The organism is Buttiauxella sp. B2 (assembly GCF_006376615.1).
Classification (GTDB): domain Bacteria; phylum Pseudomonadota; class Gammaproteobacteria; order Enterobacterales; family Enterobacteriaceae; genus Buttiauxella.
On sequence record NZ_VEXQ01000001.1, the window covers coordinates 1 to 55,214 of the forward strand.

The window sequence follows — 55,214 nt, forward strand, 5'->3', positions numbered from 1 at the left end:
AGAGTTAGCTCAAAACGCTATCTATATACGTGGCGGTGGGAATAAACATTTATGGTTTCATAACGCATCAGGCGAGGAAGTGGGGCTGGTCTATGCCTCAGATGATAAAACCCTACATCTGCGAGCCGGACAGGGGCCATCAGTAGATATCCAGTCTGATGGGCATGTTACTGTAAATAGCTCTTTTGGTGCTACACAGGATATTTACTCCGGACGAAATATCAGTAATGCAGGATTAATTCAGGCGGGTAATGGATTATACGATACGCCGGGGGTACGCGTGTACTCACCAAACAACCCGCCCCCTTCCGGTAAAACGACAACGGGTAGTAATTCTGCGTATTACACCCACGATAACGGACAGGTTTATTTGCAATGTATCGGCGGCGTATACAGTAATTCAACGTCTAACCCTGACGTTAATATTTATCTTCCAGCCGCTTTCCCTAACGGGATATTAGGTATCGGTGGGTCATTTTCGGGAAGTGGTGGCTCTGATAAAGATTCATGGTGGACAGCAACACCCACATCTGCAAGCTCTTTTAATCTTCATACGCAAAACTGTAGCGGCACATTTTCTTTTGTTGTGGCGGGGTACTAACGCATGCATAGCCAATTATTCAGCAATAAAACACGGGCTTTTTATCCAGTTAAAAGCCTGCGCTATTACAAATCCTGCGGCACGTTACCTGATGACCTGGTGCGCATCTGTGACGATGAATACGCTAATTTCTACGGGGCATCACCTGCCAGCAGCGTACCGAACTACAACAATAAAACAGGTCAAATGGAATGGCTGAAAGTTACGCCCAAAGTGAGAACAAAAAAAGAGATTAAGGAAGATAACCAGAGCGAACAAAAAAGCAGGTTGCGTGAAGCCGCGTCAATGGCCTTCCCACTTCAGGCGGCGGTTGATATTGATGCCGCTACAACAAAGCAAATTGACACACTCAAACTGATTAAGCGCTACACCGTTGATGTGCTCAATACAAACCTTGATAGCGTCAAACCTGAATGGCCAGAATCGCCTATATCCAATTGATCGGTCACAACGATCAATATTGCATAATTGATCTGTAATAACTATTTGAATGGTGTGGTTATAGGGTGAAAAATCCTCTTATCTTTATAAGGGGTACGACGTGACATTAACCAAAGAAGAAGCTGAATTGATTTCCGGTTTTATCGCCGCCCATTGGCCAGAATTTGCAGCGGATGCGGAGGAAGTTATTAGCATTTGCGCCCTACACCGTCTAGCCGAGAAGCTAGGTCTTTCATCTGATGCCACATAAAGCAAAGCCCACGTCATGTGGGCTTTTTCTTATCTGTCTTGTTATGAACCTCCCACACCGATATCCCGCAACCTTCGCAGAAATCAGCAAGGAAGTTTATTCCTGACCATTGCCTAATCCCGCCACGCGCCGCTTCCACAAATACAGCAATATCTCTGTCACGCCACACACCAAACAAACGCCATCCGCCGTCCTCTGTTTTTATAGCCACAATTCGCGTCAAAACACCTGTCTGGTGTAAGTCCACCCATGCGGGCTTTTTACGGGTAATCATTTTCATTTATTGCAAACCTTCATTTTGTTAGTAACAAATCTAAGGTTTGTATTTTTTACTTTTAGCTCTTTTACGTTAACTCATTCTCACAAGTGCGCCGTCACGGGCTGACGGTAGCGGGTTGCTGTAGACCATGCCGCCGAGAATCGGCACGACGCTTGTTTGTGACTCGTCTGTCCGCTTCAGTGCCACTGATAGCGTTCTGAAGCCCTGCGCCACTTCCTGTGTGGTCAGCGGGTTTTCAGACAGCAACACAGCCACCAACGGAATAATCACTTGTCCTGATTGCTCCAGGCGGCGACGTTTCCCCCCTAACTTTATAACCGGCGCAAGACCTGTAACCGTCAGCCCAAAATAGTTATCTGGCGCTGCGGCGTCGTAGGTTGTTGCCGGTGCAAATATCACGCCACTGGAAAACCCGGTCAGAGTCAGCGTGAGTGCGGACAAGTTCGGCGGCGTGCTTTCTACTGACCGTCCACCAAAATAAATTTCAAGGTCTAGCACTACACGCTGAAGCGGGTTTTGAAAGTTAAGCGCCCACTGGCCAGCCGCACCACCACCAAAAACATCTATGTTGGTGTTTTGGTATGGCAGCGCAAACACACTGTCCGTGGTGCCTCTCACTTCATGCAATGTGATTAAATCAGGCTGCGTGTTGCTATTGTCGTTTTTGCCAACCGGTAAGTCACTGATGGCAATGAGTTCGTCATCTGTTAAAGCCACTTATTCCCCCTCAAGATTTGTCAGTCTGCTTTCCATGTCTGCGGCCTTCGCATACAGGTCATTAAAAATAAAATTCAGGTGTTTGTACTCAACCGGATCCCCTGCCGAAAATGTGCCGTCAGGATTAACAAATGTGGGCTTAAAACCATTTTGCTGTAGCGTTGCTGCCGGTGCTTCACTTGATGGGTAATCGCCCCCGGTAAACGGATATGCTCGCAGGATGTAAGCAAACTTATTCACTGGCCACCCTCCAGCGTTTCAATACGGGCAAGCGCTGCGGTGTATTTGCGGTACAAGTCGCACAAGATAAAATTCATATGCTGCGCGGTCAGCGCATCACCAATAACCAGATTGCCGCCTTTGTCCATGTACGTTGGCACAAAGCCTGACGCCTGCATCTCCTGTGCGGGTTCTTGCTTGTTCGGTGTGTCCGCGTTTAATGACGGGTATGAAATATCACTTTCCGCCCAGCTATCCATTTGTCACCTCGATTGGTTTATATGTTGCCAGGGTATTATTTGGGCTTATCGCATCGAGACTAATCACCTCATTGGTGTGTTGCCTTGTAAGTACCGATTTACCCGCACTGACCCTGATTGTGACCCCTGCACTGACCCTGATTGCGCGATTTGTTTTGACGTACTCCAGACCTCCCCACATCGACGCAAAGACGTTACCCGGCATCATAGGGGCGTTGTCTGTCATTTTGCTGTTAGGTCGTGTGGCCGTGCTGTAGATGTCACCGGCAAATGTGGCGCTGACCATTGATTCGGGTAATCCAATATTTGGCGCATCCCGCCCACACTGCACGTAAATCATTCGGTCAAGGGGCGCGCGGTTAAACACGCCACCCAACGCACCCGCAGGCGAAACAACACCGCCGAGCGGTAGCCATCTCACCCCATAGACACTGGCGATGTATTTTCCCAATGCCGGTCTACTCTGTTGCGATGAAGTCAACCCGGATGATAGCGCCTGCATTTTCTGCCGGTATTCATCATCACCCATGCCTGCACGGGGTAAGTCGTAACGCTCACCCCATGCATCAAGCATGACGCCCGTAGACGTGGATAGTTTTGAACCCGTTTCAAGGTAATCAAGTGCGGCAACCATCGAGTCATGGTTAGCCCGGAGACCTGTTATCAGTTTGATGTTGTTCGTTAGCCGCACTTTGGACGTAAAGCGAGCTTTGGCCAGCGCGTCAGGTGAAATGATAAAAGGCTTCATCATTCACCCTCAATGGTAATGAACGTATCATTCGTCACAGCAATTGCACCGTCTGCAATGGCAACGGAACGCCCTGAAGGGTTAGCCGACACACCCACGCTGACCGTAATGTCTGTAAGTGTTGGCAGGGCAACAATAAGGTTAGATTCGAGCTGGCGCGCATAGACATCACGCCCCACGATAAGTGATGTGAAATAATCCTCAATCACCGAACGGGCAACAGAAAAATAATCAACCGGCTTGCCCGTTGTCTCTGCATCCCATGCATCACCAGACACCGCCACATAAACAGACTGGTACGCCTGCCGGGTAAAATACATCGTTTCTGTGGTGTCGCCATCTGTGGCCGTTCCATAACTGCCGCCAAACGTTCCCGCTTCGCCAGCCACAGCACTATATATAGCCTGTGCAACATCATCATCAGCACCACCTGCAACAAACACCTGAACGGTTTTACCCGGTAATCCATTTACATCAGTTTCAATACCGCGATTGACATTTACATCACAAAAAGACACGCCTTCTACTGCTTGCACCGAGGCTTTAATACCTGGACGTGAAGCCCCAATCGATGACTTACGCGCTGCGGCAGCGGCCTTTAGTCTGGCGCGGTAGCGCTCATCATCTTCAATCAAAAAACCCTGACTTCCGTTGGCCAATACAAGCACGTCATCACTGACCACGTCACCATAGCCCACAACAGGAAAGTCCGTTTCTGAGTCGTACCAGGCAACAACAGGCATCCCCGCCCGTACAACATCATACACATCCGCCGTAAACGAGAAGCGCGCCAAGCTGACTCCATCGGCCACAAACAACATTTCCCCATAAGCCGTCTGCATGGTTGTCATTGCGCTATCACCCGCTATGGCCAGACCATAAAGGCGCGCAATCACTGTGTCTGATGTGTCACCTGCTTCAAACTGTGTGGTGTATTCAGTGCCATTAACAGAAATGACGAACGTATTGCCATCAACAAGCGCAGAACCTTTGACTGACAGAACAAGCCCTGTGCAAGAATTTGGATCCGCTGATTCAGTTGTAGACACCAGCCAATCACCATCAATGCCCGACACTTTAAAACTATCACCGGCAGTCACTACACCATCAGGTTTCAACAAGTACACAACCCGCGCGGACGATTGCGTCATGCCGTACCGGGTTACGTTGAACCATTCACCGGCACCATCTAACTGTGCGCCTTCAGCCTGTGACAGATAAAAGCCGCCGAAAATCCAGCCCATCGCCTCGATAATCTGTAAATCATCTTCAGACGATACCGCGATAATCTGACCAATGACTGCATCACCGTCAGAAGAAATGTTACCCAACAAGGCGCGCAAGGATGCGTAAATCTGACCGCGTATCTCTGGCAAACGCGCACCACGCCAGCCGTTATCACTGACTAATTCAATTGCCATTAACCGTGACTCCTTTTGATTCCTGCCCGGTGTGAACATCGAACATCACAACCATCTTCCCGGAGACGTTGGCCGCACGCGTGATGACAACATCCCTCACGTCATCTGTTTTCATGCCTTCATCAGCAATCATTTTTGCTACAATTGTTGCGGGTAGCTTCTGACCCAACACACCAAAGAACCACGGAATGCCTAATGACTCATCAAGCCACCATTCACCCTTGTTGGTGCCAATGCGTATTTCACATTGCTGTGCGACACCATCAACGCCGCCATCAAGCACAAGGTCACCGTCTTTCATGATGACCCCGTCTTTGTCCTGCAAAACATCCATCATGAGTAAATCCCCTGCACAGGCTCAAGATTTGCGATGCGGACAAGGCATTTACCCTGCCCCAAATCCTTTATTTCACTGACGTTACCCACGGGCAAAAAACGACGCCCGCGCGGGGTTGGCATGTTAAGGGTCACCGGCTCACCATTCAGCGGCGTAATGCGTGAAAAGAAGTGGCCGTCACGCGCTGCCCTGTATTGCTCACTGTTTATCTGCATAGTTTGTCACCTGCTTTACGGTGATGACTGACACCCACGCATCCAGCGACTGAAAATCTAAAAGATCATCGGGGTTAAACCCTTCCCCTGCATCATTCAGCATTTGTGCGAGTGCTGCCTGATGTGCCGTTTCATAAATCACATCGCTGTAATAAGGCACCCAACCATCATCAGCCTGGCGACAATTGGCCAGCACCATGCTTAAGGGCGCATCGAACATGGGACAGGTTTCAACGCCCATCACTGCAAGCCCGATACGGTGCGTAACCTCAATCACATCACCTGGCTTAAAATTGAAGGTTGCGTCACCTGCCTGTAAAAAACCGCCGTTATCAAACGCCACCGCTGCGGCCTGCTCGCTAAGTTTCATTTATTCATTCCTTTTATTGCGGTGCGTCAGTTGTGCCGCCACCGTCACCGTTTTCTTTGTGTTTATGTCCGCTGCCACTAATACCGTTTGAAACGTGGTCAACAGCCGCACTGGTGCCATTAATCTGGACATCACTTGCAAACGCCGCCCGACCACTTCCACCGCCTGCGCCCGCTGTGGTGGTCATGTCACCCGCAATGCCAACGTTGCCGTTTATCTGTGTGTTGGCGTTGACGGTGAAACCCGCTGGCGCATCAAGCGTTATGCCCCCACCATCCAGCACCAGCTTTGCCCCGCCTCCGTTATCAACCGTGATGTTGTTGTCATCGAGGGTGATATTTGCGGCAACGTGATAAATTCGGATCCCCACGCTATCCGGCATGGTGTGTGTGGCCATGTCGTTAAATCCGGTAATGGCCGCACAAGCTGATAGCGTTTTATGGTCTGGCTCCTGTGCGTCACTGTGGGAAATCGCAATCAACAGGCAGCTATCACCGGCCTTAACCTCACCACTAATACCAGACTTGCTGCTATTCCAGACCAGCGACAAAAGCCGCACATCACTTATGGCTTCGTATTCATACGGTTCATCGTTATCACCGAAAATGCGCCGCGCTGTTGGTTGAACAACTGCTTTCCCGCCAGCCACGGACACAATCGTTGCTTCCAGGCTAAATATTGCGGAAGCGAGTTCCTGATTAACAATGGCGCTGACCTGACTACCTGCTCTCATTCAATGACCCCTTCAAATTGTGATTCCCATACGCTCATATCTTTTGTGCCGAAACGGTGCGTAATTTTGGTAATGGTGACCCACCACTCCTGACCCAAAGACGGTGATTCAAGCTGCACTTTGTCGCCTATCTCCACGCCACCGCGCAGGACTGAACGCCACGTAATAGCCTCAATGGTGCCAATCTGACGGCGTGCGCCTTTGGTGTAATCGGTATGAGAGTTTTTTGGTGGCCACGGATAAGTAGCGACTGAAGACTTTTTCTTTTTGGTCGTGGATGTGGTGGATGTACTTTTATGTTTGTGGCGGCGTGGCGTGTGTAGCTTCAACACTGGTGCACCTAAAAGACCGCTGTCAGGTGAAAACAGCGCGGAACCCTGTGTCAGTGAATCCCCCGCAGTCACCTGCAATGACTGGTACTGGATAGACCATCCAGCATTAACCGGCTTGCACAAGCTATTAAGCACATCACGCGAGAGCGCCACGCCTGACACCGGCTTTTCCAGGGTTAGTGCTGCGGCACCTTTGGACACCTGACAGCCAAGCCCCATATCACTGGCAACCATCCTGACGGCGTCCGCCAGACTCTGCCCTTTTTTGAAAGACCGTTTGGTTACCGATGCGCGGTAAGGAATAAGTGATTCATAAAACTTAATGCGTAACCCGTAAACCTCCGCAGGCTTGACCGTTACCGCTGATATCAATTCACCCTGTGTCAGAGTCAATAGACCTTCATCAAGGTAACCCGCTGCTACACTGATTGTGCTACCTGATACGGCTATCTGGTTTTGTGTATCAGCAGTAATACCCCATAGCGTTAACTCAGCCTCGTTGGGTTGTGGTTCTTTATCCCGCACACAAGAGAAATCACAATCCACGTCATCAATGGTGATGGTTTCGCCGGTTGTACAATTAATGGTGATTTGAAAAATTCGCCCCCAGGCCATTTTCATTTACTCCCTATGGTTAGCGGAGCAATGACAACATCTACGTTATTAGCCGTCAGGTGACACACGACAAGACAGAAAACAGGGGCGCTGTGTATAACCGCCCTGTTTTACCCCACCTGCTTATTTTTCTGACCTCGTCAACCCCACGCCAGCCCGCATGAATACTGGATTGCCCTGTGGGTAATAATTTCCATGCCAACTTTTTGACGAACAAAACGCACCCGCGCCCGCTTCCACTACACACCCCTGATAAATGTAACGACGCATAGCGGGTAGATTTATTACCGAGTCAGTGTTTGCATAAATATGCGAGTCGCAATGAAAGCCCGTGGCATCAGGCCTGACACAATCCCGGATGAAAATTAATATCTGACGTGGCCGTAGCTGTCTCGACCTTCGCCCACGCCGAGCGGCAGCGGATTTGCGCGTCAAGGGGGTAAAATGACTGGTACGACCTGATAACAGAAACAAATACGTGATGATTTCATGTTAAAAATTGCCACATTGCTTTTATTGAATTGATTTAACTGATTTTTTTACCACACAGAACGATGCTTTTTTTCCCGAAAATGTAATTTCAAGAAACATTTATTAATACTCCCGTCTGAATGGGTAGATTGTTATCCGAATTTAGCTACCCTGAATCAATGTTAAGTGTTCCCCCTCCACATATAACACCCCGCCAATACACTGATTTATCGGTTTTAATTGGGCGTATTATTCTTTTAGTGACGGACTAAGCTGAAAAAAATAATATAACGCCTGTAAACAGGTGGTTTATTAACCAGAAAACAAGCAATCACCACAACTCGTTGTTTTAAATGATTATATTTATTTCTATTGTTTTGGCCGCTCTCACCTGTGCAACCACTGTTTTATTTTCTTTATCTGTGAGCCACTAAAAGTTATCAACAGAACAATTTAGCAACATTTTATTCACTACAATTAACAGGTGAATGCGCGTTTTCGAGCAACATTTCTTTAACCTTTGATTGATGGGTTTCAGGCGAAAAAAAACCGCCTTCAGGCGGTCAATGTGATTGGATGGTTTGGCTACTGCTGTGCGTTGCGGTAATCGTTCAACGCGTGGAGTAATGCGTCACGCATTCTTTTATATGGGGGCTTCTGTAGGTATACATTGGGAACGTCTTTTATTTCATGATTAAGAATTAACTCACTAGCTAAATAATCCTCCCCCCTTACCGCTGCCTTTGTCCTGAACATTTTACGCATATCATGTAAGCACCATTTAAACCCTTTTCGGTTTATATACATATAGGTCGCGGAATATGTCGCGGCTCCCATTTCGATATTATCAAGCCAGCCTTTAATTTGCTTAATGTATTTAACGGGAATTGGCAATAATAAATTCGCTCGCGTTTTAGTAGTGCGGTCTGGTATAAACAACATCCCGCTATCCAATAATGATGACTGGCGCAATTTAACAGCTTCAGTGGCGCGCAAACCAAAACATAACGCCATAGCGCATATTTCTTTATGCGGGCTTCTCAAACCTTCAATCTGGCGCGCTGTCTCGCTAAACTCATCGATACTGACGCGTGCAGGTTTTGCCAATGACGGATACCGTTTTACCCGTTTACTCACCTGTTGCGCGGTTTGTCTTATGGCTTCAGAAATGGCCATTGCGGATGCGGGGGTCATCACTTTCAGGTCAATATCACCCCTGACCGTCCATTCCAGCACAGCGGCAGTGTAATTGAGTTCGGCACGCACTGTCGTTGCCGCGCGCCCTTCCGTTATGCGATTTTCTGCGTGCCGCTTCCAGTAATCAGGATGCGAGGCGGCGCGAACACCAAGACATAACACAGGACGTGTGCTGTTGATGGCGTGGCATTCGCGCGTAATTGAATCCTGACTTAAGGCGCGGTCTTTTCCGCGCCGTTCTGCCATCTTTAAAAGCACATCCGTTATCATGCCTTAACCGCCAGTGCCTGGCGTATGGCGTGCGCAATGCGTAGATAAAAATCCGCTTGCGGATAACCCCGCGCCTCTGTCCACTCCAGAATAGATGCAACAAACTTCATGTTTGATGTAAGCGTGCTGGTGGAAGGTTCGCGGGCGTACAGTGACACCCAACGACCAGGACGAACCAGGCGCACAGTGGATCCATTTAGCGTATCAGTCAGGGCTTTTATTGCGCTGCGGTGGCGGGTCAAGGTGTTACCTTGCAACCCTTCAGATACCGCGCGCGCTTCAGCAATGGCCAGAATTTCCGCCGTGAGGCTGGTGTTGATATCCGTTTCAGTTGCTTCCATCATGCGCCCCCGGCATTTGTAGCTTGATGCCAAGTGATGTTGCTATGCTGAAAATATCACCCATGCGCGGTGCAACCTCCCAGGCCTCATATCCTCGGATTGTTTTTCGTGTCGTCCCGACCAACTGCGCAAACGCGTGACGATCTAACCCGCATTCATTGCGCAATTGGCCACTGCAAATCGCATCAACTAATTGACCTAGCGTCAGGACGCGCTTTTCTTTTTGCAGTTTTTTAACAGCATCATTAATCATAACCAGAAGCCTCATTTTAGACCCCCTCATAATATCAATTATTAATCGTGACGGGTAGATTTCTACCCTATGAAATACTGATAATAAATTTATTTAACTCTATTCTTTGTGCGTATATAGCGCTGCGTGTCCCTCTCCAGCCTTTTTCATCGGTCAGGATAAAATAGAATGTTTCACCTGTGTTACAAAGCAACTCGACGCAACCGCGTTTAATGCGGTCAAACTTATTGGTATCCACCACCAGTGCGCGCATTTTTCCTGATTTAATTAAATCACGTTCTTCACTCGTTATTTGGTGGTTTATTTTAACGGTGTTAGCGTGCTCATTATCTGCAATCAAATTGCTTATTTTTAAGTCTTTACCATCAAGACAAATCACATCACCTGATACATGTCCGTAAAACATCAACCAGATAACATCCTTAACCGGATAAAGCTCACTGTTAATGACGACGCAAGAAACACCACACCGGTTAACAAGGTCAACCGGTGCGCCACACATACCAGCACCCTTATTGCTTTTTCGATATAGCGCGCCATCATCATAGGTAAATAATTCATGTGCTTTGTAATACAACCAGGCGGAATTGATACCGACCGCATAATCCTTGCCGCACTCTTTAAGCACTTCACCAAAGACGGTGCCGTCATCATTCGCGATAGACTTAACCGCAAGGCGTAGCATGTCAGGAAGTTTAACCGCGCCTACAGTTAAGCGCGTTTTGGCGCGCTCATGGATATCACGGTCACAGCGAAAATTGATTACTGATTCACTCATTGGCCGTCACCATCTAAATTTAATACTGTAGCCATTCTTCTTAAGCCCCTTACCAGTTGCTCATTTCTTCAATAACCACGCTGTCAGCATCATATTGGTCGTGTATTTCTTCGTGTGGCGCAATACCTTCAATGCTACGTATTGACTCAAGTGCGCAGGCATTTTCGCGGCACCAGCTCCGCCATTCTCGCTTAGACTTAAATCCACCAGGCTTACCAAGCCAGCTTTTCATTGCCTTGCGAAATGCCCGGTTTAATAACTGCAATTCAGTTTTAGCCATGATGTTTAATGCCCTTGCGAGGCTTCTCCTTTATTTATTAGCTCAATACTCAGAAGCACATAACCCGGAACGATAAATCCAACATCCGCAACGTGCGTGATGACTACGTCAACAGATTCACCGGTAAAACCACCCTGGTATTCATTAAGGGTGATTTGGTCACCGCTTTTATAATCACGGTCGCTGATACGTAACTCTGCATGTTTTAAACCGTCAGCAACCGGCGCAAAGTGAATCGGCGCAATCTTTAAATTGTGTTCCATTGGGAAGTCCTGTTGTTTGTTTGATGATTATTGGAGTAACGCGAATAGGTGTTATTAATCACGGGTGTGTTTTGCTCCCCCTTCTTGCCGGTTTCCACCAGCTTTGGTGCAACCCACACACCGGTAGACCACAGAGCATGCGCCGCCCTTGCCAATCGACAAACATTCATTTCTTCAGGGGTAAATTTGGGGCGCGGGTACTCTCTTTTTTTCCGTTCTTTAATGATTGCAGGCAAACCACGGCGCATGTGCCGCGTCAGCGATGATTGGCGGAAATAACAGTCCTTAACCTCTTTCAAATGCCAGAATTTTACACGCGCGTCATAGTCCTGTTTTTCAATGACTTCAATGTCCACGCTTTTTGAAGCACGCATATTGTCGATGCGGTTTCTGATTAATTTGCGGTCACAGGCACCAAATTTGTTTTCCAACTCCGCAATAACGTCAAGCGTGCGCAGTTTGCGCCCTAACATGACATCAATGATATCGCGCGTGGTTATGTCGGTATTTAGTTTGGTCGTGTTCATGCCCTTCCCCTTGAATTAAGGGACGGGATAGAAAAGCGAGGAATTGATACGCGTAAGCCGCGTGAAGTGATTTTGTGCTTGATGTTGTATCTGAATAGACCAACCAGAACATCACGCACTAATGGTGGCGTGTTTGTACAAAACTCATCCCGATTTAAATCTAAAAAACCAAAATCAGTGATGTATGCAAAGGATTTACCGTTAGCTGCTGATTGATAAACCTTTTGGAATATATGGTTTAAAGCGCATTGCGCCTGCCCCACTCTATGATTATTTGTTAATTGTAAGTCTTTGTTAATCATATAACCTCACGCTAAACGGGTAAATTTCTACCCGTCTACGTGTAAGCTATATTATGTTAAATAGCATACCACGATAAACAACTTCATGTTCCATAGCCACTTCTCAATAAATCAATGCGTTAGTGATTTATGACATCCCTCCCGCTTCGTGCATTAAGTACAAAGTACATTTACTTCATTACAATGTAGCTATAGGGGTTAGCTTCATGTACTTACTTAACCAGTTGGTCATTTATGACCGTAAGCGACAATGGATTCTGATGGACACGGAAACCTGTTTACCATTGTGGTATCACCTCAGGTACCACATGACCATTTGTCATATCGCTCATTGTCCACGCAGTCTGCTTCGCTATTAGCCGTTAAGTTCTTTTACGAATTCTGGCTATGCAAATATGGCGTCACGTTTTGTTATAGCTTCTATTCATCTGGCCATAATCCGTACATTGCCATTGATGAAATGGCAACATTTTCACACTATCTTGAGAACAGTCGCTTACCCCAATCAAATCAACATTATTGCTCCCTGCTCTACCCGAAAACATAACCTGTTAAACCCCTTTCCCTCTGGGTATATTCAGTTTCGCAACTTTCTGATTGTTCGGCTGTTATTGAATTATGGATTGCGAATAGGTGAGTTATTACTGCTAGAGTGCAGTTCTATAAAATCAAATATAAAAGGGGATAAATTTAGCCTGATCGTCACTACCGTCGAGGAAGGATACGGTCCAAGGCCCCCCCCTTCTCTTAAGAATGTATGGGGGAGTCGTGTATTAGAACTTGATAAGCAGGATTATTACTTCCTGAGTATTTATATAGGAAAAATACGGACTGAAAGTGATAGTCACGATTTTATATTTACGTCGAGTCAGGGTGTAGGGAAACCATTGTCCTATACGACTATCCATTCTATTTTTTCGAAAATCGACGATGTATTTACTAGCAACTATCCTGAGTACAAATCAAAGTTGTACTTTGATGCGCTACAACGATTAACACCACATGTAACCCGGCATACTTGGGCTTACCTGACTTTGCAAAGGATATATCATTTAAGGTATTTAAAGAGTAAATCAACAAAAAAGCATCTAACTGTGAACCATATGAAGATCATACCCTCACTTCATTCCACAGTCAGCTGGATATCCCAATAGCCTCCCCAATAAAGAACTCCATTCATCGCTCATTTGCGCTATAATTATGCTCAAATGAACGGGAGGGTAAAATGACTACATCCTTATTTACACCTGCGGTACCTAAGAACGCTCAAATGACGCTGATGGCCTGTCTGAACCTGCCTGAAACGGCGGTGGCAGCGCATGAAAGAATTACTGAAGGCCTGGATACCTCGCTGATAAAAGAGATGTCCGCACACATTCACATGGATGAGCAGCAGCTCTACCGTATGGCGGGTATTGATCGCAGCACGTATAACCGCCGAATTAAAAGCCCGGAGCATCGATTTTCACCCGAACAAAGTGCCCGCGTGTACGTAATGGCTCGGGTGATCACAGCGGCCAGCCAGTTGTTCGGAGGTAATACAACGCGCATGACGGAGTGGCTGAATAAACCTGCAAAAGCCCTGTCAGGAAAGACACCTGCGGAATTACTGTCCACCCCTGCGGGTGCAGAAGCCGTCATGACCCTTATTGGTCGTCTTGAATACGGTGTGATCACCTGATGGCGGTCGTGACTTATTTCCGCCTGGTTAAGACTCTCTATGCGGCGACTGCTTTTGACGGATATGGTGCGAGAACTTACGGTGGACGCTGGAATTCCCCGGGAAAATCCTGCGTATATTTGGGGAGTTCCCGGGCTCTTTGCGTACTGGAAACGCTCGTCCACCTTGAAATAGAAGATCTGATGGCGGGCTATACCCTGCTTAACATCGAGGTACCTGAAGAGCTTATAGTCTCACTGAACGTAGAGGCCTTACCGGACGATTGGCAAGCCGATCCTGCGCCCAGGTCTACACAAATTATTGGAGATGAATGGCTGAATTCGTCTGAAAAAGGCCTGGTACTTCAGGTGCCCAGTACCATAACTGGGGAATGGAATGCATTGTTTAATCCAATGCAACCCGGCGCCAGGGATGTACTGAATACCATCACAGCAGAGCCCTTCGTAATCGATCCACGCCTGGCCGGACGTCGCTAATTGAATCTGCGACAGAAGCAGAAAGTCCCGATCAAACCCCTAAACCAGGTAGAGAAGTAACCGTAAACGGGGTCTGATGCCCACCCGATTACGTACACCACGCCCTCTGTATGTCCGAAAGTAAGCAAAACCATAATCGGACAAGTTGATAGTTCCGTACATCCCTTACGGTCAGGGGCTTCCGCTCAATCACCCGTTAAGATTCACCCGTTAAGGTCAAAATGCTTTACGTAGGATAATTAATGAGATGGTCACTCCCTCCTTCCCGGTACTATGCTGAGGACAGGCTTTCATTCGGAGAACTATCATGGAAAATATTGCGCTCATTGGTATCGATCCGGAGGCGTGGCTGCGTTACTTCATCCCTCCAGATCACAACCTTTGGAGCGGGTCCCCCCATCCAGATAGGGTACTCTGGTGCCCCACATCAGTCAGCGTGACCTTACCCCTGCCCGGGTTGTGTTCCTGGATGGCCGCCTGCGCACACACCCAAAATTGTCCAATGCGAGGGAAATAGATCGTTCCCTCATCCGGACCGGTCAGCCAGACCTTGACCCTGTCGCCTGATGGGGGCAATGTCACAGACTCTGTATCGTGGTGTGTCAGCAACAACAGCCCAACATCGGGAGAGTAACCGGCACACGCCAGTAGCCCTTGACACAGTAAAGGACAAGTCGTGCCCGAAAGCCGGACCGTTTCATCCGTGCTCGCCTTCCCTTGCGCCCCGGGAGGGGCACACCAGACACTGTGCCAGCTCGGCCAGTGCCCCTGAGGTGGCGTCGGGGTGAGAAATAGCAACACAGGCTTCATTTTTCCACCCCGTCACACTGCGTGATAAACGCCTGAACACGCGACCAGGTCACCTCGGAGGGGTCGCTCACCCTCAACACCTGAGCACCCGCTGCACGGGCCGCAGCCACTCCATGTGGATTGTCCTCAACCACAACACATTCCGCCGGCGCCAGTGCCAGCCGGTGCATCGCACTGAGGTAAATTTCCGGATCCGGTTTCCCCTTGACAACATCCTCGTTGGAGAGGAAAAACTCCAGATAGGGCAACAGATGTGCCCGCGTCAACATGGTGTCAATACTGTTGCGGATCGAGTTAGACGCTACAGCCAGCCGGTATCCATCACGCTGGAGACGAGCCAACGCATACTGGTGCTCAAAAACGGGCCAGCAGTGTTGATGTATGAGAGGAACGGTGTAGTGCTGCTTCATTTCATTGATAAAGCCGTGCAATTCAACTGGCAGGCCATAACGTGCACTCAACCGCTGCAATTTTTCCCGGGTGGGTAACCCGTCAAACTCCTCCAGATGGTCTTCGCGACTGATGGCCAGACCAAACTGAACCAGGATCTGATTCAGCGCCTGGTAGTGCCATTCCCGGGCATCAATCAGCACACCGTCCATATCAAAAATAACCCCACGAATACGGCTCATATTCCTCCCCCCTGCACCAGAGCAGGACAATCCGTGCATAGCATCAGCTGTGGATGATGACGCAATACTTTCGGCCAACCGGCCATCTGCTGCCATAACGGATATGGATCACGTCCATGCAGCTCCGGCGACACCAGACACACCGTTTTCCCGGCGGTCAACCAGTGGGTCAGTTGCACCTCATTCACGCTCAGTTGATGAAACCCGTCTACCCACAACACCGGTGCCGCCATACTCAGAGGGCCTTCAGGTTCGTATTCGCTCAACCGCGCCGCCGTAGCCATCCCCGCAAACTGATAGGGCAACATATCGGGAACCGACATATCAAAGCAGAAGTAACGGCGAATCCCCCGCGCCGACAACTGCGCCTTCAGAGCAGACATCAGACCATCGGACTTGATGTTCAGGGCCAGCATTCCCGTGGCACGCAACGCCACATAATCATCCAGCACCGTGCTCAACGGCAGTGCACCGGCACGCGGCATGTCGTGGCTGATGACCAGCTCACCGTCCAGGTCACGGATATCCGTCTCAATGCCCCATCCAGAATTCAGGGCACGCCGCAACGCCAGGTGGCTATTTTTTTCGTGTGGGGAGTGCCAGTCTCCCCGATGGGCTAAAATGTGCATCGTAAAACGCCTAAAATGAAAGTGTGTAATGGGCCAGGGCACGCTGAATGTCCCCATCAAACTGTATCCGTCCCTGAGCCAGCAGCAGACCGCGGTCACAAACCGCCTTCAGTTGATGCTCATCATGGCTGACCAAAACCAGGGTGCCGCCACCCTGGCGAAACTCGGCGATTTTCGCCAGGCAACGGGCCTGAAAATCCCGGTCGCCCACCGCCAGTGCCTCATCAATGACCAGAATATCGCAGTCCAGATGGATACCCACTGAAAAAGCCAGCCGAAGAAACATGCCCGAGGAATAGGTACGTACTGGCTGTGCTAAAAAATCGGCCAGGCCGGAAAATGCTACAATCTCCTCCATGCGTGCCCGGATGGCCGCCGGGGACATCCCCAGAATGGCCCCGGCCAGAAAGATGTTCTCCCGTCCGCTCAGGTCATGATGAAACCCGGCCCCGACTTCCAGCAGGGAAGACAGACGTCCCTGCACCGTAATGCACCCGGTCGTCGGCCGGCTCACCCGAGTGAGCAACTTGAGCAAAGTCGACTTGCCCGCCCCATTGCGCCCCAATACGCCCAGTGCACCACCTTGCGGCAGATGAAAACTCACCGCCTCCAGCGCCACAAAAGGGGGCTCCGGTACCGACGGGCGAAAAGCCAGCGCCGTGCGCAGCGTATTGCCCGACCGTCGGGTGGCCGGATAGTGTTTAGAAACCTGGTCAAACGTTATCATTGGCGATCAATCACCCGAGCTTCATAGCGGACAAAACAGAGATACCCGACGGCAGCAAATAGCAGGCTGCCGACAAGGCTCACACACAAAGACGACACCGGTGGCACCGGACCGTCCAGCAAGGCATACCGGCATAGCCCGGTCAGCCCGTTCAACGGATTGAGGGCCAGAAAGGGATGCCAGGCCGCAGGCAAGAGACCAAGCGTCCAGACCACCGGAGTGGCATAAAACATCCCCTGCAACAGCAACGGAACAATGTGGCGAAAATCCCGAAAACGCAGTTTGGCAATGGCGACCAGACACCCAACGCCCCAGGCCAGCAGAGCCGTCAGCCCCGCACTGAGGAGCAAAACGGGCAGACGCTCCACCCGCAACGGAACACCACACAGCGGCAGCAGAACACCGAGTAGAATCAGCGCCAGCATAAAGTCCACCCAACTGACCCCCAACCCGGCCAGCGTCAGGGCCACCCGGGGGAAATAGATTTTCTGCACCAGATGCAGGTTATTTAGCAGCGTGTCCCCCACCGCGTTAACCACACCGGCAAACAACATCCACAACACCAGCCCGCACAACAACACCAGGGCATAAGGGGCCTGATACTCCGGCGGTGAAAAACGGACCATCAGCCCAAAAACGGCGTAGTACATGGCCAGATTCAGTGCCGGATTGATCACCGCCCACAGGCCACCCAGCCAGGTCTGTCGGTAGCGCACCGTCAGGTCACGCCACATTAGTTGCCCCACCAGGTACCGGGTCTGCCAGAGTTCACGCAGGGTCGGCCTGCTGCCAGACTGAGAAATAAACTGGTTCATACACAGACTCCTGAACGTTGAGGAAATAAGAGCCGCCCGCACTGCCGCCATAAAACAGGGTGACGATACGTCATGACCTGCGTCCCAGTAGACCAACCAGCAGACGGCGGAGGGGAGGACATCGCAATATCCGGGTGCGTAACCGGTATCCCGTGCGCCACACCCCCGTCATCAGTTCCTCCATCCGTGCAAGCACGCTCAACCGGGGAACCGAGCCCTGGTTTCGCAGATACAACCGTTGCCAGCGTGACGGTGTATAGACACTGAACAACCCTCGTAACGGATAGCGGCGCCAGTACTTAGGCCAGCGTAATCCCAGTTGTGATGGCGTGGTGACTCTGAAATTCGCCAGGTAATACTGCTCAGACGCGGCCACCTGCGCAGGCGTGTAATGAAAATTACCGTCATACACCCAACGGTCCGTGGCCTGATGAATGGCATGCACCCAAAAGTACTGCTCCGGGACATAACGCCAGGCGCACCACAATCCCGGCATCGTGGCCGGTGCGAACAGGGCCGGGGTCGCCGGTGGCGCACTGAAAAAAAGCCGCACATCGGCGGTCCGTCCCGCCAACAGAATGTCCCCCGGGTGAAACAGGTACGGCAGGCTGCCGCGCGCATCCCGGGCAAACAAGCTGGCATTGATCACCCGGCGGGAGAACACCTGGAAGTGCCCGTCTCGCGCCAGTCCGTCATCCGCGACCACGTGGCGGTTCAGCAACCCCACCAGGGCGCGGCTGCCCAGATAACAATCGGTGCGCAGCTTCACGGCCAGAGGCCGCGTCGCCGCCGCCAGGCCAGCCTGAGCGGAAACCCGTAACCTGTTCAGGTTGGTCAGCCAGGTCCCTGCGCCATCGGATCCGGTCAGCGCCCCGGGGTCCTCACTGAGCACCAGACGCACATCCATCACAGATAATTGCGCCAGCAACGCCGCATCCGCTTCCGGCGTACGATACCAGGTGGACACAATCATCTCGGCATGCGGGAAGCACTGCCGGGTACGCTGGATAAAAAACAGCGCCGGATGGGGGGGGCCGCCACCCTCAACCACCGGTCCCTGGAACACTATACTCAACGTATCCATGTCTTCCCCTTTCGTATTAACCCCAATCCCAGCCTGGCCAGCCGCGCCGTCCAGCCGTTCCCCAGCACGACCGCACCTGCCAGAACAAGCAGCAGCAAACGCCGCACCGGGGGGTGCCCCCGTGTGGAGAAATCCAGCCAGTTCTGCCACGCTTCCTGCCGACGCAACAGGGCGCCACCAGTAAGCAACAAAGTCACGGGTTGCCCGTGGTGAGCCGCTACTGCCATCGGATACGCCAGTGCAGGCCAGACCTTCGCCGGCTCCGTCATCCTCCCGGTCTGATGCAACACAATGACCCGGCCGGCCGAGAGCTTCTCTCCCGTCGTTTCAGACACCCCCTCCCTCACCGTGTGGACAGATCCCTCCTCACTCAGGGTAAGCCAGAGGCACAGGGTGACCCCGGTCAGGGTGGGCAGTGCCTGTGCATCGCCGTCACACCAGGCCAGCACCGACGACAGCGAAGCCGCGACGACCCGAGGACGAGCCGAGGTGTCATTCACAGGGTTATTCATCCTCACCCTCCTGATGTCTGGGTCCGCTGTTCAGTATGACCAGCCACAGCTCCCGCAGGCTCAGGGGAAAAGCCGCATCGCGGCTGACGTATTTAAGCGTCAGCGCCGCCAGCAAGCTTCCGGCTTTGAGGCGCCACCCCGGTGGGGAAACCGCCATCAGGGTATCGGGTAAAAACGGTGAGCTGAACGGATTGTTGTACACCTGACGGATCAATGCCGGGTGACGCAACCAGTCCAGTTTTTTCCGGGCAGGGCTCTCAGCACTGTCCAGCACCGCCTGTAACCAGTCGACATCAGACGGCACCGGCTCCTCACACAACACACTGTGGTACCAGTCGCGGACCAGGTTCCGGGTATCGCCCTGCGCCGCCCACAACAAACGGGCAATCAGGGCATAACGTCGGAGACCCGTCATTGGAACATCACCAGACGGGACATCCATGTCAGTACAGCTATACTGCCGGGCAAACACCGCCAGTCGCTGGCGCCCTTCGGACTCAGTGATACGTAGTGTGGGATGTCGTGGCAACCCCCACCACTCCTGAGGGAGCCGATGTGGCTTTACCTGTCCCCGAATATCGGAACCGATTGAAGCGCCGAGAAAGTGAAAAATGCTGCGATAAGACAGGGTGCGCGTCAGACTGTATGGGTTTATCCGCGACGGAATACCGGCAACCGACGCCCACAGTCCATGCTCCACATCCTCATATTCCGACCAGTTCAGCTGTTCATTCTGTGGCCAGCGGGCCCAGACCTGTTTTTTACACAGGTACAAACTCCCCGTCAGGTGTTCCCTACCAAAGTCGGCACGGCACGGATGCTGGAACACAAAACCCATTTGTTCATATGCCGGCAACACCTCCCGGCCAGTGCGTACTGCCGCCGTCAACACCGACGGTACCTGCTGTCCCACACAAACGTCGGAGTAACGCCGGGGCACCGCATTCCATGTATCGGCAAACCAGAAGGACTGAAAACCAGTAAACGGATAGTCATCCCCGAAGCGCCGGACAGCCGACATGAAGTTGACCGGCAACAGCACCCGGTCATGCAGGATGCACAAATTCGGGTAACGGGCGGCAGTGGCCAGCACATTTTTCTTGCGCGTGATATGCACCGGCGGTGCCGGGATGTCTTCACCCACAATCCGCACGTGGTCCCAATAGCGAAAATCTGCCCGGGGACGCCCACAGAGCACAATCTCCATCTGCGGGACCCCGAGTGCCAGAATGCGGGCCACACAAGCATTCAATGCAGATGGCTCACCGTCACCGGTGGGGATACAGAAACTCCACTGCTCCAGACCGCGGTCAGCTTCTGCGGGCAGGGCCGTGTCTTTAGTAAACACTCGTAGTCCACAGGCAACATCAGGGATATCCGTCACCTCCCGGAATGCCTCGCGGTAGTAAGCGCGCTCCAGCAGGTTTGCTACGTTATCTGATGCCTGCAGGTACAATCGTCGTCCCACCGGGAGGCCGTGGGCGATATCCCACAGCAACAATGCCGACAGCGGTGAGGTTTCAAATCGGGACACCACCACATCACCGGGAGGAAGCCCCCCCAGCCGGTCCAGCGCAGAAAGTCGGCGCACCGGCACAGCACAGCGTGCGAAGGTCAGCACCGTGGTGTTATCCGGATCCGCAACGTGAAGTGCGTCCAGGTCAAGCGTGACCCGACAGGCCGGATATCGCAAGGCTCGCTGATGGGCCAGTGCCATCAGTTTCATGCGCCCCCCTGCCCCTGAGCTATTGCCCGGGATAACCCGGGTGAGATCAGAAAACGGGCCAGGTCATCGGGTGTACCTAACCCGTACATCCCGCGACCGTCTTCGCCGATGTTGTACACCCCTATCCGGGTCATCCCTTCCCGATACAAATCGGTATAGACAGGGGCAACATAGAATTCGCCCTGACTGCGGGCGTTACGGGTAATCATGTCCCGTGCCAGACGGCAAAAATCCTGCCCCCGGCGATAATTATAAATGCCCACAGTGGCCTCTCCGGACACCACCTCTTTTTCAATCACCTGACAGACCTGTCCCTGCGCATCAAAACGGGCATAAGACCACTTAGGGTCGTCAGCCTTCATGGTCATCATCAGACCATCCAGACCGTCACTGTCCAGGGTGGCCAGGTAGGCGTTGATATCCACATCCACCCACTGGTCAGCATTAGCTATCATCAGGGGCTGGTCGTTATCAATCCAGCGTGCCGCGGCCAGCACCGAGCAAGCCGCCCCGTCCGTTACGCCGGGCAATCCGAGGATTTCACAACCGGGCGCCAGTGCCCTCAGGCGGGGGACAAAACCGTACCGATCCAGATGCACCTGCTGACAGACAAAAATAAACCGATGCGGACAGGTCGGACGCAGATTGTTGATGACCAGTTCAATCATGGGGGCGCCACCCACCGGGATAAAGGGTTTGGGGTCCGTAAACCCCGCCTGTGCAAAGCGACTGCCGCGCCCGGCCATCGGGATAACGATATTAAGCATCATGGGTCTCTTCAGGTTGTGTCGGGACGGGTTGAACAGGGGTATCCAGGTATTTGTCATTTGGGACACTGGGGTGTTTCACCACCACGGTGACACAGGCTTCCAGCGCTTCAAATGTGGAGGATACTCCGGGGGACAGGGTCAGGATGTCACCGGCAACCAGCAACATTCCGGCCATGCGGGCGCGCCCGGACAACAGCAGGGTCACCTCATTCGCCTGCCGATGATGGTGGGCTGCACCACAATATCCGGCAGGAAAGTGCTGCACCGCTACTTCCACCGCGGTGGTGGTATACGCGGCGGGTGTAAAACCGCCCACAAACCAGCCGCCTGTCATGGCGTCAAGTCGGTCTTTTTTAATCATTCGAGGGCCTCCTCAGGCTGTCCACTCAGGTCGGTATCGGCAGGCAAACACGCAAAGCGGTTGTCCTGAGGGAAACTCAGGCACCCCCGGAGGCGCCAGGCTTCTCTCTGCGAAGGGTTTTGTTGTACAACGGCAATCTTTATCAGGGTCGCCGTCAGGTTGGCATCATTATGGCGTGTCAACCATTGCTCAGCCTGACTCTGGAATTGGAGCAATCTGGCGGGGTCCCGCGTGAGATTAAACTGCATCAGGTTGCTCACCGCCCGGTCAAACAGCAGACGGTCCGGCTGGGCGTAGGGGTTCATCACCCGAGACAGCGGGGTAGCGTCCATCAGACCGAATTGCTCTGCTTCCCGCAGGCAGGTGGCCGACTGCAACCCGGTGACCATAAACCCCATCCCCGCCAGGCTGACCCCGGCGACGACCGACGCCAGCAGGCGACTGTATTGTCGACCAGATACAACTGGCCGGCGTAGCGAGGCGGGCAACGCCAGCCACAGCAGCACGACCAGGGTTATGCCGTGCACCACCGACTGGTACAGGGGATATTCCGTCATCACGTGCACCATTAAGGGTAACGTGAGCACGCCCCGCGCCGCTGTGGCACGTGAAGCAAAGCGTATACGGGCAACAGGGCGATAACGCATTTGAGCACCACATCCGTCAGGCTCACGGGTTAGCCGGAACGGAAGCAACCAGATACCCAGCCAGAGCAACAACCCGGCCAGCGCCACCAGACCACCTTCAGCCCAGACGTACAGCAGTTCGTTGTGCGGATGTTGCGCCGTTACCGTAAACGGATTAGCGATGCCATGCTCGTTGAGAATTGACGGGAAGCGGGTTTCAAAGGTTCCCAGGCCCAGCCCGGCATACGGGTGGTCCACGGTGATGCTCAGCGCCCCTCTCAGCAGGGTCAGTCGTTCATCGCCAGAGTGCTGGCGGTTCCAGACCAGACGCGCGTCAACATTCGTCGGGCGGATATCCTGGGTGAGGCTGCTCGCCCCGTCCGGCCCTGATGAGGGCAGCGTTGCAGGGCGCCCATGTAATCCGACCTGTCCTGCTGTCAGACCCGCGACCAGCACCAGAAGCACAGCCCCGCGACTACGGGCTCGCAGCGGGAGGCAGCACAGCAACATCAGAACTCCCACTGTTGCGCCAGCCTCCGCAGAGCGGGACTCTGACATCACCACGCCAGCCGCCAGCACTCCGACACTCAGCCAGGCGAGCGCGCGCCAGCGACGCCCGGTTTCAGACACCGCCATCCACACCGCACACAGCAAGGCCGTCGCCACAAAAGACCCTAGCAGATTGGCTTGCATCAGAGAGCCCAACGCCCGCCCGTTGGCGGCAGCAACGTCATAGCCCAGCCACCACCCGGCGGAGACAGGCAAGAGCACCTGCCAGCCGGCCAGCCCGGCCTGAGCCCACCCCGCCAGGACTATCAGACCATACACCCCACGGCGAAAGCCCCCACGGCCCGGGAACTGGAGCAACACCCAGAGAAACAAGGTCAGCACCCATACCCCGACCAACCGCTGCAGGGCACCGTTCCAGAAATCCGCTGGCGTCCATAACAGTGGCAGTGTCATGAATACCGCGCCTGCCGCGGCCATCATACCCACAGTGCCACCCCGCAGGTGGCGCCCCCACAAGACCCCACAGAGACCTATGCCCCCCAGGGCCAGCCACACCCCGGCGAGCAGGTTAACCGTCAGGTCCATCCCCTGACCAGGCAATGTTGGCCAGGACCAGGAACCAACCCCCAGATACAGCAAGGCCAGCATCCCCAGGGCTACGCGAGGAAGTGTCTGCCGAACCGGGCGAGCCAGGGATAATTCCTCAGTCATTCAGACGGCTCCAGGCGATGTCCAGTTGGCCGCAGACCGCGACATCATGCAGATAGCACGCCACATCCTTGAGCAATTGAGCCGCCTCCGGCTGACTCTCCTGTAACTCCCGGGCCTGCTGGCGGGCACGCAATGTCAGATTAACCAGCCCACCGCTGTAGTTCAGCACGGCATTTTCCAGCAACAGCAGGCGGTGCATCTCATCAGAGTTACGCTGTGAAACCGAAGGTTGTTGAAACGTTTTATTGAACATATTTTGTCTCGATGTATTCATCGCCGCCCCTGCTGACCAGGAGATAACAGACGTCACATTCCCACCGCAGGGCGAGTGGAGCCGGCGGAAGAAATGTTTTTTGGGTTTAGCCAGTGCATCCCGGTGCGACGATTATGTCGTCGCGGGGATGTGGACACTAACGCATCATGAAGTTACTGCTGGGTCATAACCAACACTGCGTGTCCGGTGAAATTACCTGTGCCGATCGTCACCTTCGGGTCGCGGACCGCTTCAAAACCCAGCTCTATATCGGTGTAGCCGGGGGAGTATGTTTCAGTGATAGTATCTGACGGTGCGACGACCTTCCCCTTATAAGTGATAGCTACACCGAGACCCGGGGTGGTCGTTTGCACAATGGTCCCCCCTCCTATCGAGATAGGGTCGTATTTGAATTTCCACGACGCAGTGACGTTTGCGTTTACTGCACACATAATGGTGAACTTCTTTTTCAATGACGGCGTGGGTTGAACGGAAGTAGCGATAGACGATCGCTCGAGGTTGTCGAATTGGACGTTCAGCGGGCCACCGTCATTTATAGTGCAGGTAACAGGCGTATCGGGTAGCTGTTTAGCATCGGGGCACCACAGGGCCTCCCAATTGTTAATTACCCCCCTCCAATCGCCCCCGCGTTCGTCTCTTAGGGTCAAGCAGAGACTGTGCGGGACTCCGACTTTTTTATTGAGCGATGAGCCCCCCGCACGTATATTTTGGAGGCCGATCTCTTGCCCAGCCTCGAGTCGGGAAGAATTTTTCGCTGGAACGTCAGAGGACGACCGGGCCATGTTGCAGTTTTCCGATGTTTCGGAATAGCAGAGATGGGAGATGATCCTATAGTCCCCGGAGAACGGGACGTAAGAGTGGTCCATACCATAGCTTTCCGAGTTCAAGTCCTCGGTGCTGGTGGAGTACTTGGCGCCGGCGCCGAACTGATAGGAGCCCGCGCCGCCCTGGCAGGTCCAGTTGGTTTCATATACGTTCTTGCTTCCTTCCGGGCATGGTTCGTCGGGAAAAGGTACCCCAGACACGTTCCCATAGGCAGGGGAGAGGATGCAAGGGGCCGCGAGGACTGCGAGGACTGCGAGGACTGCGAGGACTGCGGGTTTGTATTTCATATTCAGCTTCCATCCCCCTGCACTCGATTTTCGTTTACGCGAAACGAAGCCAGAGTTGCGCCTAACGCTGCAGCGGGTTATCAAAGCAGCCGCATTCAAGGCAACTGCCGGGTTATTATTCCAGAGACAGGTCTGTCTATTGCCTGCCCCCTCGTACAGTGTTTTATTTTGGCGTACTAGAAGTACTCCGCCACCAAAGTGCCTGTCGCCGTAAAAGGTGACTCGACCAGTTCTTTACCCGATACTCTTTCCAGCCGGGCCTCAAGCTTCGGTGGGCTACCCAGATTAATGGTAATTTTTTTGTTTAGTGTCATCGGTTGCCCATCTTGCAATATCTTCACTACCAGGCCGTCCAAATTGGTTATCAGTGATGTACCGTCCGACGTCACCGTCGTCGCTTTGAATACAAGGGACACCGTATTGGCCGCTGTCGCACTGCCACAGTCCAGTGTGTAGTCAATGGGCTGTATGTACTGCCCACTGTCCACCTTATTAATACCCACGTTGCCAAAGCGCACATTAATGACCGCCTCATTGCTTACCTGACATTGTGGCAGCGCAAGCAGCGCCCCCTTGAATGAATACTTGACGTCATCACCCGTTTGCTCAGCCATTAATGGCATTGGGGCTATCAATGCCATTAACACCAACGCTCGCAGACGAAAGCTACATAGCCGGCGTTGATCTGAGACGCTGAGGAATAAATTTGGGCGAGTATTCACATCTATATGGTGATTACACATTGTCTTACATCCATATATCGATTAATTGAACGCCATCGTCAGCGTGGCACTAGAGCTAAATGTCGCCCCACTCACAAAACCGGAGCCACTGCCAGTCTGTACCAACTCTGAAACCAGTGATGGAGGTGTTGCCGTATCAACGTTAAACCACTCATTAATGTTTTGTGCTTTACCATTGACCATCAAACGGATCGCAAACTCCTTGCCAAGCGTCCCCCCTTTATCATCCGTCACAGCAAGCAGGCTGGCACCCGAGAAACTCACGCTAGTGCCATCCAGCTTCATTTTTGCTCCTACCGTATCCCCCGTGCAGGTCATGGCGCTGACCATCGGTTGGCTGTAGGGGCCCCCCATCAGGACGGGAGCTCCTGACAAGGTGCTATAGCGCACATCACCGAAGTTTATCGCCACCGTTCCGTCTTGATTAAACGTACACTTCCCGGTGGCTACAACCGTACCCGAGAGGGCAATATCCATTGTGAACTCTTCTCCAGGATTTCTCGGAGCGGCTTCTGCTTCGACCGATAGCATGCACATCAGGCAAAACACCGCCAGAAAACCGCGCCACGTCATAGAAGCTGAGGGTGGGCACAGGTCGGGATGTAAAAGACCGGCTGTCCGTTTCATGGTTTCACTTTCTCCACATTCACTGTCGCATTCGAACAGGTAAAATAGTCAGTTGTCAGGCAAACCCAGCGCAAGGCATAAGCCTGCAAACACTGATTCGTTTCTTCTATTATTCGACGTATATATTGGCTGTCCTGCATGCCGCCGGTCACGGATACGCCACTTCAAAGGTCGCCGTCGCGGTAAACGGCCCAAACACGATTTTTCGGTTACTGACCGCATCCGGCTCAGGCGCCGCCACGTAGCCCTTGAGCGTCAACGTGTTGGTCCCTTCAGTCAATTGATAGGCTGGTGTCGGTTTCCCCAGTGGTACCTGTTTCCCGTCCAACTGCTCAATTCCAATAGCAATACCGTGTGTATCGCCGTCATCCGGAGCCAGTAATCCCGGCAGAATCCCGCTCTGCGTGCCGAGAAAGGTCACCGTCGCGCTCTGCCCCAGACTGATATCACAGCCAATCAGGACAATGTTGAACGTTTCCCCCGGCGTGCGGGCGTTGAGAGCAAAGTACTTGCCTACCAGGTTGCCAAAATCCAGAGGGATGTCTGATTGTTTGGGATCCAGCGTACAAGGCTCCGAAACCAGACTACCGGTTATCTGCACGTTATTTTCCAGTGCCCAGCCTTGTGACATCACACTCATCAGACATGCGGCTATAAGGAAGCTGGTCAGCGCCTGTCGTTTTTTCATCAGTATTGCCTCTGCCTTATTCCATATTCCATTAACTCGCCATCACCGACTTCAGTCATAGTCCAGCATGAAGTGCACTACCGCCCGATAGATACCGGTGGTCAAGGGTGCCAGAGTGCGTTCCAGCGTTACGTAATAGACCAATTCATCACTACCGGGGGTGATAAACTGCGGTATGCCACGCGCTCCTAACCGAATATCCCGATGCTGCGCATCCATTATGCGTAGCCCTAAACCAGTCACCCCAGACACCTTCACCAGTTCCGGGCTATCGGGGTCAGCAGGTGCCAGGAAGGACACCGTCACCACGGGTTGTATCGGATCCCAGGTGTGGCGCCCCGTACGCATGTCGCTCCCATTACCCTGCATGCGGATGCAATCCCGCAACTTCAGTAACACTGGGACAGGAATACCCTGGTCACCCTCGTGCTCAAGTACAACCCGCGACGAGGTCCCCAGATCTATGTCCTGGTATGCCGATGTAGCATCCAGTCGACACGCCCCTTCGGTGAACAACCCGTGTATGCGTACCTCCCCGTGAGCCCCTTCCACGACCCAGTTATCTGGGGGCTTCGATGTCGTCGCATTAGCCGGATAAAAAAGAGAACCGGTGATACCCAGCGTCAGCGATAATCCTGTCACCCTCAGGTTGGCCCACAGGCTTTTCCGGCAGCGATGCCAGCGCCTATCTTGCCTGTTGGGCTGAACCACCCGTTTGCTCATATCAATCTCCCGCCTTTTCGCTCCACGACCAGCGTCTCCCTACCCTTGGATTGTGCTTTTCACGCTACAAGTGTTGCCACTGCAACCAAAGACCAGTTGCGGACGACCACCGTAGTCATTGATATAGGTCAGTACCGGGCTACTCCCCAACGCACTGGCGCTACCGCCTAGTATGGCGTTACCTTTCGGCGGGACCATCATCGGGCTGAACCCCGCAACAGGCGAGCCTTTCGCCGTAGAGGAAGCGACTGAAACCGTGACGTAGTAAGGCGTCGGGTTGTTCGCCACATAATGGTCACCCTGACGGCTCAAAGTCAGTTGCTCCTGCCAGGGTTTGTGGCTCGGGTCAACAACCAGCGCTGCCGGGCGATAAAACAGTTTGATGCGGGTTTGCAGAGCAATCTGTAATGTGTTCGGTTTGTCACTTTTCGGCGGGATTTCCCTTTGATTGAAGTAGTAAAGCGTTTCCTTATCTTGCGCCAGGAGGTGAGCACCAGCTGTGACCTGCACCTTTACCTGACTTTTGGCACCCGGTTCTATCCGCTGTACCGGCGGTAAAGCGACCAGAGGATCGCTAACTTTGTTACCGTCGGCATCTTCAATCCACGCTTGCGCCAGGTAAGGCAGTTCTTTGTTCCCGTTGGTAATCCCCAGACTGACCGACTTATCTGTACTGTTCAGCACCACGCGCGTGCGGTCTAGTGCCAGAGCTGCATGGCTACTGTGCGCTGCCATCAGCGTGGTTAACACCAGCCCGACCAGTCGGGTGGTGTGGATTAATGTGTGCCGAGTTTCCATTTCGTCTCTCTTTTCTCTATCGTCTTGTTTCAGTAATGTTGCTCCGGATACCCGGAATACTCTGATGCTTCCTGCCACGGACCCACAGAAGAGGGAGCAAAGAGCTGCTCCCCCACCCGGGGCTACCGTCCCTGGCGGCTTACGCGACAGGCATGCGCGTTCAGTTGTTTAATTCATGGGTGGCCCGGGGTACCGGACGTCACCGCAGTACACGGCAACAACAGATTGGTACTACCCATACCCGCGGGTAATGGTGAAGGCAGAGCAAACTGGCACTGCACCTCTCCGTCCCAATTGACCGTCATTGTCTCACCCGGATTAATCCCAGACAGCCAGACATTGCCATCCTCACCCACTAACCCAGTCTGTGCCTTGCCGGCGTTAAGCACGGTTGACCCGAACGGAGGTGTACTCCCGTCTGCCATTTTTATGACAGCCATTGCTTTCTGCCCCGAAATCACACCAAACTTCCGGTAACCTATCGCCCCTTCGGTGAAAGTACCTTCCACCACTGAACGAATAGCCTCAACATCGTCGCCCAGTTTATTCAGGTCAATATTGATGCTGTTACGGTAATAACTGCTCACATCGCTCACGACCGCTTTACCAAACTGGTTGGTGTAGGTAGATGCGCCGTACCCTCTTACCGGCACACCTCCTGCGCCATCCGCATCAACCACCACTCGGGTTCCTCCCTGTGCACCCGTGCGGTGTAATGCCGCGCCGTGCGCCGTCGCGGTCATCCCACCCCGCAGAGACAAACCGGCCGCACTGTACTGACTCCCCTGAGCACTGGCCGTCAAGGTCACGTCCGCTAGCGAGCCATTGTGTGATAAATATCCACTACCGCTCGTATCACTACCCCGTCCAGCACTCGCACTGACACGATAACTGGTATCGTCGTTTATACTGTCGTAGTACCCCACGGAATGGCTGTTACTCCCTTTATTAAGCTGCACATCATAGCTAAGCGATCCGCCACCGCCCCAAGGTACCGACAGACCCAGATACATGCCGTCGTCATTGGTACTATTGAACGTAGTCCGATAAGCCGACACATTCAGACTCAAGTTTTTCAATTGCCCTACGTCAAAATAGCGAGAGACAGAGATGTTATAGGTATTGCTCTCCGGCTGATTCCAGTAGGTCTGATGGCTATAGTTCAGGTAAGCACTCAGATCCAACGCACGGAGCTGCTGGCTAAACGTCAGGGTGTACAGTTCTTTACTGCTCCCCGTAGCAGTGTTGCTGTGGTAGCGCGCATCCAAAAACTGCGACATACTCATGAAATCCCTCTCAGAGAAGCGGTATCCCGCAAAAGTCACCTGGCTGTCCGTTTCATCAAACCGCTTGGAATAACTCAACCGGTATGACCCGCCGCTCTTGATATCACCACCGGAGAGCTTCGCCCGCGACTGTGTTAGGTCAAACGACAGCGCCCCCAACACTAGTAGATCCCGTCCCAACCCCAGAGCCAGGGAGTTATAATCACCCGCCGCCAGTGCACCACCGTACAACGACCACCCGTTGTCTACTCCCCAGGAGAATTCCCCGGTCGTAAAACCAGGCCCCTCACTGTGATGTTTAAAGTCTGAGGGTTTACCTACCGCCACCTTATAACGCACCATCCCTGGTCGGGTCAGATATGGCACACTCGCCGTGTCAATCTGAAACGTCTGCTCGCTGCCATCCTGTTCCTGAACCCTGACATCCAGCTTGCCACTCACGGCATTATTCAGATCCTGAATACGGAACGGACCTGCAGCCACCATCTGCTCAGAAATCACACGACCAGCTTGACTGATAGTCACCTTAGCGTTGGTTTTAGCTACACCAGAAACCTCTGGGGCATAGCCGCGCAAATTAGGCGGCAGCATATTGTCATCAGACACCAGGCTACTTCCGGTATAGCGAAAGCTGTCAAACATACCGGAGTTGAGGTAGTCCTCACCCAGCGTCAATCTGGCCCGTAACGCCGCGATGGCCCTGTACATATAAACCCGGCTCCAGTCCCATCTCTGCAGAGAAGATCTATCGGATCCCGTTGAGCTGTTATATTGCGCCTGCCAGTCCGCCCGCAGGCGCCATGCTGCAAGATTCGCTCCGGCGACCCCATTACCGCTGACAGACTGAGCATTATGTTGAGCATCCTGAGACTGACGAGTAGCTTGCGCATTCAGACTGTAGTCAAATAACGCCCCCGCTATCCCCTCATCCCAGCGTGACGGGGGGTCCCAGTTATCTGCCGTGTATTCCAGATACACCTGGGGTAAATTGACATGCAGTTCGCCTGTACTCAGGTCTCCCCGCAATACTGTCCCTTTGAGCGAGGCGGGATCGAGGCACTGTCCCTGATGCCACCATGTCAACGATTTGCTGGCACTGGCTGTCAGCCCCAGTAAACTGACCATATCGGGCGTCAAGCAGGCTTCGCTGCCTTGCGGGTTATTATCCGGTATTAAAAACTGGATGGCCTGCTCAGGCAGACTGCTGCTGTTTACCCTCAATGCCATCGTGTAGGTTCCCGGCATGATGTAACCCGCCTGGGAGAATTGAGTCAGGTCGATGTGAGAACGGTCTTTGATATCCAACACATCAGTGTTGAACTCTATAGGTTCGCTAGTGGCCAACGCATCACTTGTTGCTATTGTCAGTATGAAAGCTGCCGCCACGGGATATGTGTTCATGCGACGCCATTGGCATCGTTGCCTGGATAGAAACATAGCAAGGCCTACACTCAAAAGTAATCTAACTTAAACCTCACGCTCGCTTGGTAGTTACCAGGCCTCAGCGTATCCTTATTCCCAACCAGGCTCAGCGTATAATCCAGTTGGATACTTCCTTCCTTTAGTTTGCCGGCGGGCATAGGTACACCCGGTATAGCCACCACGCCGTTGGCGTCGGCGATCTCAATACCTATGCCTTCTGCCCCACCGCCTATACCGAACAAATTACCTCGCGTAGAAAGCCCATCGAAGGTGACCACGAATGAGCTCCAATCAGGCTGACCAGGTTTGGAAGGTGTCAGGGTGCAGTTCACCAGCCGGATGCCCAATGGGACTTTCGCCCCCCGGCCATCGCGCATAATTTGTCCCAGTGGCAGCGTCATTACTTCGATGACCTGATACCGACTGACCATGTCAATGGCACACGCCGTATCAATGATGCTGCCTTGCATACTGACACGGCCATTCCCCTGATTTGCGGCCAAGGAAACACTCCCCCATCCCAAATACAGCGTCCACCCTATCAACAGGTAATACAGCTTCCCGCTAGTCTTCAAATTCATCACCGCGTATTTACCCTCGTAAATACAAAAAGAAAGAGAATTACAACAGCGCAGGGCACTCCGCCCCACACTGCTGTAATAGAGGACTTACTGGTAAGACATTACGAAATTAGCAACGGACTGGAACGAACCCGGAATGACAGAAGCAGAAGCAGAAGCGCCCTGCACATACGCCTGGAACTCCAGCTCGTTGTCACCATCGTTGATGTTGAATACCTCAGACGCACCGCCCGGCGCGATAACATTACCGCCCAGATCAGTGATAACCACGCCTACACCTGCACCCTGGCCAGTCACGGCAAATCCACTGCTCAGACCTTCTTTGTCATCGCCTTTAGTCCCATTAAATGTCACCGTCGCCGTCTTGGCTGTATCGGTGTCACAGTCATGCAACTGGATGCTTAACGGAACCGGCGTAGATTTGCCGCCGCCGCCCAGATGTTTCTTGGAGATGGCGCCCAACTGGATAGACTGATCCAAACTTTTGGCGTCGATTGAGCAGGCAGCCTCAATGATTGAGCCTTTAAAGGTGATTTTTCCGTGACCTTCATCAGTCGCGGCGTTTGCCCCCATAGACACTACTGAGGAAACGATTACTGCTAATAGGGCTTTCTTAAGGTTCATAACTTGCTTCATCCATATAAAAGAAATAATGCTGTAATTGGCACGAATTCTTGCGTTCACCTTGCTAGGCATAACGCTTTATCCCGCCACTAAATCCTAAACGCAACAGCCTGCACGCAAAACAAAAAACCCACAAGTAAGTAATTTATAGATTTAAATATCGAAAAATAAAACAATTGAAGGTTTAAAACCCAGAATCGAAAAATCTCATAGGTTTAACAATTTAATATAAATGAAGATTAACAAGGTGATTCTGGCAGTTTGAGGATGAAGAGCAGCGAGTTAAAAGACAGGTTGCAGATCTGGGCTTAGATAAGGAGATACTTCCGGGAAGATTGAAGCAAAGGCCCTGAGGCCGGCTCAGAATCGTCGGGCTATCATGTGCTAGAGCCTTATCGGACAAGCGTAAGGATGTAGGTAAGCGTCAACTCAGTGCCCATTTGTCTATCCTGATAACGTAGACGCCCACCTAAAGGTAAAATATCCATAACCCGCTCACAGCTTGCCATGCTTCTGGATAAACTGGACTGGCGGCAATCCAAAACACCACGTCTTAACTCGCTGACAATGTTGTAAAAACATCATGACCACATTATAACTAGGGTCATGGGCCACGACTATCTCACCCGTATTGCAGCACTTGAAGAAAAGCTCCGACACAAAAACAGCCAACTCAGCCTCGTTACCGAGACTGAGGCGTTCCTCCGCTCGGCGCTGGCCCGTGCCGAAGAAAAGAGTGAAAACGAAGAACGGGAAATAGAGCACCTGCGAGCGCAGTTGGAAAAGCTGCAGCGGATGCTGTTCGGTACCTGTTCCGAAATGCTTCGCCGGCAGGTAAAAGAGGCTGAAACGCTTCTGAAACAGCGCGAACAGTAGAACGATCGCTACAGCGGTCGGGTGGATGACCCGCAGGTTCCCCGCCCGCTTCGCCAGTCCAGGCATCGCCGGCCATTTCCCGAAAACCTTCCCCGTGAGATAAACCGACTTGAGCCGGTGGAAACCTGCTGCCCTGAGTGTGGCTGCATCGTGGAAGCGCCCGCCCCTTCGCGTCCCATCGACCGCGGCATAGCAGGGCCAGGGCTGCTGAGCCGGGCGCTGCTCTCCAACTGGGTGGATGCGTGCTGCCGGTTAATGGCACCGCTGGACGATGCGCGTTCCGCTACGCCGCAAACTGCACACTGACGACACACCGCTTCCGGTGCTGGCTCCGGGCAGGAAAAAGACGAAAACGGGCCGCATCTGGACATACGTTCGCGATGACAGGAGCGCCGGTTCGTCAGATCCACCGGCGGCCTGGTTCGCCTTCTCACCGGACCGGTAGAGTAAACATGTGCAACAGCATCTTCGCCAATATTGAGGTGTTCTGCAGGCTGATGCTTACGGCGGTTATGACCGGCTGTTCAGTGCCGAACGTGAAGGTGGCGCGTTGATCGAAGCCGCATGCTGGGCTCATGCTCGCAGAAAAATCCATGACGTGTATATCAGCAGCGGAGGCGTTACGGCAGAAGAAGCCCTGAAACGTATCGGTGAACTCTACGTTATAGAGGAAGAAATACGCGGCAGGCCGAAAGCAGAGCGACTCGCAGTCAGGCAGGAACGCAGTAAACCGTTGCTCGACTCACTCCATGAATGGATGGTGGCGAAAAGCGCGATGTTGTCAAAAATGTTTAACTGATTGTCCTCTGACTCAGCAGAATCAAGGACAGCATTAAGTAAAGCATAGCGACGGGGTATCTCGTCAGTTCCCCCCTGATTATCATCAAGATATTTTTGTAATTCAGCTTCCGCTGCGCGCGATACCATATTCATTTTTTTACAGAAAATATCGCATAAATCATACGTTACAACACCGAGACGTTGCCGGATCACTGCCAGTGTTATTGCATACCGTTTGGCCGGTGCCAAATCCGCCATGCTGGCGGCATCCAGCGAATTACCTTCCAGAGCCCACTGACTGACTTTGACAACTGGAATGGTTTTAATCGCGTGATTGTAGTCCGCCAGGTCAGTTAAAAGCGCAAAGCGTGCCAGCAAATCCCTCATGCCATAGACAGTAGGTCTGGCCGGGGCTTGCTTCAGGCCATTCCATCTGCTGACTCGTCGGGGATCGTCACCCACAATGAACAACGTATCGAGGAACGTCTCTCCTTTGATGCATAACTCTCACCGTCTGGAAATGAAAGGTGAGTCGATGAGAAAACGACTGGCACAGGTTGACTGAAAGTGAGCGGTTGGTGTAATAAAAAGAAGTTAGGGCGCGTTAGGAAATAACGCGTTCACGTTCCCCCGGAATAACCGTTCATCTTCGCCAGAATACGCAACCCTCATTTTTTGTGATCGGTATTACAGGAACACATTTTTATTATTTACAAATTAGCTTTTGTAAATTACCTGACGTTTTCCTTCAACACATGTAAAATAGGGGTCTTCCTAAGGAAGAATAGTCCCGCAGTGGGCACATTTATTCCACGTAGCACAAGGAATACCTTTAAAAATAAAACATAACGGCGATATTCCTGCATGGCATTTTTGATAAACGACCTCATCCTAGCCGATGAGAGTGGTATACGGTTAAAAATGGAACCACCTGGTTCCACTGATATCAAAATCACCAATCAATCCTGGCGAATTCTAGCTCTTTTAGTCCAAGAGCAAGGAAGAACAGTTTCCCGGGAGATATTATTTAAATCGATTTGGGAAGACTTTGGTTTAATTTCTTCAAACAGTAGCTTGACACAATATGTTAGTCTGTTGCGTAAGGCATTTAACCATTTGGGACTAGACGAAGACCTTATTATCACTGTTCCTAAAGTGGGCTTTATGGTCAACCCAGACATTAGTATTATCTATGTTGATGATAGGCCTGACACTGAAAACAATATCGATGATGAGGAATATAACCCGGACCATGAAATACAGATCCCCAAGTTTAAAACCGTACCTGAAAATTCACAAGATGATCATGAGTATTATATAAAACCACCCACTATGAAAGTGTTTGGTTGGATCCTCTTGAGTATATTACTCATTGCTTCTGCCATAGGAGCAGTATTAACTTCACGCCTCCTGATAAATGAAAGAATAAGTGCCCACCCTATCTATCTACATCTAATAGACGGCTGTAGCATCTACAGTTTCAAGCAATTAAGTGAAGGTGAGAAACAGGATTACCTGGCAAAAATCAACATATTCATCAAGGAAAAATCACTGCAATGTGGTAAGGATACCGCTATTCTAATGTATATCAATGATGAACCTCTGGTGAGTGGCCATAGATATAGCCGAACCCAAACTCTTTATTCAGTCTGTGATGCACGTGGTGACAGTGCAAAAACATGTAGTAATTACATATTTTCTTCAGAAGGGAAGGAGCTTTAATATGAAAAAAATACTCATTTCCCTCACCGTTATTTTTCTGTCTCTACTGATTGGAGGCAGCATAGAGTTATCTAAGAATAGTAGTCTTAACTGTGAGGCTATCGTAGACCTCGATTTGGATCATTGCCCAGGGCAACCTCACTTCACCGGCCTATATATTATTCATGTTTCACCAAAGGGCAAGGGTACTTTGCGTATATCCGGCAATGTAATACGTGGCGACAAAACATACACTCTGTCACGAACAACAAATTTTGGTTACAATAATATGTCTTTAGCAGACAAAACATATTACATGCAAACTACAGGTATAATTATCTCTGAACACGACAATACACCGAATGACATTATTTCCCACATGTTCGGGGCCAAAACCAAGCAAGCACATCGCATGTTTAAATTGCAGAGAGTCCTGGAGGGCAGCTACTTGATAAGTAACGTTGCCGACTCGAGCATTCCTAGCTTGGTATGCAGTAAAAGTGATAATATCTAGCATTAACGCCATTTCTCTTTTCTGAGCGTTAAACGATATTCTAAATCAGTGCCTGTCCGGCAAGATGACCAAGTTAGGATATGGCGAGTTTTCCTTATGAACTAGATTCCCACACAACATAAGTTAAATAGTCTATCAACATACGAAACCCGAAAACCACCATAGAAACTAACCCGGCTAACTCACCTCGCCCATTGCCACATCCAATTGTCATCACGCATTGTTGTATAGCTTCTCAACAATACGGAACTGGAGATCGCTGGCTTACAGTCGCCCCAGTTCCGTATTGCGAGTTAAAACACTTTTGATGAATAATCGGATTTCACTTCACTTTCTATATAAGTATTCAGGCCCCATCCAGCTCGCGCTAACTCTTTCATCTTTTCCAGATGCTCAGGTCCTGGGTGGCGAAGATCGTAGAGATACACGTGATTGTTTTTGAAACGGACTTTGATCGAGTTGGCATCAATCTGGAAACTAACAACTTGTGAATCACCGCTTATGTTCGCGTAATTTTCCATAGTGCATCCTGTTGGCTAAGCCTTTCCTCGGGCGAAGTTATCTATTAACCACGTTCCGCATTTTTATACAGGGTTATAGCTCACGATTTGGTTAGAACCCGGCTTGAATCGTCCACTAAGTACTTAACGAGTTGACTTAAATTTGAATAATAAGAGAATGATTCTTCTCAGGCGACTATCAGAAAAACTGGGGCACACCATCAACCGTTTTGCTTTCAGTGTGTATCTAAAATGAAAAGATCAGGCATTTTTATTACCGTAGCCTTTTTACTTGCTAGTTGTGCCAGCAAACCACCGAAATCGCTCGTCACACCATCGCCCCAACCTAAATCTCAGCAGAATCAGGAACCGGTTCGGGGTGTCTGGCTGACAACTGTTTCGCGTCTTGACTGGCCGCCGGTGTCATCTGTCAATGTCAGTAATCCGTCCACTCGCATCAGCATGCAAAAGAAAGCGCTAACCGATAAATTGGATAACATGAAAAGCCTCGGTATCAACACCGTGTTTTTCCAGGTTAAACCAGACGGTACCGCTCTTTGGTCATCTAAAATTCTGCCCTGGTCAGATATGATGACCGGGAATATTGGCGAGTATCCTGGTTACGATCCGCTCCAGTTTATGCTCGATGAGGCGCACAAACGTGGCATGAAAGTCCATGCGTGGCTGAACCCTTATCGCGTTTCGGTTAATACCACACCTGGGACCGTTGCGGAATTGAACCGGACTTTATCACTGCATCCTGCCAGCGTATTTGTGCTACACCGTGACTGGATCCGCACCGCTGGCAATCGATTTGTCCTCGACCCTGGTATCCCAGAGGTACGGGACTGGATAACGAGTATCGTTGCCGAGGTCGTTTCGAGTTACCCGGTTGATGGCATACAGTTTGACGATTACTTCTACGCGGAATCTCCAGGCTCGGCCCTGAACGATAACCAGACTTACAAGAAGTATGGTCAAGACTTTGCCTCAAAAGCAGACTGGCGGCGACACAATACTGAGCAGCTTATTCAACAAGTTTCCCATACTATCAAACGGTTAAAACCTGGTGTCGAATTTGGAGTAAGCCCTGCCGGCGTATGGCGTAACCGTTCATTCGATGAAGCTGGTTCTGATACACGCGGGGCTGCGGCCTACGATGAATCTTTTGCCGATACCCGCCGTTGGGTGCAACAAGGTTTGCTGGATTACATTGCACCGCAGATATACTGGCCCTTCTCTCGCGATTCGGCCCGTTATGATGTGCTCGCAAAATGGTGGGCGGATGTGGTTAAGCCCACAAACACGCGTCTATATATAGGAGTGGCACTGTATAAAGTGGGCGTTCCTGCGAAGAATGAGCCGGACTGGATGATACAAGGCGGTGTGCCAGAATTGAAAAAACAGCTCGATTTGAATGATTCCATACCGCAAATTGACGGGACTATTCTGTTCAGAGAGGATTATCTCAACCAGCCTCAGACTCGGGAGGCGGTCAGCTACCTTCGAACCCGCTGGGGCAGCTAAGAACGACATCATTTAAACTAACGCAATGTAATTTAAGTGATTTTTCTATTTTAGCGACGCTACGTGAATTCTACAAAACTAGCAGTATCATTGTGCTGTAGAATTCACGCTGCGGCTTCGCTTCACGGTACATTTATCCCCTACCCTTTATATTAGATTGATCCTGCCGTTCAGTTTATTATCAGTAGAATCTTATTTAATAAAATAAAAATTCACATCATGAATGTTTAATAAACAATATTGAGGAAAATGTGAAGAGCCAGAATTTGAGCTTATTCTGGTTGTTATGAAATTATATCAGCCGATAATTACTGGTAATGTTAATAGTGAATAACGGTATCTGTATATGAAGAAATTATTATTGATTATCAGTAGTCTATTAATTGCTCTGAGCCTGTCAGGCTGTATTTATAGAGATGGGCATCACCATCACCATGGGTATTATCACCACTATCGCTAAATACAACGCCCCCGTAAAATCATGGGGGCGCTTTTTAACTGCACGCATAAATATATTTATCACAGATATTAACTCACCAGGCTTCCGGTTCTCGTAGCATATGCACAATACTGCAAGGGCTCATGATCCATCCCCCTTTAAAACCTTCTGGTAATGGCTCGACAGTATCACAGCGGGTAACCCCGCTCTCCTCAACATGTTTTTCAGCCAATTTGAAATTGGATGTGAACAACTCAAGCCATACCTCGGCCTGACTTAGGCCTGGCGCTTCATCAATCCACAACCGGTTTGGGCCAAATACAAATCCGGTTGCAGGTGGTTTGTCCGTAATCTCTTCGAGTCCAATAACATTACGGTAAAAATTAAGCGTTTGTTGATATTGGTGTGAGGGGACTTTGACAGCAATATCAATCCCCCCTTTTATTTCTGCGCTCATGATGACTTTCCTTCTCATGTGGGATATCGAGCATTTTGATTAAGCTCTAAGGATAGAATATAAAACAACCAACACTGGTTGTTTTATATTCATGAGAAGGAAATGTGAAGGTCTAGTAACGCACGCAAATAGATTTCGTTTCTGTGTAAGCATCCAGCCAGTCTGGGCCAAAATCTCTGCCTGAACCCGACTGCTTCATACCGCCAAATGGCATATTGGCATCGATAAGCGTATGGCTGTTAACCCAAACGGTACCCGCCTGAATACGCGATGTATAGCTCATCGCGGCTTGCAAATTATTGGTCCACAGGCTTGCGGTTAAACCATAGTCCGTGTCATTAGCCAGATGAAGCGCCTCTTCTGCGTCTTTTACCCGCACCAGATTAACAATCGGGCCAAACACTTCTTCATGATTAAGACGCAACTCCGCTGAAGGGTTCACGACCAGCGTTGGCGCGATGTAATAACCCTCACCGTTTGGAACTGTGTTGCCGGTAATCAGTTCCGCATGATGGCGATGTGCATCATCCAGATAACTGGCGACTTTTTGCTGATGGGCTTTAGAAACTAATGGGTTAATCTGCGCGCCGGTATCCATGCCCGCCCCAACAGAAAGTGATTTCACTGCTTGCTCAAATCCGCTCACGAGTGTGTCAAACAGCGGTGCTTCAATATAAATGCGTGAGCTTGCCGCGCACACTTGCCCCTGGTTCAGGAAGCTGCCAGCCATCAATCCTTCAATCACCATTGCCGGGTCTGCATCTTTAAGCACAATGGCCGGGTTTTTACCGCCCAACTCCAGAGTGACATGCGTTAAACGCTCTGCCGCTGCCCGAGCAATCCCTTTCCCTGTGGCAGTTGACCCGGTAAAACTTACTTTGGCGACCAGTGGATGTTGCGTGAGCGCTCGTCCACATTGCGCACCGCTGCCGGTAACAACATTAAAGACGCCATCTGGCACACCGGCTTCGCTGGCTAATTCTGCGACGCGCAACAAAGTCAGCGGTGTGGTTTCTGAGGGTTTCACCACAATGGAACAGCCAGCCGCCAGTGCGGGCATCACTTTCCACATCCCAATCAGCAACGGGAAATTCCACGGTACAATCCCTGCCACGACACCGACCGGTTCTTTTCTTGTCCAGGCCTGATAACGCGCTCCTTCAGGCATTGGGATGGAAACATCCAACGTACGCCCGCTTATTTTTGTGGTAAGCCCTGCGGTGTAACGCATCCAGTTAAGCGCACAGCCGACTTCAAATGCGCGGGAAATGTTGATGGACTTACCCTGCTCCAGCGTTTCAAGTTGTGCCAGTTCTTCGGCATTTTGCTCAACCAAATCGGCAAATTTCAGCAGGATTCGCTCGCGTCCAGCTGGCAGCATATTGGCCCACACACCGCTGGTGAAAGCACGCCAGGCAGACGTAACCGCTTTATCCACATCGGCTTCGTCGGCATCAGCACTGGTCGCAATTTGTTGTCCGTCCGCTGGGTTAAAGACACTCAGGCGAGATGAAGAACCCGATGGCTGCCAGTTTCCGTCGATATACAACCCGTGGTGACGCGCCAAAAAACGTTGAACCGACTCAAGAACAGCAACATTGTTAGCAGACATACTTTCTCCTTATCATCGTAATGGCCATAAGCCTTACCTGAAGTCTAGGGTCTGGCGGCGCAAAAGGTTTTTCTCTGCCTGACAATTGCTTTGTTCCCTGTGACAGCCCACACAATTGGCGACAAAGCTCGCCGTTTTCATGCGGTATTTATCTATAGTGAATTCCTATACCAGACGCGAAGAGCTTCTCCCGTATCGCGCAAGCTGTAACAATGAATTAACATGTGGCACCGTCGGTGCAATGGGTGAGGTGGACAATGGCAGAATCGGCAAATAACGAGCGTTTTGAGAACTGGATGGAGCACATCAACCGCGCCTGCGGCCCTTTCGCCGGGCAGCTTTTGGATGGTGGGTTTCAGGGTAGTTTGCAGGAATACCATGCTAATGCCATGAAGTTGAGCGTGGTGGATATTGCCCACGCTCGCCTGTTCCGCACCCAGCATGAAGTCGCTCGCGGCAATGATGCCTGGTTTTACGCAGTTTTTCAGCTAGACGGCGAGTCCGTACTCGAACAAGGGAGTAATCAGGCAGTTATTCGCGGGGGGGATATTACGCTGATAGATGCATCACGCCCATGTAGCATTACTTATTCGCAACGTGCCAAGCAAATCTCGCTACTGGTTCCGCGCCATTTGCTTGAACAAAACCGCCGGTCTGGTGAATTGCCCTGCGCCTATCGGCTTAATGCTGAAATGCCAGTGGTGAAAATGAGCCAGCGGCTGTTGCATGAAAGCATGAAAAATCCCACTCTCAGTGCCTGCGAAAGCGAAGCTGCGCTTGAAGCTATCATTTGCCTGTTGCGTCCGGTGTTACAGGTGCGCGACGCCCTTCCATCCAAACGTGATAAGCAGCTTGAGCGCGTGATGGGTCTGATTGATAACAACATTCAGTCTGAGGAGCTACGCCCGGAGTGGATAGCCTTTGAAGCGGGTATGTCTGTTCGCAGTCTGTATCGCATGTTTGCAGATAAAGGTCTGGTCGTGGCGCAATATATTAAGAATCGCCGTCTGGATTTATGCGCGCAAGCGTTACGCACGGTAAGCTCGACAGAAAAGCTGGCAGGAATTGGCTATAACTGGGGATTTACAGACCATAGCCACTTTTCGACGGCGTTTAAAATGCGTTTTGGTATTTCACCTGGTGAGTATCGCAAGCGTTGGCAGTAAGCATTGGGGATTTATGGTAAATCCCCAACCAATAACTATTGGGATTTTGGCTGATGACCACTACCCATGATTTTTTCATGGCGGTTTGCTTCCGCTTCACGTAGCGGCTCCACCTGATGCATCGTTTGCTGGCAGCGGATAACTAATTCTTGATATTCGCGAGTGCCCTTCTTCTTCCACTCAATCTCATCCGGGCGTAACTCACGCACCGCTTTTGCCGGGCTGCCGAGGATCATCAGATTTGCGCCAAACTCAGCTCGAGCTTTAACAAATGCCGTCGCGCCGACGATACTGTTCTCACCTATTTGGGCCGCGTCGAGGATCACAGCATTCATGCCGACCAGCGCATTTTTTCCAATTAAACAACCGTGCAAAATTGCACCGTGTCCGATATGCCCATCTTCCTCGACGACAGTATCCTGCTCAGGGAATCCGTGCATCACACAATTATCCTGAACGTTGGCGCCATCTTTGACGATGATGCGCCCGAAATCACCGCGTAAACACGCATTTGGGCCGATATAAACACGATGGCCAATAATCACATCACCAATCAATACGGCCGTGGGATGTACATAACTGTCTTCCGGAACCACGGGCGTCAGTCCATCAATTTGATATACAGGCATAATTTATCCTTATAGGTTCAAGCTGTGTCCACCAAAACGCTGGAAATAGCCGCTTCCCGGTTGTGGCAAATCACCCACCGAGGTTTCACCATGTTCCGTGACAAACTCCAGTGCACCCGGTGCCACGCGTTGATAGATATTAATGCACAACTGGCGAGCACTTTGCCCTTGCCAGTGTGGTGGTAACAATTCATCGGGAAGCAGAGGATCTTTGAGCACCACGCGGCGATAGAAATGGATCAGCAGAAGCTGAATCTGGAAACACCGCAGCGGTGTCAGCTCGCTTTTGTCTGCTTCACGCAATATTGGAAGCAACGGGCGGAAGGAATTTATAAACTCACCATAACGCTCATTTTTATCGGCGAGTAACCAACACTCTTCCACTCGGGCTTTTAGCGCAGTTTTCGAAGCCTGAAGCGGTGAGCTGGCCTCAAAACAAATCACGTTATCTGCTACGCCGGCTTCATGCAGCAGGTTCTGTACGTCAGCAAGATTTTGCGATGGTGACGCCATCAGGCTTGGCGCAAGTGTGCCGAACCCCTGCCAGATAAGTTGTTTTTTCACCTGCTGTAGCGTGCTTTTCTCGAGCCCTTCTGAGAGCAAAAGCAGCCACTTTCCGTCCCATTCTGGCTGGCCTGCGCGATAGATTTTGGCTTCCGCACGACGAGTCATGCGCTGCCCCATTTCTGTCAGACGATAAAAGCTGCGCCGCCCTACGCGTTCAACGTCAAGCCAGCCTTCTTTATTGAGTCTGAACAGCGAAGTTCGAACGAAACGTTCGCCAAAACCGAGGGATTCCAACATAGCCGCAAGGCTACCCAGCCAGATTTCACCACCACGATGCGCCAGCGCATCGCCGTATAAAGAGACAATTAACGACGTTCCGCTGATGGGAACGGCGCTAACTGCCTGCTGAATAAATTGTTCCAGTTTGTTGTTCATCATCCGCCAGAAATTCCGTTTTAACGTTCATGTCCAAAACATAGCACAACAAAGATAATAAAAATCATGTCATTAACAATACGATTCACAATTTCGGCAGAATCAATTTATATGAAGTATTACGTAGGGCGGATGCGCATAAACGGCATCCGCCACTTTGTTTATTGATTAGCGGCCGAGCGCAAATCACTCACGCGAATCGCTTTCCCTTCTGAACGTGGCAGGCTACCGCAGTTCACAATGCTGATATCCGTTGAAATCCCAACCATCGACTTAATTCTGTGTCGCAGTTGATGACAAACGGAACAACGTTGTTCATGGCTCAGATACAGGCTGCTCTCTTTTAATTCTACCTTCACAGAAAGCGTATCGAGATGGCCGTCGCGATGCACTTCTAGTTGATAATGCGGCGCAAGATGTTCGAATTTCACAATCTCTTCTTCAAGCTGTGACGGGAACACATTCACACCACGAATGATGAGCATATCGTCTGAACGCCCGGTAATCCGGTCCATTCGGCGCATGGTACGTGCGGTTCCCGGTAACAAACGCGTCAAGTCGCGGGTGCGGTAACGAATCACCGGCAGCGCTTCTTTGGTTAGCGTAGTGAACAGCAACTCGCCTTGCTCGCCATCATCCAACGGCGTGCCGCTTATCGGATTAACAATTTCTGGATAGAAATGATCTTCCCAGATAGTCGGTCCGTCAGTCGTTTCCAGACACTCCATTGCGACCCCAGGTCCCATCACTTCAGACAGGCCATAAATATCCAACGCGGTAATCCCCAGGCGGCGTTCTATTTCCCGACGCATAGCGTGAGTCCAGGGTTCTGCACCAAATACACCGACGCGCAGCGAACAATTGCGCGCATCTCCGCCCATCTGGCGTTCCAGTTCTTCAATAAGATTCAGGCACCAGGACGGTGTGACCATGATCATATCCGGTTGGAAATCGCGAATTAGCTGCGCTTGTTTCTCAGTTTGCCCGCCGGACATCGGAATGACCGTTGCACCCAAACGTTCTGCGCCATAATGCGCACCCAGCCCGCCAGTAAACAGCCCGTAACCATAAGCAACATGGATTTTATCTTTCGCCGTGCCACCTGCGGCACGCAGGGAACGGGCGACAATATCGGCCCATGTATCTATGTCTTTTTGCGTGTATCCCACCACCGTTGGTTTCCCGGTAGTGCCGGATGAAGCATGGATACGCACAATTTGTTCCATCGGCACGGCAAATGTGTCGAACGGATAGTTGTCGCGCAAGTCTTGTTTCGTGGTGCAAGGAAAGAGGCGAATATCTTTCAGCTCTTTAAAATCATCAGGATGCACGCCCACCGCGTCAAACTTGCGTTTGTACATCGGCACGTTGCTATAGGCGTGATTAAGCGTCCATTTCATGCGCTGCGTTTGTAAGGCCTGCAGCTCATCAATTGATGCTGTTTCAATCGGTTCCAGCTTTATAGTAGAGGTTATCATTATAGGGTACTCGCAGGTTTGATTAGCTCACACGCTCAAGGATCAGGGCAATGCCCTGGCCAACACCGATACACATCGTACAAAGAGCGAAACGTCCCTTGCGGCGATGCAGTTCGTGGCTGGCGGCCAGCGCCAGTCGGGCTCCACTCATCCCCAGCGGATGGCCTAAAGCAATAGCGCCGCCGTTGGGATTAACATGTTGGGCGTCGTCAGGCAGCCCCAACTGTCGTAATACACCCAGCGCTTGCGCGGCAAAGGCTTCGTTCAGTTCGATAACATCCATATCGTTGATGGAAAGTCCTGCAATCTCCAGCACCTTGCGCGTGGCAGGAACTGGCCCAAGCCCCATCAGCCGAGGTTCAACACCCGCCGTCGCCATTGCTACAATGCGTGCTTTTGGTGTCAGCCCATGGCGTTTCGCAGCATTTGCACTGGCGATAATCAACGCTGCTGCGCCGTCATTCACTCCAGATGCATTTCCTGCGGTAATCACACCGTGAGTACGGAACGGCGCTTTTAACCCATTGAGTTGTTCTAAGGTAGTTTCAGGACGAGGATGTTCGTCTTCGCGAATCTCGGTCACCGCGCCCTTTTTACCTTTTAACGTTACCGCAACAATTTCTTGTGCCAGCACACCGCTCTTTCGCGCTTGTTCGGTGCGCTGCTGGCTACGCCAGGCAAAGGCATCTTGATCGGCACGACTTATATTTAACAACTCAGCTACATTCTCTGCCGTTTCGGGCATGCTGTCAGTACCAAAGTGTTCAGCCATGAGCGGGTTCACAAAACGCCAGCCGATGGTGGTATCGAACATCTCGGTCTGGCGCTGAAAAGGTGTACTGGCCTTGCCCATTACAAATGGTGCACGCGTCATCGACTCTACGCCGCCTGCAATCATCAACTCAGCATCACCTGCTTTAATTGCCCGCGCCGCCATACCTAACGCATCCAGACCGGAGCCGCATAAACGGTTTATCGTGGTGCCTGAAATTGTCTGTGGCAGGCCGGCAAGCAGTGTCGCCATCCGTGCAACGTTACGGTTATCTTCACCCGCCTGGTTAGCGCAACCGAGGATCACATCGTCCACTGCACTCCAGTCAAGCTGCGGGTAACGCGCCATCAGTTCTTTGAGCGGGATGGCAGCCAGGTCGTCAGGCCGTACGGAAGAAAACACCCCGCCGTAGCGGCCAATTGGCGTGCGCACACCGTCACAGATAAATGCATCATTCATAGTTTGGCTCCTGATACTGTCGTGCCGATACGGTGCGAACGCCCACGAAACAGAGCGACCGTTTTTTCATTCTGATTAATGATTTCAATGTCATACACACCAGTCTGGCGCCCCTGTGTACGCACTTGCGCAATCGCAGTCAGCGTGTCACCAGCAGCACCTGGACGCACAAAATCGATGCTGCAACCGGACGCTACCGCAGCCAGCCCCTGGCTATTGCAGGCGTAGGCAAATGCAGTATCTGCAAGAGTAAAAAGTTGCCCGCCATGGCAGGTCTGGTGGCCGTTTAACATTGCTTCGGTGATGGTCATCGTCAGGCGTGCAAAACCATCGCCCATCTCCTGGATCTCAATGCCCATTTGCTGCGCACAGTTATCGCGAGCGTACATTTCTCGAGCGTTTGCCCATGCATTAATGCTCATGTTGAGTCTCCAGTAGCGTGCGTTGGCGTAGCATTGACGTTGGGCGATAACGTTCTTCACCGTAATGTTGTTGTAAGTTTTCTAGCAGTCGCAGCACTTGCTGCCAACCGAGTTCAGCCCCCCAGGCCAGTGGGCCGCGCGGATAATTCACCCCCAGGCGCATCGCAGTATCAATGTCCTGTTCGCTGGCGACACCTTTTTGCGCCGCGTCCGTTGCTTCATTGGCAAGCATTGCCACGGTGCGCCATACCAACATTCCAGGGTAGTCATTAATCGTCAGCACCTGTTTGCCTTGTTGCTGGAAGAAACGAATCACTTTCGCAGTTTGTTCAACCGTGTTACCCGCAGCCGCTGCCAGCACAACGAGTGGCGAGCGCTGCCAATCGTTCACTAAATCAAGCAGAACAACCGGGCGTTGCAGGCGTTTAGCCAACTGCGTTGCCCTTTCGCCTTGCGTGACTTGAACCAGCACGTCATCCAGCTCCAGATATGAATCAGTGACACCGTCACTTGAATTTGGATTATTCAGCCATGCAGCTCGACCGTGAAACTTAATGTGCTTCGCCTCAGAATTGCCAGGCGCTGCTGGTTCGTAAGGCAGGGTTTCGTTGAGTGGCCAACGGTAAATCCCCTGCCCAGTTTTCTTGCCCAAACGCTTGCCGAGCACCAGTTCTTGCTGAATAAGAGAGGGCAGAAAACGGCGCTCCTGCCAAAAACCGTTGAACACGGAACAAGTAACGGCAAAGTTCACGTCCTGGCCGATAAGATCCGTCAACGCCAGCGGTCCCATTGGGAAGCCACCGCAGTCACGCAACGCCGCATCAATCACTCCCGCAGGCGCAACATTTTCTTCCAATGCTCGCCACGCTTCGGCGTAAAAAGGACGTGCTACACGGTTCACAATAAATCCAGGTGTGGAATGGCAGCGCACTGGCTGTTTTCCCCAGCGCAATGCCAGCGTAGTCAGGCTTTCCAGTACGGCAGGTGCGGTTTCCAGCCCGCTCACCACTTCAAGTAGTTTCATTACTGGCGCGGGATTGAAGAAATGCAACCCGACAACGCGCTCTGGCTGCGGAACACCGCTGGCAATCGCCGTAATAGAAATAGACGAGGTGTTGCTAGCGAATATCGCATCCGGCGGGCAGATGGCTGCCAGGTCGCGGAAAATGGCCTGTTTAATGTCGATTTGCTCGGCGGCGGCTTCAATCACCAACGCCGCATCAGCGAGTTCGCTGAGCGCGTGCGCCGCGGTTAAACGGCTGACAACAGCACTTTTCTCAGATGCGGAAATTTTACCCTTTGCCACACGAGCGCTCAGAGCGGCAGCAATGCCGTCAATAGCGCGGGTAGCAGCACCCGGCTGAATGTCATAAATTTTGACCGGATGCCCAGCCTGCGCGGCAACCTGCGCAATGCCTGCGCCCATGGTTCCGCTGCCTATCACGGCGATAACTGAATGTGGAGTTAGCATCATCATTTCCCCTGAAACACCGGAGGGCGTTTAGCCAGAAATGCCGATACCCCTTCGCGATAGTCTTCGCTGCGTCCGGCAAGACGCTGGTAGTCTCGCTCCAGATCAAGCTGAGCGTCGAGCGTGTTGGTTTCTGAGGCGTACAGTGCTTTCTTCACCAGACCAAGGCCAAACGTAGGCTGGCTGGCAAAATGTGTGGCGAGCTGGCGTGCGGTGTCAGTTAACGCTTCGTCATCCACTACCTGCCAAATCATGCCCCACTGCTGGGCCTGTTCCGCGCTGAGTTTGTCACCCATTAGTGCAAGCCCCGTTGCGCGAGCACGCCCGGCAAGGCGCGGCAGGAACCAAGTTCCGCCACAGTCAGGAACCAGCCCTAACTTGCTAAAGGACATAATGAAATTTACCGAACGTGCGGCAATAACCATATCGCAACCCAACGCCAGCGTAGCACCAGCTCCGGCTGCCACACCATTAACCGCGGCAATAACCGGTTTTGGTAGTGCCGCCAGGCGTTTAATCAGCGGGTTATAAAAATTCTCAACCGAAGCACCTAAATCAGGCGCGGCTCCGGTCGGGTCAACGTTACGATCGTTTAAATCCTGCCCCGCACAAAATGCACGTCCCGCACCGGTAATCAGCAGGCAACGAATGGTGTCATCGCGCTCAGCCTGAGTCAGCACTTGCGCCAGTTGGCGGTGCATTTCGTCGTTAAAACTGTTCAGGCGTTCCGGGCGATTTAAGGTCAGCGTCATCACGCCGTTTTGCACATCACTAAGAATAAAATTCATGGTTATCGTCCTTTAAACGCAGCGGGTCGTTTTTCCAGGAACGCAGCAATGCCTTCCTGACGATCTTCGGTGGCAGCAAGCAGCGTGAATAACTGCCGCTCATGCTGTAAGCCCTGGCTAAGAGAAAGCTCATGAGCCTGGCGCAATGCCGTTTTCGCCGCCTGCAAAGCCAGCGGTGCATGTTGTGCGATACGTGCTGCCAGTTTCTGGGTGTATTCCAGCGTCAGTGTCGCAGGGCAAACTTCTGCAACCAGTCCCGCCTGTTGCGCCTGTTGTGCGGTGATAGCTTCACCTGTCAGTACCATCCGGTAGGCCAGCGCTTTTCCGACGCTGCGAATTAAACGTTGCGTGCCGCCAGCGCCAGGCATAATGCCAAGTGTGATTTCCGGTAGGCCGAAGCGTGCGTTGTCGCCCGCGAGCGTGATATCGCACAGCATGGCGAGTTCGCATCCCGCACCTAGCGCATAGCCATTCACTGCCGCCAGTAAAGGTTTGTTAAATCGTTCGATACGCGCCCAGAGTTGCGGGCGTGGGTCATTGAGCGTGGCGGGCATATCGCGGCTCGCCATCTCTTTAAGATCAGCTCCAGCTGCAAAAAATCGCTCATTACCGGTGATAACCACCGCGCCAACGCTTTCATCTTTTTGTGCAGACTCAAGCGTCTGAGCAATTTGCTCCAGCAGCGCGTTATTCAGGGCGTTGCGAGCAGCCGGACGATTTAATGTCAGAGTCAAAATGCGCTGGGTCTGGTCAATCATCAGTTCGCTCATCACAGCCCCTGTGCGTCAAAGTCGAGCACCACGTCATTGCCTTTTGGCAATGCCTGGCAACTGAGGATATAACCCGCTGCCAGTTGATCCGCCTCGAGGCTGTAATTGACGCCCATTTCCACTTCGCCGCTCAGTACTTTGCAACGACAAGTGGCGCAGACGCCGCCTTTGCAGGCATACGGTAAATCCGCGCCCTGGCGCAAAGCTGCATCCAGAATACTTTCGTCTTGCGAATCCAGGGTTATCTTGCGATCACGTCCGTCCTGGCGCAGCGTCACTACTTTTCCGGCTGCCTGCTCACGGCTGCGGCGACTCGGTGCAGTGCCTGGCGTATTAAAATGCTCGATGAAGATATTTTGCTGCGCCACACCCATTTCCAGCAGTGCGGCTTCGGTTTCCTGCATCATGCTTTGTGGGCCGCAAATAAACGTGCGGTTAAAGCCTGTGAGGTCGAGAAGATTGTCGCCTAGCGCTTTAACTTTCGCGCCGTCGAGCCGCCCACTCAACAGTTCACTTTCCTGCACTTCCTGGCTGAACAGATAAATAAGCTGTAGGCGTTGTGGGTAGCAGTCTTTTAAATCAGCCAGTGCCTGGCGGAACATCATGCTGCGGCTACTACGGTTGCCATAAACTAGCGTCACGCGGCTTTGTAATTCAGTGGCAAGTGTTGCGCTGACAATCGCCAGCATAGGCGTTATTCCGGAACCCACTGCCAGCGCCAGATAGTTTCCGGCGGTTTCAGGCTGCGGTTGGTAACCAAAAGTTCCCTGCGGAATCATCACGTCCATCGCCATGCCAGCAATCAAATCCGTCACTGCATAATGCGAAAAGCGCCCGCCTTCGATGGCTTTCACCGCCACACAAATTTCACCCGGCTGTTCAGCACGGCAAATAGAATAACAACGGCGTAATTCTTCCCCGCCCAATCGAGTTTTCAGGGTCAAATGCTGGCCGGGCTTAAACGCATAATGCGCCTGCAAATCTTTGGGCACTTCGAAAGTGATGGCGACTGCTTCCGCAGTTTCCTGTTCAATACGAGCCACCTTTAGCGAATGAAACGTCGTCATGGCAACCTCAAATACATTTAAAGTAATCAAAGGGTTCACGGCAGCTGCCGCAGCGATAAAGCGCTTTGCAGGCCGTGGAACCGAATTCGCTGATAAGCGAAGTATGCAAACTGCCACAGCGCGGGCATACCACGTCGACATTTGCCGATGTTGCATTGCAGGCATGTCCTTGCGGCGGGCTGATACCGTATTCACGCAGCCGTGTCCTGGCCGCAGGCGTCATCCAGTCCGTGGTCCAGGCTGGGTGGAGCATCTGTTCGATATGCACCGGACCCAGTTGCGCTTCTTCCATCGCGTCACGGATAGCCGTCAGCAGAAAATCAGTCGCCGGACAGCCGGAATACGTGGGAGTAAACCCGATGTGCCAGCCGTCTTCACGATGGCGAACGCTGCGCACCATGCCGAGATCGGTGATGGTCAGCACCGGAATTTCCGGGTCACTGATTTGCCCGAGAATGCGCCATACATCGCGGATTTGTGCCGGTTCAACCACATCGAGAGTTTGCATATTTACCTCACTACCACTGCTGATTAGGGTAAGCGCGTTGCAGATACTGCATTTCCGCCAGCAACGGGCCGAGGTGTTCGGTATGTAACCCCTGTTTACCGCCAGTGCGGTATTGCGCTTGCGTAGGTTTTACCAGCGTAGCTTCAAGCAAACCGCTAAAGACTTCTGCTTCCCAGGCGGTACGCATCGTGCGTGGGTCGACAGCAATTCCCTGCTCCGCAAGGCTGATTTCCAGCTCGTCGGCATGGAACATTTCGCCGCTGAAACGCCAAAGTTTGTTCAGCGAGCTTTGCATTTTTTGTTGGGAAAGTTCATTGCCATCGCCCAAACGAACTAACCAACCGCGGCTAAAACGTAAGTGGTAACGCACTTCTTTCAGCGCTTTTGCAGCAATCGCCGCCAGTTGTGAGTCACTGCTTTGCGAAAGACGGCTGAACAGTTCGACATGCCAGGCATCAAGCAAATACTGGCGCATCATGGTGTCGGCAAAATCACCATTGGGCTGCTCAGCAAGCAGCAGATTATGGTACTGCCGTTCGTCGCGGCCATAAGCCAGCTGGTCTTCGTCGAGGTGTTCGCCCTGCAAATGCGCGGCATAAGCCAGGAAGTTGCGCGCCTGTCCGAGTAAATCCAGGCCGATGTTCGCCAACGCCAGGTCAATTTCCAGCTCCGGCGCATGTCCGCACCAGCCAGTCAGGCGCTGAGCCAAAACAAGGCAAGTGTCGCCAAGTCGTAAGGTGTAAGTGGTTAACGGGGAATAAGTCATTTCACACCTCACATATGCTCGATGCCATCAGGGATGGTGTAGAACGTTGGATGGCGATAGATTTTGCTATCTGCCGGGTCGAAGAACGCACCGCGTTCCTCGGGTTGTGAGGCCACAATCTCGCTCGCTTTTACTACCCAAATCGAGCAACCCTCGGCCCGGCGGGTGTAGGCATCGCGGGCATTTTCCAGCGCCATTTGTTCGTCGGTGGCGTGCAGGCTGCCAACATGACGATGCGAAAGCCCCTGTTTGCTGCGGATAAAGACTTCGTATAACGGCCAGTGAACATTGCTCATTTTCTTCTCCTTCACGCCACTTTGCGGGCTTGTTGTTTTTCGCCGTAAGCCAGGGCGGCTTCGCGTACCCACGTACCTTCGTCCCAGGCTTTGCGTTTGGCAGCCAGGCGTTCTTCGTTGCACAGCCCGCGTCCGGCAATCACTTCGTTAAGTTCGAGCCAGTCAATTTCGCCAAATTCGTAATGACCGGTGGCTTCGTTAAAGAAGAGATCTTTATCCGGTACGGTCATGCCGAGCATTTCGACTTGCGGCACGGTGTTGTCCACAAAGCGCTGGCGCAGTTCGTCGTTGCCGTGGCGTTTGATTTTCCAGGCCAGGCTTTTGGCACTGTTTGGAGAGTTGTCGTCGTTCGGGCCAAACATCATTAGCGAAGGCCACCAAAAACGATTGATGGCGTCTTGCAACATTTGGCGCTGTTCTTCGCAGCCTGCGGCCAGCACGGTGCAAGCTTCAAAACCCTGGCGCTGATGGAAGCTCTCTTCTTTGCAGATTTTCACCATGGCACGGGCATATGGGCCGTAAGAGGTACGGCACAACGCGACCTGGTTAACAATCGCGGCCCCATCGACCAACCAGCCGATCACGCCAATATCTGCCCAGTTGAGTGTTGGGTAGTTAAAGATTGAGGAGTATTTCATTTTGCCGTCTAGCATCTTCTGGTAGATGTCTTCCCGCGCGCAGCCCAGCGTTTCCGCAGCGCTATAGAGATACAGGCCGTGTCCGGCTTCGTCTTGCACCTTTGCCAGCAAAATGGCTTTGCGTTTCAGGCTCGGTGCACGCGCCAGCCAGTTTCCCTCCGGCAACATGCCGACAATTTCGGAATGAGCGTGCTGCCCTATTTGGCGAATCAACGTCTTACGGTATTCGTCCGGCATCCAGTCCTGCGGTTCAATCGCGATTTCTTGTGCGATTCGCTCATCAAATCGGTGTTGTTCAGTCATGGCGTCACTCTTTATGATTCAAATTATATTCGCAAAACACGATCATGCGAATCACTTAATGATTAAAAGTTACAGATAAGTTAACTAAAACAGCAAAATTAACACGCGTGCTTTGTGAGCGTTATCACGATAAATTTTAAATAAATGTTACTTTTCATATCAATAACAAAAAAGCCATAAAGGCAGTGAATCACATTGTTAATAAATTATTAAATTACACCTTGCTTTTTATGATTCACAAATCAAACATTGATGACATTAAACGTAATGCTTAGTGAGGTGTGAGATGCAACAGTTAACAAGTTATCTGGCAGGTAGTTGGGTGATGGGCCACGGTAAAGAACGTACGATAAATCATGCGATTACCGGAGACGTGTTGTACCAGGTAACCAGCGAAGGGTTGGATATGGCGCAGGCGAAGCGCTATGCAATTGAAAATGGCGGTAAAGCCTTACGCGCCCTGACCTTCGTGCAACGCGCAGCCATGCTAAAAGCGGTGGCAAAACATCTGCTGGCTAACAAAGAATCGTTTTATGAGATTTCTGCACAGACAGGTGCAACCCGCGCAGACAGTTGGGTCGATATCGAAGGGGGTATCGGCACCCTGTTCGCTTATGCCGGTATGGGAAACCGCGAACTTCCAGATGACGTGCTGTGGCCTGAAGACGAAATGATCCCGCTGTCTAAGCAAGGTGGATTTGCCGCTCGCCATGTGCTGACGTCTAAATCCGGTATGGCGCTACACATCAATGCCTTTAACTTCCCTTGCTGGGGAATGCTGGAAAAGCTCGCACCAACATGGCTTGCTGGAATGCCTGCCATTATCAAACCCGGCACCGCAAGTGCACAAGTGACACAAGCGATGGTGAAATCAATTGTCGATTCAGGCCTCGTTCCGCAAGGTGCAATCAGCCTGATTTGTGGTGGCGTAGGCAACCTGTTTGACCTGCTCGATGAGCAAGATGTGGTGACGTTTACCGGTTCCGCCAGTACCGGGCAAAAGTTACGCTGTCACTCAAATATTGTTGCCCGCTCTGTGCCGTTCACCATGGAAGCCGATTCTCTTAACTGTTGCGTGCTTGGTGAAGATGTCTCGCCGGAACAACCAGAGTTCGCTCTGTTTATCCGTGAAGTAGTGCGTGAAATGACGGCAAAATCCGGACA

65 protein-coding genes and 3 pseudogenes (1 of these 68 running past the window's edge) are annotated in these 55,214 nt (G+C 51.8%); 13 read left to right on the top strand and 55 right to left on the bottom strand.

The annotated features are described in order from the left end of the window. The 3 genes and pseudogenes from FH968_RS23565 to FH968_RS23570 form a co-directional block, all read left to right on the top strand. A pseudogene (locus FH968_RS23565) lies at window positions 1-601 on the top strand (hypothetical protein); the annotation flags it as partial. 3 nt (window positions 602-604) lie between these two features. After that, window positions 605-1,042 (top strand): tail fiber assembly protein, encoded by a 438-nt coding sequence (locus FH968_RS00005; protein ID WP_139876351.1) that lies wholly within the window; start codon window positions 605-607, stop codon window positions 1,040-1,042. A 100-nt stretch (window positions 1,043-1,142) separates the two neighbouring features. Then, window positions 1,143-1,292 carry a hypothetical protein gene (locus tag FH968_RS23570; RefSeq protein WP_189388909.1) on the top strand — a complete coding sequence of 50 codons (150 nt, stop codon included), beginning with the start codon at window positions 1,143-1,145 and terminating at the stop codon, window positions 1,290-1,292. Between the two features lie 13 nt (window positions 1,293-1,305). On the opposite strand, the gene FH968_RS00010 is transcribed toward FH968_RS23570, so the two are convergent. The 19 genes from FH968_RS00010 to FH968_RS00100 all read right to left on the bottom strand — a co-directional run bounded on the left by FH968_RS00010 (window position 1,306) and on the right by FH968_RS00100 (window position 12,221). Then, on the bottom strand, window positions 1,306-1,572 hold the full coding sequence (locus FH968_RS00010; protein WP_139876352.1) for a hypothetical protein: 267 nt from the start codon (window positions 1,570-1,572) through the stop codon (window positions 1,306-1,308). Window positions 1,573-1,641: 69 nt separating this feature from the next. Next, window positions 1,642-2,289: a hypothetical protein gene (locus tag FH968_RS00015; protein WP_139876353.1), complete on the bottom strand. Its 648-nt coding sequence runs from the start codon at window positions 2,287-2,289 to the stop codon at window positions 1,642-1,644. Next, window positions 2,290-2,529 (bottom strand): hypothetical protein, encoded by a 240-nt coding sequence (locus FH968_RS00020; RefSeq protein WP_139876354.1) that lies wholly within the window; start codon window positions 2,527-2,529, stop codon window positions 2,290-2,292. Further along, on the bottom strand, window positions 2,526-2,768 hold the full coding sequence (locus FH968_RS00025; RefSeq protein ID WP_139876355.1) for a phosphoglycolate phosphatase: 243 nt from the start codon (window positions 2,766-2,768) through the stop codon (window positions 2,526-2,528). The genes FH968_RS00020 and FH968_RS00025 overlap by 4 nt, the downstream gene beginning before the upstream one ends. Beyond that, a complete protein-coding gene (locus FH968_RS00030) occupies window positions 2,761-3,519 on the bottom strand; it encodes a hypothetical protein (RefSeq protein ID WP_139876356.1) in 759 nt (252 codons plus the stop codon). Before FH968_RS00030 ends, FH968_RS00025 begins: the two co-directional genes overlap by 8 nt. Next, complete coding sequence (locus FH968_RS00035) at window positions 3,516-4,937, bottom strand: baseplate protein (RefSeq protein ID WP_223271249.1); 1,422 nt, start codon at window positions 4,935-4,937, stop codon at window positions 3,516-3,518. The genes FH968_RS00030 and FH968_RS00035 overlap by 4 nt, the downstream gene beginning before the upstream one ends. Then, complete coding sequence (locus FH968_RS00040) at window positions 4,927-5,274, bottom strand: hypothetical protein (protein ID WP_139876357.1); 348 nt, start codon at window positions 5,272-5,274, stop codon at window positions 4,927-4,929. Before FH968_RS00040 ends, FH968_RS00035 begins: the two co-directional genes overlap by 11 nt. After that, window positions 5,271-5,489, bottom strand: coding sequence for a hypothetical protein (locus FH968_RS00045; RefSeq protein ID WP_139876358.1), 219 nt, complete (start codon window positions 5,487-5,489; stop codon window positions 5,271-5,273). Before FH968_RS00045 ends, FH968_RS00040 begins: the two co-directional genes overlap by 4 nt. Further along, the gene (locus tag FH968_RS00050; protein WP_139876359.1) at window positions 5,473-5,859 is read right to left on the bottom strand and encodes a hypothetical protein; all 387 of its coding nucleotides are present in this window, start codon (window positions 5,857-5,859) and stop codon (window positions 5,473-5,475) included. Before FH968_RS00050 ends, FH968_RS00045 begins: the two co-directional genes overlap by 17 nt. Window positions 5,860-5,872: 13 nt before the next feature. After that, window positions 5,873-6,592, bottom strand: coding sequence for a phage baseplate protein (locus FH968_RS00055; RefSeq protein ID WP_139876360.1), 720 nt, complete (start codon window positions 6,590-6,592; stop codon window positions 5,873-5,875). After that, window positions 6,589-7,545 (bottom strand): hypothetical protein, encoded by a 957-nt coding sequence (locus FH968_RS00060; protein WP_223271250.1) that lies wholly within the window; start codon window positions 7,543-7,545, stop codon window positions 6,589-6,591. The genes FH968_RS00055 and FH968_RS00060 overlap by 4 nt, the downstream gene beginning before the upstream one ends. 1,050 nt (window positions 7,546-8,595) lie before the next feature. Then, window positions 8,596-9,477, bottom strand: coding sequence for a tyrosine-type recombinase/integrase (locus tag FH968_RS00065; RefSeq protein WP_139876361.1), 882 nt, complete (start codon window positions 9,475-9,477; stop codon window positions 8,596-8,598). After that, window positions 9,474-9,821 (bottom strand): hypothetical protein, encoded by a 348-nt coding sequence (locus FH968_RS00070; RefSeq protein ID WP_139876362.1) that lies wholly within the window; start codon window positions 9,819-9,821, stop codon window positions 9,474-9,476. Before FH968_RS00070 ends, FH968_RS00065 begins: the two co-directional genes overlap by 4 nt. After that, complete coding sequence (locus FH968_RS00075; protein ID WP_139876363.1) at window positions 9,805-10,071, bottom strand: helix-turn-helix transcriptional regulator; 267 nt, start codon at window positions 10,069-10,071, stop codon at window positions 9,805-9,807. Before FH968_RS00075 ends, FH968_RS00070 begins: the two co-directional genes overlap by 17 nt. A 67-nt stretch (window positions 10,072-10,138) precedes the next feature. After that, complete coding sequence (locus FH968_RS00080) at window positions 10,139-10,756, bottom strand: hypothetical protein (protein WP_139876364.1); 618 nt, start codon at window positions 10,754-10,756, stop codon at window positions 10,139-10,141. A 142-nt stretch (window positions 10,757-10,898) separates the two neighbouring features. Continuing rightward, window positions 10,899-11,129, bottom strand: coding sequence for a hypothetical protein (locus FH968_RS00085; RefSeq protein ID WP_139876365.1), 231 nt, complete (start codon window positions 11,127-11,129; stop codon window positions 10,899-10,901). 5 nt (window positions 11,130-11,134) lie between these two features. Then, complete coding sequence (locus FH968_RS00090; protein ID WP_139876366.1) at window positions 11,135-11,392, bottom strand: DUF3850 domain-containing protein; 258 nt, start codon at window positions 11,390-11,392, stop codon at window positions 11,135-11,137. Continuing rightward, entirely contained in the window at window positions 11,377-11,919 is a 543-nt protein-coding gene (locus tag FH968_RS00095; protein ID WP_139876367.1) for a hypothetical protein, read from the bottom strand. Before FH968_RS00095 ends, FH968_RS00090 begins: the two co-directional genes overlap by 16 nt. Then, window positions 11,916-12,221, bottom strand: a complete 306-nt coding sequence (locus FH968_RS00100) for a hypothetical protein (RefSeq protein ID WP_139876368.1) — start codon at window positions 12,219-12,221, stop codon at window positions 11,916-11,918. Before FH968_RS00100 ends, FH968_RS00095 begins: the two co-directional genes overlap by 4 nt. A 455-nt stretch (window positions 12,222-12,676) precedes the next feature. On the opposite strand from FH968_RS00100, the gene FH968_RS00105 reads away from it, so the two are divergent. The 3 genes from FH968_RS00105 to FH968_RS00115 all read left to right on the top strand — a co-directional run bounded on the left by FH968_RS00105 (window position 12,677) and on the right by FH968_RS00115 (window position 14,378). Beyond that, the gene (locus FH968_RS00105; protein WP_370451458.1) at window positions 12,677-13,375 is read left to right on the top strand and encodes a site-specific integrase; all 699 of its coding nucleotides are present in this window, start codon (window positions 12,677-12,679) and stop codon (window positions 13,373-13,375) included. A 71-nt stretch (window positions 13,376-13,446) separates the two neighbouring features. Next, window positions 13,447-13,902 carry an antitoxin Xre/MbcA/ParS toxin-binding domain-containing protein gene (locus FH968_RS00110; RefSeq protein ID WP_139876369.1) on the top strand — a complete coding sequence of 152 codons (456 nt, stop codon included), beginning with the start codon at window positions 13,447-13,449 and terminating at the stop codon, window positions 13,900-13,902. Then, entirely contained in the window at window positions 13,902-14,378 is a 477-nt protein-coding gene (locus FH968_RS00115) for an RES family NAD+ phosphorylase (protein WP_139876370.1), read from the top strand. Before FH968_RS00110 ends, FH968_RS00115 begins: the two co-directional genes overlap by 1 nt. An 806-nt stretch (window positions 14,379-15,184) precedes the next feature. Here FH968_RS00115 and FH968_RS00125 read toward each other — a convergent pair. The 20 genes from FH968_RS00125 to FH968_RS00220 all read right to left on the bottom strand — a co-directional run bounded on the left by FH968_RS00125 (window position 15,185) and on the right by FH968_RS00220 (window position 33,169). Next, on the bottom strand, window positions 15,185-15,820 hold the full coding sequence (locus tag FH968_RS00125; protein ID WP_139876372.1) for an HAD family phosphatase: 636 nt from the start codon (window positions 15,818-15,820) through the stop codon (window positions 15,185-15,187). Next, entirely contained in the window at window positions 15,817-16,449 is a 633-nt protein-coding gene (locus FH968_RS00130; RefSeq protein ID WP_139876373.1) for a hypothetical protein, read from the bottom strand. Before FH968_RS00130 ends, FH968_RS00125 begins: the two co-directional genes overlap by 4 nt. 10 nt (window positions 16,450-16,459) lie before the next feature. Further along, on the bottom strand, window positions 16,460-17,176 hold the full coding sequence (locus tag FH968_RS00135) for an ABC transporter ATP-binding protein (RefSeq protein WP_139876374.1): 717 nt from the start codon (window positions 17,174-17,176) through the stop codon (window positions 16,460-16,462). Continuing rightward, the gene (locus FH968_RS00140; RefSeq protein WP_189388911.1) at window positions 17,173-17,991 is read right to left on the bottom strand and encodes an ABC transporter permease; all 819 of its coding nucleotides are present in this window, start codon (window positions 17,989-17,991) and stop codon (window positions 17,173-17,175) included. Before FH968_RS00140 ends, FH968_RS00135 begins: the two co-directional genes overlap by 4 nt. A gap of 70 nt (window positions 17,992-18,061) precedes the next feature. Next, window positions 18,062-19,075 (bottom strand): WavE lipopolysaccharide synthesis family protein, encoded by a 1,014-nt coding sequence (locus FH968_RS00145; protein WP_139876376.1) that lies wholly within the window; start codon window positions 19,073-19,075, stop codon window positions 18,062-18,064. Next, window positions 19,063-19,587, bottom strand: coding sequence for a hypothetical protein (locus tag FH968_RS00150; protein ID WP_139876377.1), 525 nt, complete (start codon window positions 19,585-19,587; stop codon window positions 19,063-19,065). Before FH968_RS00150 ends, FH968_RS00145 begins: the two co-directional genes overlap by 13 nt. Then, complete coding sequence (locus FH968_RS00155; RefSeq protein WP_139876378.1) at window positions 19,580-21,313, bottom strand: hypothetical protein; 1,734 nt, start codon at window positions 21,311-21,313, stop codon at window positions 19,580-19,582. Before FH968_RS00155 ends, FH968_RS00150 begins: the two co-directional genes overlap by 8 nt. Further along, window positions 21,310-22,083 (bottom strand): glycosyltransferase family 2 protein, encoded by a 774-nt coding sequence (locus FH968_RS00160; protein ID WP_223271251.1) that lies wholly within the window; start codon window positions 22,081-22,083, stop codon window positions 21,310-21,312. The genes FH968_RS00155 and FH968_RS00160 overlap by 4 nt, the downstream gene beginning before the upstream one ends. Further along, complete coding sequence (locus FH968_RS00165; protein ID WP_189388913.1) at window positions 22,073-22,444, bottom strand: hypothetical protein; 372 nt, start codon at window positions 22,442-22,444, stop codon at window positions 22,073-22,075. The genes FH968_RS00160 and FH968_RS00165 overlap by 11 nt, the downstream gene beginning before the upstream one ends. Next, entirely contained in the window at window positions 22,441-24,291 is a 1,851-nt protein-coding gene (locus FH968_RS00170; RefSeq protein ID WP_139876379.1) for an O-antigen ligase family protein, read from the bottom strand. Before FH968_RS00170 ends, FH968_RS00165 begins: the two co-directional genes overlap by 4 nt. Beyond that, window positions 24,284-24,565, bottom strand: a complete 282-nt coding sequence (locus tag FH968_RS00175) for a hypothetical protein (protein WP_139876380.1) — start codon at window positions 24,563-24,565, stop codon at window positions 24,284-24,286. The genes FH968_RS00170 and FH968_RS00175 overlap by 8 nt, the downstream gene beginning before the upstream one ends. A gap of 152 nt (window positions 24,566-24,717) precedes the next feature. Further along, window positions 24,718-25,677, bottom strand: a complete 960-nt coding sequence (locus FH968_RS00180; RefSeq protein WP_139876381.1) for a fimbrial protein — start codon at window positions 25,675-25,677, stop codon at window positions 24,718-24,720. A gap of 176 nt (window positions 25,678-25,853) precedes the next feature. Beyond that, window positions 25,854-26,420 (bottom strand): fimbrial protein, encoded by a 567-nt coding sequence (locus tag FH968_RS00185; protein ID WP_139876382.1) that lies wholly within the window; start codon window positions 26,418-26,420, stop codon window positions 25,854-25,856. Between the two features lie 21 nt (window positions 26,421-26,441). Further along, window positions 26,442-27,047: a fimbrial protein gene (locus FH968_RS00190; RefSeq protein WP_139876383.1), complete on the bottom strand. Its 606-nt coding sequence runs from the start codon at window positions 27,045-27,047 to the stop codon at window positions 26,442-26,444. A gap of 148 nt (window positions 27,048-27,195) precedes the next feature. Next, window positions 27,196-27,735, bottom strand: a complete 540-nt coding sequence (locus FH968_RS00195) for a fimbrial protein (protein WP_139876384.1) — start codon at window positions 27,733-27,735, stop codon at window positions 27,196-27,198. A 51-nt stretch (window positions 27,736-27,786) separates the two neighbouring features. Beyond that, window positions 27,787-28,458, bottom strand: coding sequence for a fimbrial protein (locus FH968_RS00200; protein WP_139876385.1), 672 nt, complete (start codon window positions 28,456-28,458; stop codon window positions 27,787-27,789). A gap of 39 nt (window positions 28,459-28,497) precedes the next feature. Further along, a complete protein-coding gene (locus FH968_RS00205) occupies window positions 28,498-29,256 on the bottom strand; it encodes a fimbria/pilus periplasmic chaperone (RefSeq protein WP_139876386.1) in 759 nt (252 codons plus the stop codon). A 173-nt stretch (window positions 29,257-29,429) separates the two neighbouring features. Further along, window positions 29,430-31,943, bottom strand: a complete 2,514-nt coding sequence (locus FH968_RS00210; protein ID WP_139876387.1) for an outer membrane usher protein — start codon at window positions 31,941-31,943, stop codon at window positions 29,430-29,432. Window positions 31,944-31,993: 50 nt separating this feature from the next. Next, window positions 31,994-32,434 (bottom strand): fimbrial protein, encoded by a 441-nt coding sequence (locus FH968_RS00215; protein ID WP_223271252.1) that lies wholly within the window; start codon window positions 32,432-32,434, stop codon window positions 31,994-31,996. A gap of 198 nt (window positions 32,435-32,632) precedes the next feature. Continuing rightward, a complete protein-coding gene (locus FH968_RS00220; RefSeq protein ID WP_139876388.1) occupies window positions 32,633-33,169 on the bottom strand; it encodes a fimbrial protein in 537 nt (178 codons plus the stop codon). Window positions 33,170-33,643: 474 nt separating this feature from the next. Between FH968_RS00220 and FH968_RS23780 the strand changes: the two are divergent. From FH968_RS23780 to FH968_RS00245, 4 genes and pseudogenes are all read left to right on the top strand, one after another. Next, window positions 33,644-33,745, top strand: a pseudogene (locus FH968_RS23780) (IS66 family insertion sequence element accessory protein TnpB); the annotation flags it as partial. A gap of 30 nt (window positions 33,746-33,775) precedes the next feature. Then, window positions 33,776-34,832: pseudogene (locus FH968_RS00230) on the top strand (transposase); the annotation flags it as partial. Between the two features lie 857 nt (window positions 34,833-35,689). Next, window positions 35,690-36,547 (top strand): transcriptional regulator, encoded by an 858-nt coding sequence (locus FH968_RS00240; RefSeq protein WP_139876389.1) that lies wholly within the window; start codon window positions 35,690-35,692, stop codon window positions 36,545-36,547. A gap of 1 nt (window position 36,548) precedes the next feature. Then, window positions 36,549-37,040, top strand: a complete 492-nt coding sequence (locus FH968_RS00245) for a hypothetical protein (protein WP_189388915.1) — start codon at window positions 36,549-36,551, stop codon at window positions 37,038-37,040. Window positions 37,041-37,333: 293 nt separating this feature from the next. Here FH968_RS00245 and FH968_RS00250 read toward each other — a convergent pair whose 3' ends face one another. Continuing rightward, on the bottom strand, window positions 37,334-37,561 hold the full coding sequence (locus FH968_RS00250) for a hypothetical protein (protein WP_139876391.1): 228 nt from the start codon (window positions 37,559-37,561) through the stop codon (window positions 37,334-37,336). Window positions 37,562-37,792: 231 nt separating this feature from the next. Between FH968_RS00250 and FH968_RS00255 the strand changes: the two genes are divergently transcribed. Further along, complete coding sequence (locus tag FH968_RS00255; RefSeq protein WP_139876392.1) at window positions 37,793-39,067, top strand: glycoside hydrolase family 10 protein; 1,275 nt, start codon at window positions 37,793-37,795, stop codon at window positions 39,065-39,067. A 533-nt stretch (window positions 39,068-39,600) separates the two neighbouring features. On the opposite strand, the gene FH968_RS00260 is transcribed toward FH968_RS00255, so the two are convergent. Both FH968_RS00260 and FH968_RS00265 read right to left on the bottom strand, forming a co-directional pair. Next, window positions 39,601-39,963, bottom strand: coding sequence for a hypothetical protein (locus FH968_RS00260; RefSeq protein WP_139876393.1), 363 nt, complete (start codon window positions 39,961-39,963; stop codon window positions 39,601-39,603). A 112-nt stretch (window positions 39,964-40,075) separates the two neighbouring features. Then, entirely contained in the window at window positions 40,076-41,575 is a 1,500-nt protein-coding gene (locus tag FH968_RS00265) for an aldehyde dehydrogenase family protein (protein ID WP_139876394.1), read from the bottom strand. Between the two features lie 257 nt (window positions 41,576-41,832). On the opposite strand from FH968_RS00265, the gene feaR reads away from it, so the two are divergent. Next, a complete protein-coding gene (gene feaR, locus FH968_RS00270; protein WP_139876395.1) occupies window positions 41,833-42,741 on the top strand; it encodes a transcriptional regulator FeaR in 909 nt (302 codons plus the stop codon). Window positions 42,742-42,776: 35 nt separating this feature from the next. On the opposite strand, the gene paaY is transcribed toward feaR, so the two are convergent. The 13 genes from paaY to paaA all read right to left on the bottom strand — a co-directional run bounded on the left by paaY (window position 42,777) and on the right by paaA (window position 54,050). Continuing rightward, the gene (gene paaY / locus FH968_RS00275; RefSeq protein ID WP_139876396.1) at window positions 42,777-43,370 is read right to left on the bottom strand and encodes a phenylacetic acid degradation protein PaaY; all 594 of its coding nucleotides are present in this window, start codon (window positions 43,368-43,370) and stop codon (window positions 42,777-42,779) included. A 9-nt stretch (window positions 43,371-43,379) separates the two neighbouring features. Continuing rightward, entirely contained in the window at window positions 43,380-44,312 is a 933-nt protein-coding gene (gene paaX, locus FH968_RS00280; protein ID WP_139877178.1) for a phenylacetic acid degradation operon negative regulatory protein PaaX, read from the bottom strand. A gap of 161 nt (window positions 44,313-44,473) precedes the next feature. After that, a complete protein-coding gene (gene paaK / locus FH968_RS00285) occupies window positions 44,474-45,790 on the bottom strand; it encodes a phenylacetate--CoA ligase PaaK (protein WP_139876397.1) in 1,317 nt (438 codons plus the stop codon). Between the two features lie 22 nt (window positions 45,791-45,812). Continuing rightward, window positions 45,813-47,021 carry a 3-oxoadipyl-CoA thiolase gene (pcaF, locus tag FH968_RS00290; protein ID WP_139876398.1) on the bottom strand — a complete coding sequence of 403 codons (1,209 nt, stop codon included), beginning with the start codon at window positions 47,019-47,021 and terminating at the stop codon, window positions 45,813-45,815. Continuing rightward, window positions 47,018-47,443: a hydroxyphenylacetyl-CoA thioesterase PaaI gene (paaI, locus tag FH968_RS00295; RefSeq protein ID WP_139876399.1), complete on the bottom strand. Its 426-nt coding sequence runs from the start codon at window positions 47,441-47,443 to the stop codon at window positions 47,018-47,020. Before paaI ends, pcaF begins: the two co-directional genes overlap by 4 nt. Further along, the gene (paaH, locus tag FH968_RS00300; RefSeq protein ID WP_189388968.1) at window positions 47,433-48,917 is read right to left on the bottom strand and encodes a 3-hydroxyacyl-CoA dehydrogenase PaaH; all 1,485 of its coding nucleotides are present in this window, start codon (window positions 48,915-48,917) and stop codon (window positions 47,433-47,435) included. Before paaH ends, paaI begins: the two co-directional genes overlap by 11 nt. Beyond that, window positions 48,917-49,702 carry a 2-(1,2-epoxy-1,2-dihydrophenyl)acetyl-CoA isomerase PaaG gene (paaG, locus tag FH968_RS00305; protein ID WP_139876400.1) on the bottom strand — a complete coding sequence of 262 codons (786 nt, stop codon included), beginning with the start codon at window positions 49,700-49,702 and terminating at the stop codon, window positions 48,917-48,919. Before paaG ends, paaH begins: the two co-directional genes overlap by 1 nt. A 2-nt stretch (window positions 49,703-49,704) precedes the next feature. Beyond that, window positions 49,705-50,472 (bottom strand): 2,3-dehydroadipyl-CoA hydratase PaaF, encoded by a 768-nt coding sequence (paaF, locus tag FH968_RS00310; RefSeq protein WP_139876401.1) that lies wholly within the window; start codon window positions 50,470-50,472, stop codon window positions 49,705-49,707. After that, a complete protein-coding gene (gene paaE / locus FH968_RS00315) occupies window positions 50,472-51,539 on the bottom strand; it encodes a 1,2-phenylacetyl-CoA epoxidase subunit PaaE (RefSeq protein ID WP_139876402.1) in 1,068 nt (355 codons plus the stop codon). The genes paaF and paaE overlap by 1 nt, the downstream gene beginning before the upstream one ends. Window positions 51,540-51,546: 7 nt before the next feature. Continuing rightward, complete coding sequence (gene paaD, locus FH968_RS00320) at window positions 51,547-52,047, bottom strand: 1,2-phenylacetyl-CoA epoxidase subunit PaaD (RefSeq protein WP_139876403.1); 501 nt, start codon at window positions 52,045-52,047, stop codon at window positions 51,547-51,549. Between the two features lie 10 nt (window positions 52,048-52,057). Next, window positions 52,058-52,813, bottom strand: coding sequence for a 1,2-phenylacetyl-CoA epoxidase subunit PaaC (gene paaC, locus FH968_RS00325; protein WP_139876404.1), 756 nt, complete (start codon window positions 52,811-52,813; stop codon window positions 52,058-52,060). A gap of 8 nt (window positions 52,814-52,821) precedes the next feature. Next, window positions 52,822-53,109: a 1,2-phenylacetyl-CoA epoxidase subunit PaaB gene (paaB, locus tag FH968_RS00330; RefSeq protein WP_139876405.1), complete on the bottom strand. Its 288-nt coding sequence runs from the start codon at window positions 53,107-53,109 to the stop codon at window positions 52,822-52,824. A gap of 11 nt (window positions 53,110-53,120) precedes the next feature. Next, window positions 53,121-54,050 carry a 1,2-phenylacetyl-CoA epoxidase subunit PaaA gene (gene paaA, locus FH968_RS00335; protein WP_139876406.1) on the bottom strand — a complete coding sequence of 310 codons (930 nt, stop codon included), beginning with the start codon at window positions 54,048-54,050 and terminating at the stop codon, window positions 53,121-53,123. A 286-nt stretch (window positions 54,051-54,336) separates the two neighbouring features. Here paaA and paaZ point away from each other — a divergent pair, with 286 nt between their 5' ends. After that, window positions 54,337-55,214, top strand: partial view of a phenylacetic acid degradation bifunctional protein PaaZ gene (gene paaZ / locus FH968_RS00340; RefSeq protein WP_139876407.1) — the 5' portion only. Its footprint extends 1,168 nt past the window's final position; 878 of the gene's 2,046 nt are visible here — the first part of the coding sequence; its start codon is at window positions 54,337-54,339; its stop codon lies beyond the right edge, outside the window.

Excerpts from the sequence above, each read along its gene's own strand:
- FH968_RS00005 (WP_139876351.1), top strand. The coding sequence starts at position 605 with ATGCATAGCCAATTATTCAGCAATAAAACACGGGCTTTTTATCCAGTT.
- FH968_RS00010 (WP_139876352.1), bottom strand. The coding sequence starts at position 1,572 with ATGAAAATGATTACCCGTAAAAAGCCCGCATGGGTGGACTTACACCAG.
- FH968_RS00025 (WP_139876355.1), bottom strand. The coding sequence starts at position 2,768 with ATGGATAGCTGGGCGGAAAGTGATATTTCATACCCGTCATTAAACGCG.
- FH968_RS00030 (WP_139876356.1), bottom strand. The coding sequence starts at position 3,519 with ATGATGAAGCCTTTTATCATTTCACCTGACGCGCTGGCCAAAGCTCGC.
- FH968_RS00035 (WP_223271249.1), bottom strand. The coding sequence starts at position 4,937 with ATGGCAATTGAATTAGTCAGTGATAACGGCTGGCGTGGTGCGCGTTTG.
- FH968_RS00040 (WP_139876357.1), bottom strand. The coding sequence starts at position 5,274 with ATGATGGATGTTTTGCAGGACAAAGACGGGGTCATCATGAAAGACGGT.
- FH968_RS00045 (WP_139876358.1), bottom strand. The coding sequence starts at position 5,489 with ATGCAGATAAACAGTGAGCAATACAGGGCAGCGCGTGACGGCCACTTC.
- FH968_RS00050 (WP_139876359.1), bottom strand. The coding sequence starts at position 5,859 with ATGAAACTTAGCGAGCAGGCCGCAGCGGTGGCGTTTGATAACGGCGGT.
- FH968_RS00055 (WP_139876360.1), bottom strand. The coding sequence starts at position 6,592 with ATGAGAGCAGGTAGTCAGGTCAGCGCCATTGTTAATCAGGAACTCGCT.
- FH968_RS00060 (WP_223271250.1), bottom strand. The coding sequence starts at position 7,545 with ATGAAAATGGCCTGGGGGCGAATTTTTCAAATCACCATTAATTGTACA.
- FH968_RS00065 (WP_139876361.1), bottom strand. The coding sequence starts at position 9,477 with ATGATAACGGATGTGCTTTTAAAGATGGCAGAACGGCGCGGAAAAGAC.
- FH968_RS00070 (WP_139876362.1), bottom strand. The coding sequence starts at position 9,821 with ATGATGGAAGCAACTGAAACGGATATCAACACCAGCCTCACGGCGGAA.
- FH968_RS00075 (WP_139876363.1), bottom strand. The coding sequence starts at position 10,071 with ATGATTAATGATGCTGTTAAAAAACTGCAAAAAGAAAAGCGCGTCCTG.
- FH968_RS00080 (WP_139876364.1), bottom strand. The coding sequence starts at position 10,756 with ATGCTACGCCTTGCGGTTAAGTCTATCGCGAATGATGACGGCACCGTC.
- FH968_RS00085 (WP_139876365.1), bottom strand. The coding sequence starts at position 11,129 with ATGGCTAAAACTGAATTGCAGTTATTAAACCGGGCATTTCGCAAGGCA.
- FH968_RS00090 (WP_139876366.1), bottom strand. The coding sequence starts at position 11,392 with ATGGAACACAATTTAAAGATTGCGCCGATTCACTTTGCGCCGGTTGCT.
- FH968_RS00095 (WP_139876367.1), bottom strand. The coding sequence starts at position 11,919 with ATGAACACGACCAAACTAAATACCGACATAACCACGCGCGATATCATT.
- FH968_RS00100 (WP_139876368.1), bottom strand. The coding sequence starts at position 12,221 with ATGATTAACAAAGACTTACAATTAACAAATAATCATAGAGTGGGGCAG.
- FH968_RS00105 (WP_370451458.1), top strand. The coding sequence starts at position 12,677 with ATGAAATGGCAACATTTTCACACTATCTTGAGAACAGTCGCTTACCCC.
- FH968_RS00110 (WP_139876369.1), top strand. The coding sequence starts at position 13,447 with ATGACTACATCCTTATTTACACCTGCGGTACCTAAGAACGCTCAAATG.
- FH968_RS00115 (WP_139876370.1), top strand. The coding sequence starts at position 13,902 with ATGGCGGTCGTGACTTATTTCCGCCTGGTTAAGACTCTCTATGCGGCG.
- FH968_RS00125 (WP_139876372.1), bottom strand. The coding sequence starts at position 15,820 with ATGAGCCGTATTCGTGGGGTTATTTTTGATATGGACGGTGTGCTGATT.
- FH968_RS00130 (WP_139876373.1), bottom strand. The coding sequence starts at position 16,449 with ATGCACATTTTAGCCCATCGGGGAGACTGGCACTCCCCACACGAAAAA.
- FH968_RS00135 (WP_139876374.1), bottom strand. The coding sequence starts at position 17,176 with ATGATAACGTTTGACCAGGTTTCTAAACACTATCCGGCCACCCGACGG.
- FH968_RS00140 (WP_189388911.1), bottom strand. The coding sequence starts at position 17,991 with ATGAACCAGTTTATTTCTCAGTCTGGCAGCAGGCCGACCCTGCGTGAA.
- FH968_RS00145 (WP_139876376.1), bottom strand. The coding sequence starts at position 19,075 with ATGGATACGTTGAGTATAGTGTTCCAGGGACCGGTGGTTGAGGGTGGC.
- FH968_RS00150 (WP_139876377.1), bottom strand. The coding sequence starts at position 19,587 with ATGAATAACCCTGTGAATGACACCTCGGCTCGTCCTCGGGTCGTCGCG.
- FH968_RS00155 (WP_139876378.1), bottom strand. The coding sequence starts at position 21,313 with ATGAAACTGATGGCACTGGCCCATCAGCGAGCCTTGCGATATCCGGCC.
- FH968_RS00160 (WP_223271251.1), bottom strand. The coding sequence starts at position 22,083 with ATGATGCTTAATATCGTTATCCCGATGGCCGGGCGCGGCAGTCGCTTT.
- FH968_RS00165 (WP_189388913.1), bottom strand. The coding sequence starts at position 22,444 with ATGATTAAAAAAGACCGACTTGACGCCATGACAGGCGGCTGGTTTGTG.
- FH968_RS00170 (WP_139876379.1), bottom strand. The coding sequence starts at position 24,291 with ATGACTGAGGAATTATCCCTGGCTCGCCCGGTTCGGCAGACACTTCCT.
- FH968_RS00175 (WP_139876380.1), bottom strand. The coding sequence starts at position 24,565 with ATGAATACATCGAGACAAAATATGTTCAATAAAACGTTTCAACAACCT.
- FH968_RS00180 (WP_139876381.1), bottom strand. The coding sequence starts at position 25,677 with ATGAAATACAAACCCGCAGTCCTCGCAGTCCTCGCAGTCCTCGCAGTC.
- FH968_RS00185 (WP_139876382.1), bottom strand. The coding sequence starts at position 26,420 with ATGTGTAATCACCATATAGATGTGAATACTCGCCCAAATTTATTCCTC.
- FH968_RS00190 (WP_139876383.1), bottom strand. The coding sequence starts at position 27,047 with ATGAAACGGACAGCCGGTCTTTTACATCCCGACCTGTGCCCACCCTCA.
- FH968_RS00195 (WP_139876384.1), bottom strand. The coding sequence starts at position 27,735 with ATGAAAAAACGACAGGCGCTGACCAGCTTCCTTATAGCCGCATGTCTG.
- FH968_RS00200 (WP_139876385.1), bottom strand. The coding sequence starts at position 28,458 with ATGAGCAAACGGGTGGTTCAGCCCAACAGGCAAGATAGGCGCTGGCAT.
- FH968_RS00205 (WP_139876386.1), bottom strand. The coding sequence starts at position 29,256 with ATGGAAACTCGGCACACATTAATCCACACCACCCGACTGGTCGGGCTG.
- FH968_RS00210 (WP_139876387.1), bottom strand. The coding sequence starts at position 31,943 with ATGAACACATATCCCGTGGCGGCAGCTTTCATACTGACAATAGCAACA.
- FH968_RS00215 (WP_223271252.1), bottom strand. The coding sequence starts at position 32,434 with ATGCAAGGCAGCATCATTGATACGGCGTGTGCCATTGACATGGTCAGT.
- FH968_RS00220 (WP_139876388.1), bottom strand. The coding sequence starts at position 33,169 with ATGAACCTTAAGAAAGCCCTATTAGCAGTAATCGTTTCCTCAGTAGTG.
- FH968_RS00240 (WP_139876389.1), top strand. The coding sequence starts at position 35,690 with ATGGCATTTTTGATAAACGACCTCATCCTAGCCGATGAGAGTGGTATA.
- FH968_RS00245 (WP_189388915.1), top strand. The coding sequence starts at position 36,549 with ATGAAAAAAATACTCATTTCCCTCACCGTTATTTTTCTGTCTCTACTG.
- FH968_RS00250 (WP_139876391.1), bottom strand. The coding sequence starts at position 37,561 with ATGGAAAATTACGCGAACATAAGCGGTGATTCACAAGTTGTTAGTTTC.
- FH968_RS00255 (WP_139876392.1), top strand. The coding sequence starts at position 37,793 with ATGAAAAGATCAGGCATTTTTATTACCGTAGCCTTTTTACTTGCTAGT.
- FH968_RS00260 (WP_139876393.1), bottom strand. The coding sequence starts at position 39,963 with ATGAGCGCAGAAATAAAAGGGGGGATTGATATTGCTGTCAAAGTCCCC.
- FH968_RS00265 (WP_139876394.1), bottom strand. The coding sequence starts at position 41,575 with ATGTCTGCTAACAATGTTGCTGTTCTTGAGTCGGTTCAACGTTTTTTG.
- feaR (WP_139876395.1), top strand. The coding sequence starts at position 41,833 with ATGGCAGAATCGGCAAATAACGAGCGTTTTGAGAACTGGATGGAGCAC.
- paaY (WP_139876396.1), bottom strand. The coding sequence starts at position 43,370 with ATGCCTGTATATCAAATTGATGGACTGACGCCCGTGGTTCCGGAAGAC.
- paaX (WP_139877178.1), bottom strand. The coding sequence starts at position 44,312 with ATGAACAACAAACTGGAACAATTTATTCAGCAGGCAGTTAGCGCCGTT.
- paaK (WP_139876397.1), bottom strand. The coding sequence starts at position 45,790 with ATGATAACCTCTACTATAAAGCTGGAACCGATTGAAACAGCATCAATT.
- pcaF (WP_139876398.1), bottom strand. The coding sequence starts at position 47,021 with ATGAATGATGCATTTATCTGTGACGGTGTGCGCACGCCAATTGGCCGC.
- paaI (WP_139876399.1), bottom strand. The coding sequence starts at position 47,443 with ATGAGCATTAATGCATGGGCAAACGCTCGAGAAATGTACGCTCGCGAT.
- paaH (WP_189388968.1), bottom strand. The coding sequence starts at position 48,917 with ATGATGCTAACTCCACATTCAGTTATCGCCGTGATAGGCAGCGGAACC.
- paaG (WP_139876400.1), bottom strand. The coding sequence starts at position 49,702 with ATGAATTTTATTCTTAGTGATGTGCAAAACGGCGTGATGACGCTGACC.
- paaF (WP_139876401.1), bottom strand. The coding sequence starts at position 50,472 with ATGAGCGAACTGATGATTGACCAGACCCAGCGCATTTTGACTCTGACA.
- paaE (WP_139876402.1), bottom strand. The coding sequence starts at position 51,539 with ATGACGACGTTTCATTCGCTAAAGGTGGCTCGTATTGAACAGGAAACT.
- paaD (WP_139876403.1), bottom strand. The coding sequence starts at position 52,047 with ATGCAAACTCTCGATGTGGTTGAACCGGCACAAATCCGCGATGTATGG.
- paaC (WP_139876404.1), bottom strand. The coding sequence starts at position 52,813 with ATGACTTATTCCCCGTTAACCACTTACACCTTACGACTTGGCGACACT.
- paaB (WP_139876405.1), bottom strand. The coding sequence starts at position 53,109 with ATGAGCAATGTTCACTGGCCGTTATACGAAGTCTTTATCCGCAGCAAA.
- paaA (WP_139876406.1), bottom strand. The coding sequence starts at position 54,050 with ATGACTGAACAACACCGATTTGATGAGCGAATCGCACAAGAAATCGCG.